This window comes from Chloroherpetonaceae bacterium (genome assembly GCA_025056565.1).
Taxonomy (GTDB): domain Bacteria; phylum Bacteroidota; class Chlorobiia; order Chlorobiales; family Thermochlorobacteraceae; genus Thermochlorobacter.
The window spans coordinates 8948-66618 of the sequence record JANWWA010000015.1; the positions used below are offsets into that span (position 1 = coordinate 8948).

40 protein-coding genes, 2 tRNA genes and 2 pseudogenes (1 of these 44 cut by a window edge) are annotated in these 57671 nt (G+C 49.3%); 15 read left to right on the forward strand and 29 right to left on the reverse strand.

The features are described from left to right. On the forward strand, window positions 1-2006 hold a 2006-nt coding region (locus tag NZM05_10705; protein ID MCS7014083.1), incomplete at its 5' end, for a PAS domain-containing protein. Window positions 2007-2021: 15 nt separating this feature from the next. On the opposite strand, the gene NZM05_10710 is transcribed toward NZM05_10705, so the two are convergent. The 6 genes from NZM05_10710 to NZM05_10735 form a co-directional block, all read right to left on the reverse strand. Next, a complete protein-coding gene (locus tag NZM05_10710; protein MCS7014084.1) occupies window positions 2022-3368 on the reverse strand; it encodes an aminotransferase class III-fold pyridoxal phosphate-dependent enzyme in 1347 nt (448 codons plus the stop codon). 25 nt (window positions 3369-3393) lie between these two features. Next, window positions 3394-3990: a Uma2 family endonuclease gene (locus NZM05_10715; protein ID MCS7014085.1), complete on the reverse strand. Its 597-nt coding sequence runs from the start codon at window positions 3988-3990 to the stop codon at window positions 3394-3396. 2 nt (window positions 3991-3992) lie between these two features. Continuing rightward, window positions 3993-4589 (reverse strand): Uma2 family endonuclease, encoded by a 597-nt coding sequence (locus tag NZM05_10720; GenBank protein MCS7014086.1) that lies wholly within the window; start codon window positions 4587-4589, stop codon window positions 3993-3995. A 2-nt stretch (window positions 4590-4591) separates the two neighbouring features. Further along, a complete protein-coding gene (locus tag NZM05_10725) occupies window positions 4592-5179 on the reverse strand; it encodes a Uma2 family endonuclease (GenBank protein ID MCS7014087.1) in 588 nt (195 codons plus the stop codon). Between the two features lie 255 nt (window positions 5180-5434). Next, a tRNA-Asp gene (locus NZM05_10730) sits at window positions 5435-5511 on the reverse strand. Between the two features lie 119 nt (window positions 5512-5630). Beyond that, window positions 5631-7049, reverse strand: a complete 1419-nt coding sequence (locus NZM05_10735; GenBank protein MCS7014088.1) for a DNA/RNA non-specific endonuclease — start codon at window positions 7047-7049, stop codon at window positions 5631-5633. A 193-nt stretch (window positions 7050-7242) separates the two neighbouring features. Here NZM05_10735 and NZM05_10740 point away from each other — a divergent pair, with 193 nt between their 5' ends. The 4 genes from NZM05_10740 (at window position 7243) to porQ (ending at window position 13970) form a co-directional block, all read left to right on the forward strand. Beyond that, a complete protein-coding gene (locus tag NZM05_10740; protein ID MCS7014089.1) occupies window positions 7243-8325 on the forward strand; it encodes an efflux RND transporter periplasmic adaptor subunit in 1083 nt (360 codons plus the stop codon). Window positions 8326-8403: 78 nt separating this feature from the next. Beyond that, window positions 8404-11520, forward strand: a complete 3117-nt coding sequence (locus NZM05_10745; protein ID MCS7014090.1) for an efflux RND transporter permease subunit — start codon at window positions 8404-8406, stop codon at window positions 11518-11520. Between the two features lie 62 nt (window positions 11521-11582). Next, entirely contained in the window at window positions 11583-12962 is a 1380-nt protein-coding gene (gene radA, locus NZM05_10750; protein ID MCS7014091.1) for a DNA repair protein RadA, read from the forward strand. 66 nt (window positions 12963-13028) lie between these two features. Continuing rightward, complete coding sequence (gene porQ, locus NZM05_10755; protein MCS7014092.1) at window positions 13029-13970, forward strand: type IX secretion system protein PorQ; 942 nt, start codon at window positions 13029-13031, stop codon at window positions 13968-13970. Between the two features lies 1 nt (window position 13971). Here the strand turns inward: porQ and NZM05_10760 are convergent, their stop codons facing one another. Further along, on the reverse strand, window positions 13972-15516 hold the full coding sequence (locus tag NZM05_10760; GenBank protein ID MCS7014093.1) for an ABC transporter ATP-binding protein: 1545 nt from the start codon (window positions 15514-15516) through the stop codon (window positions 13972-13974). Window positions 15517-15627: 111 nt separating this feature from the next. On the opposite strand from NZM05_10760, the gene NZM05_10765 reads away from it, so the two are divergent. Then, complete coding sequence (locus NZM05_10765) at window positions 15628-15942, forward strand: YfhL family 4Fe-4S dicluster ferredoxin (GenBank protein ID MCS7014094.1); 315 nt, start codon at window positions 15628-15630, stop codon at window positions 15940-15942. A gap of 5 nt (window positions 15943-15947) precedes the next feature. Here NZM05_10765 and NZM05_10770 read toward each other — a convergent pair whose 3' ends face one another. The 3 genes from NZM05_10770 to NZM05_10780 form a co-directional block, all read right to left on the reverse strand. After that, complete coding sequence (locus tag NZM05_10770; GenBank protein ID MCS7014095.1) at window positions 15948-16193, reverse strand: hypothetical protein; 246 nt, start codon at window positions 16191-16193, stop codon at window positions 15948-15950. A 106-nt stretch (window positions 16194-16299) separates the two neighbouring features. After that, window positions 16300-17160: a hypothetical protein gene (locus tag NZM05_10775; GenBank protein ID MCS7014096.1), complete on the reverse strand. Its 861-nt coding sequence runs from the start codon at window positions 17158-17160 to the stop codon at window positions 16300-16302. Window positions 17161-17330: 170 nt separating this feature from the next. Further along, on the reverse strand, window positions 17331-18707 hold the full coding sequence (locus NZM05_10780; GenBank protein MCS7014097.1) for a B12-binding domain-containing radical SAM protein: 1377 nt from the start codon (window positions 18705-18707) through the stop codon (window positions 17331-17333). Between the two features lie 213 nt (window positions 18708-18920). Here NZM05_10780 and NZM05_10785 point away from each other — a divergent pair, with 213 nt between their 5' ends. Next, window positions 18921-21539: a SpoIIE family protein phosphatase gene (locus NZM05_10785; GenBank protein ID MCS7014098.1), complete on the forward strand. Its 2619-nt coding sequence runs from the start codon at window positions 18921-18923 to the stop codon at window positions 21537-21539. Continuing rightward, entirely contained in the window at window positions 21532-22533 is a 1002-nt protein-coding gene (locus NZM05_10790) for a glycosyltransferase family 9 protein (protein MCS7014099.1), read from the forward strand. Before NZM05_10785 ends, NZM05_10790 begins: the two co-directional genes overlap by 8 nt. Here NZM05_10790 and NZM05_10795 read toward each other — a convergent pair. Beyond that, entirely contained in the window at window positions 22481-23362 is an 882-nt protein-coding gene (locus NZM05_10795; protein ID MCS7014100.1) for a metallophosphoesterase, read from the reverse strand. The genes NZM05_10790 and NZM05_10795 overlap by 53 nt on opposite strands. Window positions 23363-23591: 229 nt before the next feature. On the opposite strand from NZM05_10795, the gene NZM05_10800 reads away from it, so the two are divergent. The 4 genes and pseudogenes from NZM05_10800 to nth all read left to right on the forward strand — a co-directional run bounded on the left by NZM05_10800 (window position 23592) and on the right by nth (window position 26974). Continuing rightward, the gene (locus NZM05_10800; GenBank protein MCS7014101.1) at window positions 23592-24746 is read left to right on the forward strand and encodes a hypothetical protein; all 1155 of its coding nucleotides are present in this window, start codon (window positions 23592-23594) and stop codon (window positions 24744-24746) included. Between the two features lie 124 nt (window positions 24747-24870). After that, window positions 24871-25323 (forward strand): annotated as a pseudogene (nusB, locus tag NZM05_10805) (transcription antitermination factor NusB). Window positions 25324-25493: 170 nt separating this feature from the next. Then, on the forward strand, window positions 25494-26243 hold the full coding sequence (locus NZM05_10810; protein ID MCS7014102.1) for a serine/threonine protein phosphatase: 750 nt from the start codon (window positions 25494-25496) through the stop codon (window positions 26241-26243). A 17-nt stretch (window positions 26244-26260) separates the two neighbouring features. Beyond that, entirely contained in the window at window positions 26261-26974 is a 714-nt protein-coding gene (gene nth, locus NZM05_10815) for an endonuclease III (GenBank protein ID MCS7014103.1), read from the forward strand. A 63-nt stretch (window positions 26975-27037) separates the two neighbouring features. Here nth and NZM05_10820 read toward each other — a convergent pair whose 3' ends face one another. From NZM05_10820 to NZM05_10850, 7 genes and pseudogenes are all read right to left on the reverse strand, one after another. After that, window positions 27038-27244 (reverse strand): hypothetical protein, encoded by a 207-nt coding sequence (locus NZM05_10820; GenBank protein MCS7014104.1) that lies wholly within the window; start codon window positions 27242-27244, stop codon window positions 27038-27040. 57 nt (window positions 27245-27301) lie between these two features. After that, window positions 27302-27535, reverse strand: a pseudogene (locus NZM05_10825) (hypothetical protein). Window position 27536: 1 nt separating this feature from the next. Beyond that, window positions 27537-28547 (reverse strand): Gfo/Idh/MocA family oxidoreductase, encoded by a 1011-nt coding sequence (locus NZM05_10830; protein ID MCS7014105.1) that lies wholly within the window; start codon window positions 28545-28547, stop codon window positions 27537-27539. 91 nt (window positions 28548-28638) lie between these two features. Continuing rightward, a complete protein-coding gene (locus NZM05_10835; GenBank protein MCS7014106.1) occupies window positions 28639-30123 on the reverse strand; it encodes a sugar transferase in 1485 nt (494 codons plus the stop codon). A 6-nt stretch (window positions 30124-30129) separates the two neighbouring features. After that, a complete protein-coding gene (locus NZM05_10840) occupies window positions 30130-31215 on the reverse strand; it encodes a DUF354 domain-containing protein (protein ID MCS7014107.1) in 1086 nt (361 codons plus the stop codon). Window positions 31216-31397: 182 nt separating this feature from the next. After that, window positions 31398-32153, reverse strand: a complete 756-nt coding sequence (locus NZM05_10845) for an EAL domain-containing protein (GenBank protein ID MCS7014108.1) — start codon at window positions 32151-32153, stop codon at window positions 31398-31400. A gap of 114 nt (window positions 32154-32267) precedes the next feature. Further along, complete coding sequence (locus NZM05_10850) at window positions 32268-34718, reverse strand: zinc-dependent metalloprotease (protein MCS7014109.1); 2451 nt, start codon at window positions 34716-34718, stop codon at window positions 32268-32270. 245 nt (window positions 34719-34963) lie between these two features. On the opposite strand from NZM05_10850, the gene NZM05_10855 reads away from it, so the two are divergent. Then, on the forward strand, window positions 34964-37273 hold the full coding sequence (locus NZM05_10855; protein ID MCS7014110.1) for a tetratricopeptide repeat protein: 2310 nt from the start codon (window positions 34964-34966) through the stop codon (window positions 37271-37273). Window positions 37274-37276: 3 nt separating this feature from the next. On the opposite strand, the gene NZM05_10860 is transcribed toward NZM05_10855, so the two are convergent. From NZM05_10860 to NZM05_10890, 7 genes are all read right to left on the reverse strand, one after another. Continuing rightward, window positions 37277-38518 (reverse strand): ABC transporter permease, encoded by a 1242-nt coding sequence (locus NZM05_10860; protein ID MCS7014111.1) that lies wholly within the window; start codon window positions 38516-38518, stop codon window positions 37277-37279. Window positions 38519-38548: 30 nt separating this feature from the next. After that, window positions 38549-39799 carry an ABC transporter permease gene (locus NZM05_10865; protein ID MCS7014112.1) on the reverse strand — a complete coding sequence of 417 codons (1251 nt, stop codon included), beginning with the start codon at window positions 39797-39799 and terminating at the stop codon, window positions 38549-38551. Between the two features lie 316 nt (window positions 39800-40115). Next, complete coding sequence (locus NZM05_10870; protein MCS7014113.1) at window positions 40116-40814, reverse strand: ABC transporter ATP-binding protein; 699 nt, start codon at window positions 40812-40814, stop codon at window positions 40116-40118. A gap of 108 nt (window positions 40815-40922) precedes the next feature. Then, window positions 40923-42320 (reverse strand): efflux RND transporter periplasmic adaptor subunit, encoded by a 1398-nt coding sequence (locus tag NZM05_10875; protein MCS7014114.1) that lies wholly within the window; start codon window positions 42318-42320, stop codon window positions 40923-40925. 27 nt (window positions 42321-42347) lie between these two features. Further along, complete coding sequence (locus NZM05_10880) at window positions 42348-43739, reverse strand: TolC family protein (GenBank protein MCS7014115.1); 1392 nt, start codon at window positions 43737-43739, stop codon at window positions 42348-42350. A gap of 164 nt (window positions 43740-43903) precedes the next feature. Next, complete coding sequence (locus tag NZM05_10885; GenBank protein ID MCS7014116.1) at window positions 43904-45268, reverse strand: hypothetical protein; 1365 nt, start codon at window positions 45266-45268, stop codon at window positions 43904-43906. Window positions 45269-45300: 32 nt separating this feature from the next. Next, on the reverse strand, window positions 45301-47145 hold the full coding sequence (locus tag NZM05_10890) for a M14 family metallopeptidase (GenBank protein ID MCS7014117.1): 1845 nt from the start codon (window positions 47143-47145) through the stop codon (window positions 45301-45303). Window positions 47146-47400: 255 nt separating this feature from the next. Between NZM05_10890 and NZM05_10895 the strand changes: the two genes are divergently transcribed. Then, window positions 47401-47473, forward strand: a tRNA-Ala gene (locus NZM05_10895). 72 nt (window positions 47474-47545) lie between these two features. After that, window positions 47546-49708: a tetratricopeptide repeat protein gene (locus NZM05_10900; GenBank protein MCS7014118.1), complete on the forward strand. Its 2163-nt coding sequence runs from the start codon at window positions 47546-47548 to the stop codon at window positions 49706-49708. Window positions 49709-49795: 87 nt separating this feature from the next. On the opposite strand, the gene NZM05_10905 is transcribed toward NZM05_10900, so the two are convergent. The 4 genes in view from NZM05_10905 to NZM05_10920 are tightly spaced (at most 60 nt apart) and all read right to left on the reverse strand, a layout consistent with a single transcriptional unit that may run on beyond the window. Beyond that, window positions 49796-50686 (reverse strand): hypothetical protein, encoded by an 891-nt coding sequence (locus NZM05_10905; GenBank protein ID MCS7014119.1) that lies wholly within the window; start codon window positions 50684-50686, stop codon window positions 49796-49798. A 34-nt stretch (window positions 50687-50720) separates the two neighbouring features. Beyond that, window positions 50721-52913, reverse strand: coding sequence for a ComEC family competence protein (locus NZM05_10910; protein MCS7014120.1), 2193 nt, complete (start codon window positions 52911-52913; stop codon window positions 50721-50723). Between the two features lie 60 nt (window positions 52914-52973). Then, window positions 52974-54614, reverse strand: a complete 1641-nt coding sequence (locus tag NZM05_10915; GenBank protein ID MCS7014121.1) for a diguanylate cyclase — start codon at window positions 54612-54614, stop codon at window positions 52974-52976. Next, on the reverse strand, window positions 54611-57671 hold the 3' portion of the coding sequence (locus tag NZM05_10920; GenBank protein ID MCS7014122.1) for an ATP-binding protein. The gene runs 218 nt beyond the window's last position; only the last 3061 of its 3279 coding nucleotides appear in the window; the start codon falls outside the window, past its right edge — the gene reads right to left on this strand; its stop codon occupies window positions 54611-54613. Before NZM05_10920 ends, NZM05_10915 begins: the two co-directional genes overlap by 4 nt.

The window sequence follows — 57671 nt, forward strand, 5'->3', positions numbered from 1 at the left end:
AAGAAAAGGAAGCTGAAGCGGCTCTGCAAGAAGCTTATGGCTTTTTGCAAAGCATCTTTTATGGTCTGGACTTTGACATTTTCGTTGTTGATGTGCTTCCTGACGGTGAGTTTCGCATTGCGGGCTTAAATCCAGCGCACGAGCGAAGCACGGGCATACCTAATAGCCAGCTAATTGGTAAAACCCTGAGCGAACTGAACGACATTTTGCCACCAGAAGCGATTGCAACGATACGTCGACGCTACCAGAAATGTATTGAAGCTGGCACGACACAGACATTTGAATCGCGCGTCCTCTTAACTGGCAAAGAAAACGCTGCCGATTGGATTGTGCGGATTACGCCGCTGAAAGATGCGGCAGGCAAAGTTTATCGGCTCATTGGCACAGCACTCGACATCTCTGAGCGCAAGCGTGCTGAGAAGGCGCTGCGCGAAATGCAAGCGATGCTCGCCGACACAGAGGAAATTGCGCGCATCGGTAGCTGGCAGTATGATGTAACGACGGGCAAAAGCGCTTGGTCGGCAGAAGTGTTTCGCATCTATGAACGCAATTTTTCTGCTGGCGCGCCGTCGCTAGAAGAATTCTTTCAGTATCTGCCGCCAGAAGAAGCCGAGCGACTTATCCCTATTTTTGAACGCGCTCTGCGGGAAGGGGTTGGCTATGAATGCGTGATGCGTATTCGCACGGAGAGCGGCAAGGAAAAATGGGTGAAAGTCATTGGCAAACCGCTCAAAGACCATCAAGGCAAAGTTATCAAGGTCTATGGCTCGGTGATGGACATTACGGCGCAAAAAGAGGCTGAATTGGAAAAGGAAAAGTATTACGCACAGCTTTTGCATGCGCAGAAGATGGAATCGCTGGGTGTTTTAGCAAGTGGTGTGGCGCATGAGTTCAACAATATTCTGCAAAGCATTTTGGGCTATGCCACGATGCTGCGTAAGCGCTTCCCAGAAGGCACACCTGAGCGCGAAAAAGTCACGCGCATTGAAGCCAGCGTACACCGCGCTGCCGCAATCGTGAAAAAAATGCTCGGCTTTGCACGTCAGAGCAAAACCGATGTCAAACCTGTCCAACTTCGTGACTGTATTTTCGATGTGCTACAAATTCTTGAACCCACGCTGGATAGGCGCATTAAAGTTTCCATTGATGCCGCAGGCGATGTTCCGATGATTGAAGGCGACAAAGGTCAGTTGGAGCAAGTCTTGCTGAATCTTGCGGTCAATGCTCGCGATGCCATTCAGCCACTTTTAGGCAGCGCTCGCTCCCAAGGCGAGATAGTTTTTCAGTTGCGTTACGAGACAATCCCCCCTCACCTGCAAGCCGCATATGGGCTACGGAGCCAAGAGATGTTTGTGCACCTTGCCGTGCAAGACAACGGCACGGGCATTCCTGAGGAAATTCGCACCAAAATTTTCGACCCTTTCTTTACGACCAAAGAGACAGGCAAAGGCACGGGGCTTGGGCTTTCAATGGTCTATGGCATTGTTCAGACGCATCACGGCTCTATTCTCTTGGAAAGCGAGGTGGGCAAAGGCACCACATTCCATCTTTTCTTCCCGCCTATGCGACCAGTTCCCCATGCTGGAAGTCAATCCCCCCTTACGACGCATTCTACTCCCAGTGTCGGTGCTGGCACCGTGCTTCTGATTGAAGATGAAACGGATATTCGCGAGCTGGTCTTAGATGCGTTGCGCGAGCAAGGTTATGTAGTCTATACAGCCTCAAATGGTTTGGAGGGCGTAGCACTCTTTGAAGCAGGCAAAGGCGCCTTTGACGCTGTAGTGCTTGATTTGAATATGCCTGAGATGAATGGCTTAGATGTGCTCCGGCGCATTAGGCAGCTTCGCTCTCCTGCAGCCGTCATTTTGACCACGGGATACTTAGAGCCGGCGTATTCAGAGGAACTTGAGGGCGCAGGTCTTTTCCGCATTTTGCCAAAGCCTTACGCCCTTTCAGATTTGCTTAGTGCTGTTGCTGAAGCCATTGCACACGGGCGCACGCGCTAAGCAGGCTTTTTCTCTTCAAGCCGACACTTTTGCTTTCGGCTTCGTATTGAAGTTGCTTGTCTTGCGGAACACTGGCTCCACTGGTTCGCCTTTGAGATAGGCGCGCACGTTTTTCTCGTCCATGGCTTTTTTGAGAATTGGCAAGACTTCACGGTAGGCTGCCAGCGTGTAGGCAATATCTTCGTCAGTATGCGAAAAGCTCATATTGTGAAAGCCGCCCCACAAGATGCCGCGCTTAATCATTTCTTGCTGCACAAGCGATTTCATTTCAAGCGGATTGCTGCCGTCTTTTGACGCGAAGGTAACGAGGGTGCGCGCGTCGTGTCCGATGCAAGCGGTGTAATCCATTCCAAGTTCTTGGGCGATTTGGTTGTAGCCTTCGCGCAGTTTTTTGCCTTGCGCAGCAAGGTAAGCGGGCACGTTCTTCTCACGCAGTTCCAGAATGGTAGCTTTTGCGGCTGCCAGTGAGAGGGCTTCACCGCCAAAGGTCGTAAAGAAGAAAATGTCTTTGTCGCACAGTTGCATTAGCTCTTTTCGACCGCACAGCACACTGATAGGCATTCCATTGGCGATGGCTTTGGAGAAGCACATTAAGTCGGCTTGCACGCCAAAGAGTTCTTGTGCACCGCCCAACGCAAAGCGGAAGCCTGTCCACATTTCGTCGAAGATGAGCACGGCGCCGTAGTCATCGCAGACTTTGCGGAGCTTTTGCAAAAAGCCATCTTTCGGAAACTCGAACACCATTGGCTCTAAGATGACGCAAGCCGTCTCGTGGTCAATTGCGTCCAAGACAGATTGAATGTCGTTGTAGTTGAAAGTAAAGGTCAGGTCTTGCGTGGCTTGGGGAATGCCTTTGTTACGGTCGGTTACGGCGATATACCAGTCGTGCCAGCCGTGATAGCCACAGCAGAGGATTTTCTCGCGTCCCGTGTAAGCGCGCGCTAAGCGCACAGCGGCGGATGTTACATCGCACCCTGTTTTGCTGTAACGCACCATTTCCACATTTGGCACAACTTCTCGGATTAACTCCGCTACCTCGACTTCAAGCGGATGCACGAGCGAAAATGTGATGCCATCGGCAAGTTGTGCTTTGATGGCACTGTCGACTTTTTCGTAGCAATAGCCGAGCGAGAGCGGACCGATTGCCATTTGGTAGTCGATGTATTCGTTGCCATCGACGTCCCAAACGTGAGCGCCTTTGCCGCGTTGGAGATAGATTGGCGCAACGCCTCTCACGTATTGCCCCGGTCCTTTGGCGAGCGTTTGCGTGTAGGCGGGAATCAAGCCTGCGGCGCGCGCATAGAGTTTTTGCGATTCTGCAATCGTCGGATAGGTTTCGTTGAATGCGACTTTGTTTGGCATAGAGTTGATGCGTTGAAATGAACGGTTACGAATTAAAAATTTGATTGACGGCAATTTGAAAATCAGGAATGATTGGCGCTGCTGAGCAGATGTCGTCGCCTATGCAAATTTTCGCCTCTTTGAGCGACGCATAAACTCGCACGAGTTGATGCTTCGGAAAAATTTCCCAGACCATCTGAACGCCGCTCGTGAAATAATCCTTCAATTTCGTTTGAATCTCATCAACCGTGTTGGTCGGCGAAATGATTTCAACGATGAATTTTGGAATCGTCTCTTCGCCTTGTTCGGAGCGCAAGAGCTCTTCTTTCGTGAAATACGCCAAATCAGGAATGCGCAGTTTGCCAACAGGCTCAAAAAACGTCTCCGCTTCGGGCAACAGCTCGCCGCCGTTTTGATACGCTTTTGTTTGCGAAAAACGCCTTAATAGGCGCGCCACAATCATTCGTTCTTTGATTTTCATTCCTGTTTTGGCTCTAAGGATTCCGTTGTCCCACTCGTATTTGAAGCCATCTTCGGCTGTCCAGTTTCGGAAATCTGCCAGTGACATTTTCTTGCCGTCGTAGAGCGGTTTTGGTTCTCGACGCTTTTTAGTTCGCAGTTTCGTTGCCGTCAGCGTTGCCATCGTTAATTGCCAAAAATTTGATTAACCGAAATTTGGAAATCTGGGATTGCAGGCGCGGCAGAACAAATGTCATCGTCAGTGCAAATCTTGACCTCTTTTGGAGAGGTGAACACGCTCACTTTTTTGCGCATTGGCAAAATCAGCCACACGCATTGAACTCCTGCCGAAAAATACTCGTCTAATTTCTCATCATAATAACTCATTCGGTCGCTCTCGGAAACCAGTTCAATGACGAATATCGGCACGGGCTGCTCACCTTCTTTGGCGCGCTCAATTTGCTCCTTCGTAAATACCGCAAGGTCAGGCACCCGATACTTCCCCTCAGATATCGGACAAACTGACTCCGTCAGCAACGCGCTTCCCTGTTTAAAAGCAGACGTATTCAGAAACGCGCGCTGCAAATTATTAACCAAATAGAATTCTGCCGCTTTAATCATTTTTTCTCTTGCTTCCAGAAAGCCGTTGTTCCACTCATATTTGAAGCCGTCTTCGGCTTTGAAATCCAAAAATTTTTCCAACGACATTTTCTTGCCGTCGTAAAGCGGCTTTTGTTCTCGACGCTTTTTAGTTCGCAGTTTCGTTGCCGTCAGCGTTGCCATCGTTAATTGCCAAAAATTTGATTAACCGAAATTTGGAAATCTGGGATTGCAGGCGCGGCAGAACAAATGTCATCGCCCATGCAAATTTTCACTTCCTTCAAACCCGTATAGACATAAACTTTTTGCTTCATTGGCACGATAAGCCACACCACCTTCACGCCCGAAAGAAAATACTCCTCTAACTTGTTTTCATAGTAGCAGAGTTGGTCGTTTTCAGAAACAAGCTCAATGATAAATGGTGGCACAGGGAACTTGCCCTCTCGCGCTTCGGTGATTTGGTCTTTCGTAAAAAAAGAAATATCAGGAATGCGATATTTTTCTTCTGAAATTGGACAAACGGTTTCTGTTATCATCGCACCGCCTCGTTTTTTAAACTCAGTTTGCTCGAAAGCCGCTCGCAAATTTTCAACGATGTAAATCTCGGACAGTTTAATCATTTTTTCCCTTGCTTCCAGAAAGCCGTTGTTCCACTCGTATTTGAAGCCGTCTTCGGCTTTGAAGTCCAAAAATTCTTCAAGCGACATTTTCTTGCCGTGATATTTCGGCTTCAGCGGGCGTTTGCGAATGGTGCGTTCAAGCGTTGCCATCATTCCCCCTTTCTTCTTATTTTAGCTCAATCTCTCAAACAAGCAACGAACTATCGACAGCGCGCCATGCAGCCTCAAGCGCTATCACTTCTGCTGCATTCCACCTAACACGCCTGAATATCTGCAAAACTTGGCTTATTTCCGTAACTTCTTGATGGGCTGCTACAAAGCAACGCCTTGTGTCAGCACAGCCACTTGGTTACACAGACTTGCTTGCTGGCTTTACGAGAGACAGGGAACGGGAAAGCGAAGAGAGGTTGGCGGAGCTGACGGGGCTCGAACCCGCGACCTCCTGCGTGACAGGCAGGCGCTCTAACCGACTGAGCTACAGCTCCACTTGCTTTGTGTCGAGATGGACTGCAAATATAGCCTCCCACACGATTTCTTCCAAACTGGGAGTCCGACACTCTCACATCGTAAAAGGGTGAGCATAGGATGCAGTTCGCTCAGACACTCACTCCGTATCTATTTTCTCAATTAGTGCTTTTCGCACTTCTTCTGGCACTGCTGTAAAAAACTTCAACCCTGTTCGCCGCTCTAATTCCGCTACGCTCACGCGATACTTGCGCCAGTCATCATCACGAATGCCATCAATGTTTGGCATATCTACGGCAATCACGCGTGTGTTTTTGGTTACATCTTTCAGGCCCTGTCCTCGCTCCAAGACCACCACAATCTTCCAGCAACTTTTGGGCACAGCCACTTTGCCCTTGAGGCGTGGCGGGTCTTTTTCAAAAATGCCGCCCGAGACAAGATACAGCTCCTTGCCTTGCTTTGCCAGACGCTCACAGTAGAGTTCAAAGCTATTCCAGACACCTTGATTTAGGTCAGGTTTTTGTGGCAAGATGTTTGTAAGGTAAAAGGTCGCATCATTGTCTTCACGCGTGGCGGTGCGTTCTTGTGAACGCACAATGTGCCCACGGTCGTATCCGCTACCGGTGTAATCCTGATGTGTTACGCGATACATTCCTGTTGGCAGGCTGTTATCGGTGAGAAATGGTCCTTGATAGCGTGGGACGGGTCCATAGCTTTCCGCATTGACATGCCACGACACCCAATTTGCTACATTCAGATTACGGTTGTAGGAGAGCACGTATTGAGGTCGGCGAATGATATACTCAGGTGAGGCGCCCGTTGGCATGCCCAGCTCAATTTGCTTTTGAATGCGCGCCTCAACGCTGAGCGTTGCTGGACTTGCTGGACTGGTCGGCGGCGGTTCAGCTTTGGTTTGGGGTGCGCTGCCTCCAAGCGGCTCAATGATGAAGTCGTCAAAATTCACGCGCACTTTTTCAGGCAACTCCGTGCGAATCTCAAAGCGCACCTTGCCACTGACATTCACTGCAAATGTAGCGACCTCCAAACTGGGCGAACTTGATTGCACGGCTGCTCCTACCCGTCGCCACGAATCGCCACTATTGGTTGAAAGCCACAGCGACCATTTTCCTCCCTCATCGTTACCATAGACGCCGTGACGAATGGAGACACTCTTCGCCCCATCTGGATAATCAAACAGCATCGTGAGCTTTCCCAGTCCACGCACCCGTGCCGCACGATTGCCACTCTTGCGGTCTTTTTCCTCGCTACCGATTAGGGCCTCTTCAAAGAGCCACTCCCCTGTTTTGAGCCGCACAACGCCGCTTTTGTAACTGCCCTTTGAGCCTGACTCGAAGTCTTCACAGAAACTGGCAGCTTGAGAGTGCTCCACGCTCGGCAGATTGTTCTCTGCTGCTCCATCACGATGGCTCTGTTCCTGTGCTTTGGCGACACTTTGCGAAATGGTATGTGCTTCTTCCTTTGGCTTGCAGCCTGTGCTTAGAATGGCGACAGCAAGTAAGAGCGGCCATACCTTTTGCCAGAGAGGCTTTTTTTGCATAGCTGTTTTTACGGTCCTCATTGAGTTTCCAAGCAAAATTGGCTAACTGAATGGATTTACACGACGCTCCTGCTCTGCTCAACACATAGCGTGCATACCTTTTTGGAAGTCTCTTTGAAAGCTCTAAATTCAGCCTTTTGCAGCAGAGCAAGTTAATTGTTTTCACATTATTCACATCAAGTGCAACGCTACAATGCAGAAAAAGCCGATTTTGATTAGCGGGGTTTTCTTTGCAGCTATTGCGCTTCTGCTTTGGCTGCGACTGTCACCAAAGTCAGCAGAACCTCCTGCGGCGGCACGCCCATCTTCTGGCAATGCTATGCTTCCTGTGCGGGGCTATGTGGTCAGCAAGCGAAAGCTTGAAAACCGTATCCTTTCTGCAGGCACACTGGTCGCCAACGAAGAAGTTGAACTGCGCTCCGAAAGCTCAGGCAGAATCACGCACATTCTTTTCCGAGAGGGCAGCCCTGTGAAGCAAGGCGAGCTGCTGGTTAAAATCAATGACGCAGAGCTGCAAGCGCAGTTGCAACGCACCTTGTATCGCCTTAAACTTGCTCAGACTCGAGAGGAACGTCAGCGCAAGCTTTTAGCCGAGCGCGCCGTCAGCCAAGAAGAGTATGACATCACGCTTAATGAAATGAATACGCTCAAGGCTGAAGTGGATATTATCAAAGCACAAATTGATAAAACGGAGGTGCGTGCACCTTTCAATGGCGTCGTGGGCTTGCGCTATGTCAGCGTTGGTAGTTACATCTCTCCTACCACGCGTATTGCCAGCATTCAGAATATCTGCCCGCTAAAACTTGATTTCTCCATTCCTGAGAAGTATGCCACACTGGTGCGCAAGGGCGATAAGGTGCTCTTCAGGGTTCAAGGCATTGATAAAGTGCTGGAAGGTCAGGTCTATGCGATTGAGCCGAAAATTGACCCTGCCACGCGCACTTTGCCAATTCGTGCCATTTATCCTAACAGCGACCGACGCATCTTGCCCGGCGCTTTTGCTGAAGTAGAGCTTCTACTGCAAAATGCCGACAGTGCAGTGATGATTCCTTCTGAAGCCTTAGTGCCTGAGCTCAAAGGACAAAAGGTCTTTGTCGCCAAACAAGGCAAAGCCGTTGCTAAATCGGTGGAAATTGGTCTTCGCACCGATAGAGAAATTCAAGTTACCTCAGGCTTGTCAGACGGCGACACGGTCATCACTACAGGCATTTTGCAATTGCGCCCCGGCATGGCGGTGCAATTTGTTGAGTTCCAGTCTTTGGAAAATTCCGACTAAGCTTACTGCAGGCTGCGCTGCGCCATTGCGTCTTGCTTTGGTTGCTCCAGCACTGTGCTAATTCATCTTGCGCTAAAAATGAGTCTATCTGAAATTAGCATTCGCCGCCCCGTCTTAGCGATTGTGATGTCGCTGATTATTGTGCTCCTTGGGGCAATTGGATTTTTGTATTTAGGCGTGCGTGAGTATCCTGCCGTCGACCCACCGATTATCACGGTTACGACGAACTATGTCGGCGCCAATGCAGACATTATTGAATCGCAAATTACCGAGCCGCTGGAAGAGTCTATCAACGGTGCGCAAGGCATTCGCACCATTACTTCCACCAGCTCTGATGGCGTAAGCAGCATCACAATTGAGTTTAACTTGGAAGTAGATTTGGAGGCTGCTGCCAATGATGTGCGTGACCGTGTCTCCCGTGCAGTGCGGCTTTTGCCCCCTGACTGCGACCCACCTGTTGTTACCAAAGCCGATGCGAATGCCGACCCGATTATGGGGATTACGGTTCAATCCAACACGCGTAACATTCTGGAAGTCTCCGATGTTGCGCGCAATGTCATCAAAGAACGGCTGCAGACGATCAACGGCATTAGCGAAGTGATGATTTGGGGTGAGAAGCGCTATGCGATGCGCCTTTGGATGGATCCTGCCAAACTTGCCGCATATGGACTGACGCCTCTGGATGTGCGTGCTGCCTTGAACGCCGAAAACATTGAGCTACCTTCTGGCAGAATCGAGGGCAACGCCACCGAACTTAGCATTCGCACCACTGGACGCTTGCAGACACCTGAGGACTTTGGCGAACTGGTCATCAAGCAAGTTGAGGGACGCGTGATTCGTTTTAAGGACGTCGGTGTGGCAGAATTAGGTCCTGAAAATGAGCGCTCCCGCTTAAAACGCGATGGGATTCCAATGGTGGTCGTGGTGCTGGTGCCACAGCCCGGCGCCAACAATATCGCCATCGCCGACGAAGCCATGAAGCGGCTGGAAGCGATTCGAAAGGAACTGCCCAGTGACTTTCGCTTAGACATCAGCTTCGACACCACCAAGTTTATTCGCGCTTCCATTCGTGAAGTGGTCGAGACCATCTTTATTGCCTTTGTGCTGGTTACGCTTATCATCTTTGTGTTCCTACGCGATTGGCGCTCGACGCTGATTCCTGTTGTTGCGATTCCTATCTCGCTCATTGGTGCGTTCTTTGTGATGTATCTAATGAATTTCTCCATCAATGTGCTCACGCTTCTGGCGATTGTGTTAGCGATTGGTCTTGTGGTCGATGATGCCATCGTGGTGCTGGAAAATATCTATGCTAAAGTCGAGGGCGGCACCCCTCCCATTCAAGCAGCCGTAAAAGGCTCAAAGGAAATTTTCTTTGCGGTTGTCTCGACAACGGTGGTGTTAGCTGCGGTGTTCTTACCCGTGATTTTCTTGCAAGGTCTGACTGGACGCCTGTTTCGTGAGTTTGGCATTGTGGTCGCTGGATCAGTGATCATTTCCGCTTTTGTAGCACTGACGCTCACACCGATGCTAAGCAGTCGCCTACTACGCAAACAAGACCACAGCAAGTTTTACTATGCCCTTGAACCGTTCTTTCTCTCACTCACGGAAGTCTATCGGCGTTCGCTTCACTGGTTTCTGACGCATCGCTGGGCAGGGCTTGGCATCACGGGGCTTGCTCTTGCGCTCATTCTTTTGCTGGGCAGTCTCATTAAGTCAGAGCTTGCGCCACTGGAAGACCGCAGTTCTATTCGCATGTCCGTTACTGCTCCAGAGGGCACATCGTTTGATTATATGAACGCCTTTTTAGACCAACTCTACGAAGGCGTGCGTCAAGAGGTCTCCTCTGAAGCGGAAGGGATTATTGTTGTTACGGCATCAGGCAGAACGAATGCGGCGGTGAACACAGGCTTTGTTCGCCTTATTTTGAAAAATCCTGAGGAACGGTCGCGCTCACAACAGGAAATTGCTGATAAGCTGCAGCGCCTTGCCAATCAATACACCGCTGCCCGCACCTTTGTGCTTCAAGAGCAATCAATCGGTGGTGGCATCGGTCGAGCAGGCTTACCTGTTCAGTATGTTCTGCAAGCACCAACGATTGATAAGCTCAAAGAATTTATGCCGAAGTTTTTGGACGAAGCACGTAAGCGTCCAGAGTTTGGTGGCGTGGTGGATGTCAATCTCAAGTTCAACAAGCCTGAGCTGCAGGTGATGATTAACCGCGAAAAGGCACGAGTGCTCAATGTTTCAGTTTCAGACATTGCCCAAACGCTTCAAGCGGCGTTCAGTGGTCAGCGCTTTGGTTACTTCATTATGAATGGCAAGCAGTATCAAGTCATTGGGCAGATGTCGCGTGCGCGGCGCGATGAGCCTATTGACCTACGCTCGCTTTATGTGCGCAGTCGCACGGGTGAGATGATTCAGCTCGACAACCTTGTCACGCTTGTCGAAGATGCAAGCCCTCCCCAGCTCTATCGCTACAACCGCTATGTCTCGGCTACTATTTCTGCTGGCTTGGCAAAAGGCTACACGCTGAGCGATGGCATTGCCGCAATGGACGAGATTGCCAAACAGGTTCTGGACGATTCATTTAGCACAGCGCTCGCGGGCACTTCGAAAGACTTTGCTGAAAGCTCCTCGAGCCTCTTTTTTGCTTTCGGGTTAGCGTTGGCACTCATTTACCTCATTTTGGCTGCTCAGTTCGAGAGTTTCCGCGACCCCTTCATCATTCTTTTTACTGTGCCGCTTGCGCTCTCAGGTGCTTTGCTCTCGCTTTGGTATTTCAACCAAACGCTCAACATTTTTAGCCAAATCGGCATCATTATGCTGATTGGACTTGTCACGAAAAATGGTATTCTCATTGTGGAGTTTGCCAATCAACGCAAGGCAGAGGGGCTTTCGCTGATGGATGCTCTGCAAGATGCAGCAGCAGCGCGCTTCCGCCCAATTTTGATGACCAGTCTTTCCACGATTTTGGGATTTTTGCCGATTGCACTGGCACTGGGCGCCGGTGCAGAAAGCCGTGTGTCAATGGGTATTGCTGTAGTCGGCGGTATGCTGCTTTCTACGGTTCTCACGCTTTATGTCGTGCCGACGATTTACTCGTATTTGTCCAAAGACACGACGCCTTCTTTGCACAAGCTAGAACCGCTCGAAGCACCGCTGCTGGCTGAAAAAGGCTCTGCTCCAGTCGCCTAAGGTCGCTTAGAGGCCGCTCTGCCTTGTTTAGCAAGTAAGCTCAGAAACGGTGAGAGGATTAGATGTCAAAAGTCAAAACCCGTTACCGCTGCTCACATTGTGGAGCGATTTCGCTGCGCTATCAAGGCAGATGCTTTGAGTGTGGCAGCTGGGGCACGATGGTGGAAGAGACGCTTCCCGACGACAAAGCCACTTTGCGACGCCGTGCGGCTGGCGTGTCTGCCTCGAATACGGTGATGCCAAAACGGCTACAAGACTTGGAGACTTTGCCAGACGCTCGCCTCTCGACGGGTATTGACGAATTTGACCGTGTCTTAGGTGGTGGTCTGATGCCTGCTTCTGTGGTGCTGATTGGCGGCGAGCCGGGCATTGGGAAGTCTACGCTGATGCTGCAAATTGCACCGAAAATGCCGACGCGCACCCTGCTTTATGTTTCCGCTGAAGAATCGGTGCACCAAATCAAAAGCCGAGCAGAACGGCTACGCGTTACTTCCGAGAACCTACTGCTGCTTGCAGAAAACGAGCTTGAGCCGATTCTCGAAGCAGTTGCCTCTCTGCAGCCCGACATTCTCATCATTGATTCCATTCAGACGATTTTTTCCTCTGTCTTTGAAAGTTCGCCCGGCAGCGTTAGTCAAGTGCGTGAGTGTGCTGCTCGCATTATGCAGACTTGCAAGCGCTTGGGCGTAGCGGCGCTCATCATTGGACATATCACCAAAGATGGCACGATTGCCGGCCCGAAAGTCTTGGAACACATTGTCGATACCGTTTTGCAGTTTGAAGGCGATAGCAACTACCGCTACCGCATTTTGCGCACACTCAAAAACCGCTTCGGCTCTACCAATGAAATTGGTGTCTTTGAAATGCGTGAAGAAGGACTGGTTGAAGTGCCCAATCCCTCCGAGATTTTTCTCTCGGAGCGACGCTTCGGCATCTCAGGCTCCTCTGTTACAGCTGCCCTTGAAGGCACACGTCCTATTTTGGTAGAAGTGCAAGCCTTGGTGTCCAAGACACACTATGCTGCGCCGCAGCGTGTCTCCAGTGGCTTTGATATGCGTCGGCTTTCTCTGCTTTTAGCGGTACTGGAAAAACGCTTGGGCTTACCGATGTGGGCAAATGATGTGTTTCTCAATGTAGCTGGCGGCTTACGGCTGACCGAGCCATCTGCCGACCTTGCCGTTGCTGTCGCTATCGTCTCAAGCCTGCGCGACCTTCCTGCCGACTCCACCACCGTTGCAATTGGTGAAATTGGCTTGGCCGGCGAGTTGCGTGCGGTGCCCCACCTTGAGCGACGCATTAGCGAAGCCAAAAAACTTGGCTTTGAGCGCGTGGTGATTCCCAAACTTTCCAGCGACACCGGTAAAGGCTTGGAGAAAAACTTTGGTCTAACCGTTCAGCCTTGCGCTACCTTGAGCGCAGCCTTAGAGGCATTTCTTTCGTAGCGCTTCCTGCAGTGCTGCCTTGACGCACCGTGCTTTTTTGCGTAGTTTGCAAAAACTTCATTCCAGATGCGTTACACGCTGACCCTGCTTTGCTTCACACTTACGGCAACTGGCCTCGGTCAAACCACTGTCTATGATTTTTTACGCTTAGACCGCAGCGCCCGAATTGCGGCATTAGGTGGCAACAGCGTTTCGCTCGCTGGCGACATTGCCAGCTTTTTTCAAAACCCTGCCGTTTTGGACTCCAGCACGCACAAACAAGCCTCATTTAGTTTTCAGAAACATGTCTTAGACATCAACTCTGGTTTTGTCGCATATGGGCGAACACTGCCGGGCATTGGACAGTTTGGCGCTGGCATTAGCGTTGTCAGCTATGGCAATTTTGAGGAAACCGATGCCGTAGGCAACACCACTGGTTCATTTTCTGCGGGCGATTTTGCCCTGCAAATTGGCTACGCTGTCAACCTTCAACACTTTGGCTTTGGGGCGTTGCGTGCAGGGGCAGCACTGAAATTCATCTTTTCCAGCATTCAGGCATTCCGCTCTACGGCTCTGGCTCTCGACGCGGGCCTTTTGCTTGCTGTGCCCAGTGAAGCACTGCATATTGGATTTGCAGTGCTGAATCTTGGCACACAGCTCTCTGGCTTTGATGGCGTGCGGGAAAACTTGCCGCTCGATGTGCGCTTTAGCCTGAGCAAAAAGCTGGAAGGCTTACCACTTGAATTGACCGTTGGATTTATTCGGCTTGCTGACCCTAGTGACAACTTCTTTACCCGTTTCCGACAATTCACAGTTGGCGGTGAATTTACCATCACGGAAGCGGTGAAGTTGCGGATTGGATACAGCAACTTGCAACGCCAAGACCTTAGCCTTACGGGCACACTTGGTCTGTCGGGTTTTTCCGCCGGTTTAGGCATTGCGATTGAGCACTTTCGCTTCGACTATGCGTTTTCATCGTGGGGTGTTTTGGGTGGCTTACATCAACTCACGCTGGTCACTGTGCTGTAACTTAAGTGATATACTCCCCAATTTTTCGTGCAAACTCTTGCGGAGTTTGTCGCCAGCGAGCCGTCTCTTCGGCCGAAAATTCATATCGTAGCGTACCTTTATAGAGACACCCAATTCTATCGGCGAGCAGAATGAGTTCTTCCAGCTCAGCGGAAATGAGCAGAATCGCAATGCCAGCTTTGCGCGCTTCCAAAATCTTTTGATGAATGAGCTCAATTGCACCGATGTCAATGCCACGCGTTGGCTGTGCTAAAATGAGCAATTTAAGTTTGGGCCGGCTTAGCTCACGCGCTACGACGACCTTTTGCTGATTTCCCCCTGATAGATTCTCAATCCGCATACTGGGCACAACTTCCTCTGCTGCGCGCACATCAAAGCGCGTGATCATTTCCTTGCAAAATTGCTGCAACGCTTTCCACTTCAAGCTTAGCCGTGCCGTAAACGCTGGCTCATAATGTCGCCCAAATACGATATTTTCCGCCACCGTGTAAGACTTCACCACACCGTAGCGCCATCGGTCTTCTGGCACATGCGACACCCCCAGCTGCGCAATTTCTCGCGGCGATTTGCCATGAAGCGAAACGCCCGATAGCCTTATCTCGCCTGAGAGCTGCGCGCCTTCTTCATTCATTCCCCACAAGGCTCGGAGCAGTTCAGACTGCCCATTGCCCTCTACGCCTGCAATGCCATAGATTTCACCGGCATGCACAGCAAAAGTGAGCTTATCTAAATGCTTAATACCCTTGCGATCGAAGTAGGTTAGCGCTGCCACCTCTAAGACTTTCGGCTTCGGCGCATAATCGGGCATTGCGGGTTGAAAGAGCACTTCTCTGCCGACCATCAAGCGTGCCAGCTCTGGCTTTGAGACTTCACGTGTGGGCAGCGTGGCAACCAGCTCACCGTGCCGCATCACGCTGACCACATCGGAAAAGGTCAGAACCTCGTCGAGCTTATGTGTGATGACGATAACGGTCTTGCCTTGCCTAATGAGTGAGCGCAGCGTAGAGAAAAGTTGCTCCGTCTCAATTGGCGTAAGCACTGCTGTAGGCTCGTCCAAAATTAAAAGGTTTGCGTTGCGGTAGAGCAACTTTAAGATTTCTACGCGCTGCTCTTCGCCGACCGAGAGCGTTGCCAGTTGTGCATCGGGATTGACAGATAGTCCAAACTGCTCAGATAGTTGCTGCAGCCGTGCTCGAGCCGCTTTGAAGTCAAGGCGCAGACCCTGCTTTGGCTCCTCACCTAACACGACATTTTCCAGCACGGTGAGCGTGGGCACAAGCATAAAGTGCTGATGCACCATTCCAATCCCCAAGCGAATTGCCTCATTTGGTGAAGCCAACCACACACGCTTTCCCCGCACATAGATTTCGCCTTCGTCTGGCTGATACATTCCGTAGAGCACTTTCATTAAGGTTGATTTACCTGCTCCATTTTCGCCCACGACGGCGTGCACCGTGCCTTCTTGCACGCTCAGTGAAATGCGGCGATTGGCATAAAACTCACCAAACTTTTTTGAGAGGTTTTTGGTCTCTATCACAACTGGCATGTTTGTATGATGTGGCTTTTAGGCTTGTCTCCTGACGACTCTGTAAGAAAGCTGGCAGTTTTTTCTTACCTTTGTGCAGTCAAACTCAACTTGGAGAAAGGAGAATCAACTATGGCACTCAAAATCACCGAAGAATGCATCACTTGTGGCGCCTGTGAGCCTGAATGCCCGAACACCGCTATCTATGAACCCGGGCGAAACTGGCGGCTCTTCGGCATTGAGCACCCTCCACTTTCCAACGACCATTACTACATTGTGCCCGATAAGTGCACCGAGTGCGTTGGATTTCACGAGGAGTCGCAATGTGCTTCAGTTTGCCCTGTTGATGCCTGCGTGCCCGACCCCAACTTTCCTGAAACGAAAGAGCAACTCCTCGCCAAAAAAGACAAGTTAGAGGCAGATAAGCGTCCGCTACAAGGCGCGTAGCACTTTCAAATGACAAGGGCTAAAAAAATTACGCCTAAGCCAAACATTACCGCCACTGCCCAAAAGATAGCCCCTGCTTGCAGTCCTCCCTCCTCAGCAGGGGCTATGGTGCTATGGCGCTGCCACTGGTTTATGACTGGCCAAGCCAGCAGCGCTCCAACGATGATAAAAATTCCTGTTACCAGCAGTGCAAGTTGCATCGCAAGCAGGTCAAAAGTTGCCAAATAGCCGCATCGAATCGATGCGCTCACACGAGCTCCTTTCAAAGGCTGATGCAGTTGCAAGGTAAAAGGTCACGGAGGATTTGCAAAGATACCCCTCCGCTCACCGAAGTGAAGTCCTCTTACCTCGTCCGTATTAGTTACGGAAAGTCCACTGGGCAATGTAGGCCGAAGGGATAGGATTTTCGCCTGCGTTAGCTAATGTGAGCGCACCGCCCAAAAAGAGACTGTTACCATAGACAGCGAGGGCATCGACAGAACTATTGACTCCATTCCCCGTAGGGGTGGTCAGAGCACTCCAACTTGCACCGTTCCAGCGAGCAATGAAACTAGCTGGCACACTCCCTGCTTGCCCGAAAAAGCCTCCCACATATAGCTCACCCTGATAGACCGCAAGCGCATACACCGCCGTCAAAGTTGCATCATCACTACTGACTCCATTTTGGTCGCCTGTGCCCAGTGCATTCCATTTCGTACCGTTCCAGCGAGCGATGCGGTTGGCTTGAATGCTGCCCGCTTGCGTGAAGCTACCCCCTACATACAGCTCATTGTTATACACTGCCAAAGCATTGACTCGACTATTGACGCCGTTTTGGTTGCCTGCGCCAAGTGTATTCCATTTTGTGCCGTTCCAACGAGCAATGTAGTTAGCCGCTACACCCCCTGCCTGCGTAAATTCACCCCCTACATAGAGCTCACCCTGATAGACTGCAAGGGCAGAAACTGGTCTGTTTGCTCCATTCGCCGCACCAAAGCTTGTCGCCCAACTGCCTGTACCGCCTTGCATGGTTGTCTCCTTTGGCGTTACAATCGGTCTGCCTTTTGCAGTCAAATGCAGCACAAAGCCATCAAGGCTATACACACCATCTCTATCCAAGCATAGCGTGCCATCAGGATTCAAAATCTCCATCACCGACAGCTGCTCGGTGCTTTGGGCAATAAGAGGCTTTGCGCCTAAAAGAATCAGCGTTGTCAGTAGCAAGGAAACGTATCTCATACTTTTGGATAAGCACCTTGTTACTTGCAAACTTCCGCAGGTCAAGCAAAAATGTAACCAGCGACCGCAACTGGCTAAGCATCTTTCTCGACTTTCAGTTGTGTGTTTTCATATGAGCTTCTGGACAAACGGTCGCCTCAGTGGGAGAGGAGGCAATCGTTCAACACAGCTTACAGGAACATTTCAGGCTTCAAGCGCCGTGTAAAATAATGCATTGCGACATTTACCATCCATACCCAGTTGAATGGCTTCCCTTTCATTCGATACCAGATATTTTTCCACGAATACACTTCTTGCTGAATCTTGATAAAGGCACGCAAAAATTCTTCTTGCTCCATCTTGGCTGGCTTGTAGATGTAGTGATAGGTATCATATTTATCCCAGTTAAAGTGCCGAATGCGCGGTCGCATTTCTTCAAACCAAGGCGTGCCTGGGAAGGGCGTGGCGATGGTAAAAACTGGAAACTCAATTCGATTGCGCATAATAAAATCATATGTGCCCTGAAAACTTGCCATCGTATCGGTATCAAAGCCGAAGATAAAGTAGCCCTGAATGCCGATGCCTTGCCTATGCACATTTGCCACCACTTCATCGTAGCGATTGATACGGTTTGAGCCTTTATGGACGTATTTGATGGTCTCAGGCGTTACCGACTCAAAGCCAATGTTGAGAAGTTCGCACCCTGCTTCCTTTGCCAGTTCAGCGACTTTGGGGTCTTCCAAAAAGTTCATTGAGATATTTGCATTCCACTTCGCTCCCAGTCCCACCATTGCATTGAGCAGTTCCTCCATAAAGGCTGGACGAAAGCTAATGTTGTCGTCCATAAACGAAATGTGAATGTCTTTTTTGCCCAAGCGATTTTGGTGGAACTTGATTTCGTCAACCACGCGCTGTGTATCGCGGGTGCGGAACGACTTGCCATAAATCGTAGGCGTAGTGCAGAAGTTGCAGCCGACGGGGCAGCCTTTTGTTGCCAGAATTGGAATGCGGAAACTGTAATTCTTTGAATTCGGTGAGCGCAGGACGATGTTGAAATCAGGTCTCTCCATCTCGGTCATAGACTTGAAGGCGCCTGCGCGATACTGCGGTTTCATTGTGTCATTTTCCACATCACGGCATAGCTCGTCCCAAACTGACTCTACTTCGCCAAAGACCACACTGGTTGCGTGATGTTTAGCTTCATCAAAGAGCATTGTGGGATGCGTGCCACCTAAAATCACTCGCTTGCCCTGCGCCAGCGCCGCATCGGCAATTTGATACGCTTTGGAGACATTGAGCGTGCGTGCTGTAATTGCCACCACGTCGTAGGGTGAAAAATCCTCTGGCACTTTATCTCCGATGCGCTCATCGACAAATTCCACATCAAAATGTTTCTGTGCCAGTGTGCCAACCATCATTAGGTTTAGTGGAATGCTCACTTTGCCTGAGTCCACCATCAAGTTTGTGCGGCTCTTGGGCTGAATGAGTAGCCAACGCTTGCGGCGTGTCGGTTTTTTCTGAGCAGTAGGCAGAATCGTTACCTGCTCGGCGGGCACAAATCCATTCATAGAGTTGCTCCTTTTCGGCAAGGTTAAGGTTAATGGAATTTTTTTGAAAGATACGCACACCGTCTCCAAAGTCAAAGGACGATTTGGACGCAAATGGCTAAAAGTGCGACAGATACGAGCGAGCTACGACCCGTTGGCTTCTCCGTGCTGTTGCCTCACTCAAAGAAGTCCATCAGATTGGTGTCGATTCTGTATTTTTGCCAAAGACTGAAAATGGACAACGCATCACGGACATACCTGCCACCCACCGTGTTCCGACTGCTTTTGCTTCTTTTGGCAGCAGTGGTAGTGGTTGGCAAAACCGCTGAGGTGATGAGCATTTTCACCTCACCCACTGATGAAAATCTCTTTCAGGATACGCCTGAGGGCGTGCGCATTATGCACGTAACGCCGGGTGGTGTTTCCGACCAAGCTGGCATTCGAGTAGGCGACATTCTCACCGCCATCAACAATCAAACTTTTCAGAATGCCCGCGAAGCAAATGCGATTCTCAAGAGAACAAAGCCGGGCGATGTGCTTAGCTACACCATTCGCCGTGGTTCAGAGACGCTGGTGCTCAATGTTACCATTGCCCGTGTCGGCATTGATTGGGCGATTTTGCTCTCACTCCTTGTGATGGCGATGGCTGTGCTGGTTGCACTTTTTGTAGGCTTGCTTCGCCCGCAGCTCAAAGGGGCCCAACTGCTTTCGCTCTCTCTGCTCTTGCTCTCACCTGTCTTTGTCATTACAGGTTTAGGAAAAGGTGGCTTAGGTGGTGTGCTTTGGTGGACAGGAACGTTTCTGGCTGTGCCGCTTTCGCTGCATGCGTCATTGCACTACCCTGCCCCCAAGCGACAAGTGGCGGCGCAAGTGCGCTGCGTGCAGGCGGCTTATTTCATTAGCTTTTCTATCTGGCTTGCTTTGGTGTTGGTTCGTCCTTCTGCACTGGTCTTTATTGGTGTCAGCAGCATCTATGCCGCCTCTATGGCCGCGCTGGCACGTGAAATTGTCGTGCGGCACGACGCTGAGACCCAACGTTTCCAGCAATGGATTTGGCGCGCCTTTGGGCTTTTTGCTCTCTCTTACCACATCGGTTGGCTGCTTTTTGTGCTCTTCGGCAGAGAGTTTCTTTATGTGTTGTTGCTCTCGGTAGCCGTGCCCGTCGCATACTTCTACAGCATTACGAAGTATCGCTTCTTTGGCATCACGCGCATTATGAAGCGCGGGCTTACTTACAACATCGCCCTTGCCGCCTTGATTTTGCTAATTGCCGTGCTGAGCCTTAACACGATTGCCTTTCTGGTGAGCCTGCACTTTGAGCATCAAATTAGTGTGAAGTTTTCACCCGTGAGCGTAAAGATTTTCATTGACCAACAAATGCCTGCGGGCAATAAGGAAGGCGAGCGATTTTTGTATATCGCGTTTGGTGCTTTGCTCACGGTTGTCTGCTGGCTGCTTTTGCGCCAGTCTAAACGAATGCTGGATAAGTGGTTCTACCGCCAAGAGTATAACTACAAGCGCGCCCTCACAGAGCTATCTGAAATTTTAGCTGAGAAGATTACATCGGAGGAGCTGGCTGAATCGCTCTGCAAAGAAATCGTAAAGTATATGCAGCTGAAAGGGGCAGCGATATTTCTTCTCGAAAAAGGTCGCTATCGCCTCGCCTTTGCAGAAGGCAGTTGCAAGTCGCTTACCACGCGCAATATATCCATTCTTAATCTTCACGAGTTTGATCTTCAGTTTCCACAGCCGATTAGTGAATTTCTCTCGCCTGATAGCCCCAGTGCACTTCAGCTCCTACAAGAGGCAGACGTGCAACTCTTGGTGCCCCTTCTTATTAAGCAGAAGCCTGTGGGAATGATTCTTTTAGCCGAAAAGCGCTCTGAGGAAATCTACAAGGAAGATGACGTGCACTTTATTGACTCTCTGGCAAAGCAAGCGGCGGTCGCGTTTGAGAACGCTCGTCTGAATCGGGAAGCCAGCGACAAGCGCCGATTGAAGCGCGAGCTTGAATTTGCCCAAAAAGTGCAGCAAGAACTTTTGCCACGCCTATCAGAAGACACTCCAATTGCGGCCAACCTTCGCATTGCGACGGCTTACTTTTCCGTCGGTGAAGTTGGCGGCGACTACTACGATGTGCTTTATGATAAGCCTACTCCGTCTTCTGAGCCAGAAAGCCTGATGGTGCTGGTAGGTGATGTGGCTGGCAAAGGCATTTCAGCGGCAATGTATATGTCGCGCGTGCAAGGCATTGTGCGCACGCTCTATCACGGCGGACTTCGTGCTCCGAAAGCTCTGCTCGAGCAGCTCAACACGATGCTTTTTTCAAAGGACGCACGGCGCGCATTTGTAACGATGATTTGTGCACGCTTTACACCCAAAGCGAAAACGCTTGATGTCGCTCGTGCTGGACATCTCCCAATGATTTGGTATTCTGCGCACGAAAAGAAAGTGCACGTGGTGAAGCCGTCGGGCATCGCTATTGGGCTGGATTCTGGCAAGATTTTCGCTCACGCCCTTCAGACAGAGACGATTCACTACGACGAGCGTGATATTTTTGCTTTCTTTTCAGACGGCGTTACCGAAGCGAGAAATAAGGACGGTGAAGAATTCGGTATGGAACGGCTGATGGAGCTGATTGCACGCCATGCGACCCACTCTGCCAGCTACCTACGCGCTACCATTGAAAGCGAACTGATTGACTTTGTGGGCACCAGCGACCGCTTTGATGACATCACCTTGCTTATCATCAAGGCGGAGCCGATAACGACTGCACCGCCTCTTGAGAACAGTGCACACCCATCAACCAGTGAACCGCTCCCAGCACAGCTTTCAGGTCTACCGAATGACTGAGCCTGCTCGGATTCTCATCATACGCCTTAGCTCTATTGGCGATATTGTGCTGGCTACCCCCCTTGTGCGACAAGTGCGCACTCGCTTTCCACACGCCACCATTGATTTTCTCACCAAACCTGCTTTCGCAGAACTTTTGGCACATAATTCGCATCTTTCACACCTTTTTACCACTGAGAATTTTACCTCTGCTTATCGCTATGACCTTTGCATTGACTTGCAAAACAATTGGCGCTCCTACCGCTTGCGCCACCGCCTCGCTTCAAAGACATTTGTATACAGAAAGCAAAACTGGCGGAAGTTTTTGCTCGTTGCCTTTAAGTGGCGCTGGCAGCTGGATACGCGCCCTGTGCCTTTGCGCTACCTTTCTGCTTGTGCACCGCTTGGCCTTGTCGATGATGGTAAAGGCTGCGAGCTGTTTCTCTCCGATGCCCATAGAGCATTCGCCCAACGCTCGCTTGCAGCCTTGCCCACGCTTGCAGTCTGCTACGGTGCAAAGCACTTTACGAAGCGCTTTCCGCTAGAGAAACTTGCGCGGGTTCTTAATGCGCTGCAGCAAGCCGAGCCTCTACTTCAAGTCGTGCTCTTAGGGGGCAGGGAAGATGCGGTCCTCGGTCAAATGCTTACCCAACAGCTTACGCCCAGCCCGCTTGTGAAAAACTTTTCAGGACAGTGTTCGCTCTTAGAAAGCGCTGCGTTGATTGAACGCGCTGATGCTGTTCTAACCAACGACACGGGTCTAATGCATATTGCTGCCGCCTTTCAGAAGCGTCTCGTTGTTCTCTTTGGCTCATCGGTTCGCGAGTTTGGCTTTCTACCTTTTCGTGCCCCTTTCGAGCTGATAGAAAACCCTGTGGCAACATGTCGACCGTGCTCGCATATTGGGCGTTCTCACTGTCCAAAGGGGCACTTTAGGTGTATGAAGGAATTGGATGAGCAGGCTATTGTTGCGGCGGTGCGTCGGGCGTTAGGCTTAGGCGTGCCAGTGGCGTAGAAAAACAGAGCATGCGGCTTTTCATCGCACCTTCCCCATGCAGCACAAGGCGATCTGGGTAGACTTCGACAATGCCAAATGCATTACTGCCTTCGGGCGCCTCGACAAGGGCTTCCAGTGAAATGAAATGCACACCACGCTCTACGGTCTCCGCTCCTTTGTGGTAATGCCCATTGAACCAAACCGCTGAGTTAGGAGAAGAAAAAATTAGGCTCTGCACTTCAGCATAGTTCCAGAGGATGCCGTGCCCTTCATCGGTCGTTTGCCAATGCACAGGGAAGTGGCAGAGAAACACAATTCGCTCGCCACGCATTTCTGCCCAGCGAATTTCTGACTCCAACCAAGTTAGCTGCGTTTCACTAAGCGCGCCACACCACTCACGCATTGTTGGGTTTTGTGCTAAAAACTCTCTTGCTTTCTCACGCGCCTCCCCGTCACTCTCTATGCTGATATCCATTCCGTAGAGTGCAATGAAGCGAAATCCTTTGTGTGAAAAGGCGTAATACGGCTCATTCATCTGGAAGCGACGCAGCAGGTCTTCAAGGCGCACACTTAGGCAGTGATTGCCGATGAGATGAAAGCATGGCGCATCAGTGCGCTCCAGAATTGAGGCAATTAGTTGAAATTCACCATAGGTTTCAGCGCCGTTGCCATGCACGATATCGCCGAGCTGGACCACAAAAGCCAGCGACTGCCGATTCCAGTACTCTACTGCTGCTCTTAGCTTTTCGGGCACTTCCCTAAAGCGCAGCCTGCCTTGTGTTTCCAGATTGGCGTACTGAATGTCGGTGATAATTCCGAAGGAAAATAGCGGCGATGATTCTGACATATTGAATTTTTCTTGCTACGCCAAACACTCCAGCCGTAGAGCGACGTTTCCATACCCTTTCTGCCACTTTGCTTTTAAGACGGTGCTGTCCCCTCCCTCTCGCTTGCGCTCGAGCATTGCCGTCTGTGTCTTCTTATCGCCTATCGTGATTCACTTGACATCAATTCAAGTTTTTTTAACTTGCGTATTCTCAGAGCAACATTTTCAATCTCAAACCAGCCAAGTAACTATGACGCAGTTCAGTGAACAAAATGAAGTCTCGCAATCCCTCAGCATCTTCGCTGAACTTGAAAAGCACGACTACGAGCAGCTCATTTTTTGCTCTGACCAAAGAGTCGGGTTGCGGGCTATCATTGCGATTCACAACACAACGCTGGGACCTGCCTTAGGCGGCGCAAGAATGTGGATGTATCCTTCAGAGCAAGATGCTATTATTGATGCCCTCCGTTTAGCACGCGGTATGACCTATAAAGCGGCGGTTGCACGCCTCAATCTGGGTGGCGGCAAAGCGGTCATTATTGGTAATCCTGAACGCGATAAGTCTGAAGCCCTCTTTCGCACTTACGGTCGCTTTGTCGAAGGTCTGGCTGGGCGGTATATCACGGCAGAAGATGTAGGCACGAATGTGCGCGATATGGAATGGGTGCGAATGGAGACAAAGTATGTTACTGGTATTTCCCGTGCCTTAGGCGGCAGCGGCGATCCCTCACCTGTTACGGCGCTCGGCGTCTATATGGGAATGAAAGCCGCTTGCAAGGAGCGATATGGCAATGACAGCCTCAACCGCAAAAAAGTGATGGTGCAAGGTGCTGGGCAAGTAGCTTATCACCTCTGTGGGTACCTGCGTGCTGAAGGCGCTATTGTCTATATTAGCGACATCTACGAAGAAAAGGCTTACCGCATTGTGAATGAATACGGAGCGATTTATGTTAGACCAGAGAGCGTCTATGACCAAGAAGCACATATCTTTTGCCCAGCAGCATTAGGCGGAATTTTGAACGATGAAACGATTCCACGCCTTAAGGTCGATATCGTCGCTGGTCCGTCGAACAACCAGCTACGCGATGAAGTGGTGCACGAGCAAATGCTCATTGAGCGTGATATTCTCTATGTGCCAGATTTTGTCATTAATGCTGGCGGCTTGATTAATGTCGCCAATGAACTTGAGGGCTACAATCAAGAGCGTGCCCTTTCGCAAGCCCGAGAGATTTATGATGTGATTCGGGACATTCTCAAACTCGCCAAAGCGAACGATATTACGCCTAATGCCGCTGCGATTCAGTTAGCAGAAGAACGGCTACGGAAAATTGGACAGATTAAATCTATCTATGCTGGTGAGAGCGACTATGCGGGGCGTTTGGGTGAGATGCATGCTCGCCGATAAGTCCACTGTCAAGCAATTTGGGCAATGCGCTGCCGCCTGCAGTGCGATGCCACTTTGCGAATTTCTTTAACCCAAAATCTGTTTGAACTGCTGAAATATCTTTCATAACCCAATCGTTCTTTCTCTGATGATGAACCGCCGACAAGTTCGCGAGGTTGTGATGCAAATTCTCTATGCACGTGAGGTTCGCAAGGAAGACAACATCAGCAAAGTGGCAGAAGGACTCATTCCTGAAGAAATTCTCTCGCAAGAGAAAAGCAAATCCTTCGCTTATAAGTTGCTTAGTGATGTCGTTACAAACTTGCCGCTCATTGATTCTTACATCGCTAAGCATGCAGATAACTGGGAATTAGACCGTATGGCGATTATTGACAAAAACCTGATGCGTATGGCGATTGCTGAATTTCTATTCATGGAAGATGTTCCACCGAAAGTTTCCATTAACGAGGCTATTGAGATTGCCAAGAAGTATAGCACAGACAAGAGCAGCAAGTTTATCAATGGCATCTTAGATGCCACACTTAGCGAACTGAGGCAAACAGGCAAGCTGCATAAGTCAGGGCGAGGCTTGATTGACATTCCTGCTAAGCACCCTAAGACTGTCCCTGTCCCTACTTCAGCGCCTGAAAAACAAGCGGTTTCACCACCTACATCTTCTTCCCCCAAAGCATCACCTAAGGCGAACGTTGCCAAACCCTCGTCACCCGGCGCATCGAGTAAGAAAACAACTTCAACCCAGAAGCCAAAATGACGCACCTGCCAACCGCTGCTGCGCAAAAGTTTATCGCTATTGGTGATATTCACGGTTGCTTGCAACCGCTGCAAGCTTTGCTGGATAAGCTCTCCCCTGCTTCAGATGAAATACTAGTCTTTCTTGGCGATTATATCGATCGCGGTCCTGACTCCAAAGGCGTCATTGATTACCTGCTTGAGCTTCGCGAGAAGCACCCTTGCGTGTTCTTAATGGGGAATCACGAGTTTATGATGCTCGAGTATCTCGACTTTGGTCGCGAGGCTGGCTGGAGCCTCAATGGCGGTCAATCTACTTTGGACTCTTACACCGTTGATGGACAGGTTCAGATTCCTGACTCACACATTGAATTTTTGCATCGCTGCGTCTATTACTACGACACAGATCAGTATTTCTTTGTGCACGGTGGGCTAAAACCCACTCGGTCAATAGCCGATAACCTTAAACTGCTTTCGCCACTCGACTTACTTTGGGAACGTGAACATCTTAGCCCGCATCATCTTTTCTATGAAGACTACGCATGGGAAAAAACTGTCGTTTGCGGCCATACGCCTCGCCCTGAACCCATCCTCAAAGAGAAACTGATTTCCATTGACACAGGCTGCGTCTATAATTACTCACCAGAGCTGGGGCGACTCACTGCGATTCGCTTGCCTTCGCTGCAACTCACTCAGGTAGACAATCGCGCTCAGAAGTTTTCGTTTTCTGGCTGGCTCAAAGCGAAGCTCGCTGGGGTTGGGCGCTAAGCTCACTTGAATCGACTATGACGAAGCGAGAAAAATTTCAGCGCGTCCTTGCCATTCTCAGTAAAAAATACCCTTCGCCGCGCACCGAACTTATCTACCAAACTCCCTTCCAGCTACTTATTGCCACAATTTTGGCTGCGCAATGCACCGATAAGCGCGTTAATATGGTGACGAAACCCCTCTTCGAAGCCTACCCTGATGCCGCCGCGATGAGTCGCCTTTCGCTCGAGGAACTCAAAGACCACATCAAATCCATCAACTTTTTCAATAACAAAGCTAAACACATCTACGCACTGGTTCGTGTGCTACTGGAAAAGTATGGTGGGAAAGTGCCCGAGACGCTAGAAGAGCTCACTGCATTGCCGGGCGTAGGGCGCAAAACTGCTCATGTGGTCATGAGCAACTGTTTTGGGAAACCTGTCTTAGCCGTAGATACCCATGTTTTTCGCGTCTCTAATCGGCTTGGTCTTGCCAAAGCCGATAATGTGCTTGAGACTGAGCGGCAACTGATGAAATACCTCCAACCTGAAGAAGTCAGTGACTTTCATCACGCACTTATTTTACACGGGCGATACACTTGCAAAGCACAGTCGCCCCAGTGTCAGACATGTGAGCTGACGGCACTTTGCACTTACTACAAGCAACTGAGACGCCGTAAGCCCCTTCCTACCCAGCCACGCCAGAAACGGTCTATGCAGTCTACTCGCTCAGCCTCCAGCCTTAAAGTTTAGCTTGCCTTGCAAGTATTTTTCTCTTGAAGCCATCTTCGGGGAGAAAAAGTCCTACTTTTTGCGTTATGGCAGTTCAATGCGGCGGAAGAATCGTGCAGGTACGCCTGCGACAATCGTGTAGGGCTCCACATCTTTGGTGACGACTGCGCCTGCGCCTACAATTGCGCCCTCTCCAATCGTGATGCCCGCTAAGATGGTCGCTCCACTGCCAATGCTTGCACGACGCTTTACGCGTGTTGGCACAACTTTCCAATCGGCTTCGGTTTGCATTGTACCGTCAGGATTTGCTGCGCGCGGATACTTGTCATTGATGAACATTACGCCATGTCCGATAAAACATTCATCTTCAATCGTTACGCCTTCGCAAATGAAAGTGTGGCTTGAAATTTTGCAATTTTTGCCGATGAAGGCGTTTTTCTGAATCTCTACAAACGTGCCAATTTTTGTGCCATCGCCGATCTCGCAGCCGTAAGCATTGACAAAGGCAAATATCTTTACATCTTTGCCCAGCTTGACATTGCTTAGGCGAATAAAATTTTCTTTCAGGTAGGCGTCGTCCATTTTAGTCGTAGTGCAGTGGAATAATCTTTCCTTGCTGTTTGATAGAGCGTTCTGATGCTTCCAAGATACGCACCACGTTCAATCCAGCAATTCCATCTGTAATTGGCGTCCGATTCTGCTTGATGCAGTCGACAAAGTGCTGCGTTGCGATGGTGAGCGCTTCAGTTTGGTCCAGCTTAGGCGCATACATATCGCCTGTGCGGTATTGCACCAGCGTTTCATAGACGCCTTCTTTGGTCTTGACCTCTACGCCTTTGTCATAGACTTTCACCTTTTCGCTGTTTTCCATATCGTCGAAGACAATCATTGACTTTGTGCCACCAATCAGCACAGTGCGAATCTTGACAGGCGCTAGCCAATTTACATGGAAGTGCGCAATGACGTCGTTGTCAAAGTTCACGGTAATGTAAGCAATATTTTCCAATCCGTTACTGATGTGGCAACTGCCGATTGCAGACACGGATACAGGGCGCTTGTCAATCAGGTAGTCCATTATGGAGAGGTCGTGTGGCGCAAGGTCCCAGACCACATTCACATCGTGCTGGAACAGTCCCAAATTGATGCGCACAGAGTCAAAGTAGTAAAAATCGCCCAGCACCCCTTTGTCAATGAGTTCCTTCATTTTGCGCACGGCGCCCGTGTAAATGAAGGTGTGATCAACCATCAGTTTCAGGTTCTTCTTCTCCGCCAGATTGATGAGCGTTTCGGCTTCCGCCACTGTCGCTGTAAAGGGTTTTTCAACCCAGCAGTGTTTGCCTGCTTCGAGTGCCGCTTTGGCCAGCGAAAAGTGAGTGGACACTGGCGTGGCAATTGCAACGATACCGACATCTTCGCGTCGCAACACGTCTTCAAAGTTAGGGGTAATTTCCACTTCTGGAAACTTACGCTTGATATTTTCTAAGCGCTTTGGGTCTTTGTCGCAGCCAATGACCCCACTGAGGTCGCTCACGCCTAAAAAATTTCGCACAAGATTGGGCCCCCAGTAGCCCAGACCGATAACGGCTGTCTTCATAAATTTTCGCTCATTGGTTGATTGCTTGAAGCAGTTTGGCGTGATGAGGTAAAGTTCATTCTACAGCTTGAGCTGTGTTTTTAGGCCGCATTCAGTATCCACCTTTTGCGAGCAGCATCACGGGCAGCGTTTTGAGAATGAGCTTTAAATCCATCAGTGGCGACATGTTTTCAATGTAATACAGGTCTAAAATGACCATATCGTTGAAACCGACAGCGCTGCGTCCAGAGACTTGCCATAAGCCGGTGCAGCCTGGCGTTACTGAAAGCCGACGCTTGTGCCACGCCTCGTATTCTTCCCATTCGTAGGGCATACAGGGCCTTGGCCCTACAAGGCTCATATCGCCTTTGAGCACATTAAAGAGCTGCGGCAGTTCGTCTAAGCTGGTCTTGCGCAGAAAGCGCCCAATTGGCGTAACCCTAGGGTCATTGACGATTTTCTTCACTTGCGTCAGCTCTCCACTTTCGCTTACCACTGTTTTTGAAATATCTACTGCACCGTTTTTAGCCTCGGCAATTAGCTTCTTTGTAAACTCACGGTGAATGCTATCATCGTTATTGACATACATTGAGCGGAATTTATAGAACTCAAATGGCTTGCCGTCTTTGCCAATGCGAATTTGTTTGAAAAACACTGGTCCTTTGGAGGTCAGTTTAATCAGCAGCGCAATAATCAGAAATGGCACTGCCAGAACAATCAATCCGATGAGCGAGGCGACAATATCAAAAATGCGCTTGTAAATCAGGAAAGCCGTGTTGTCTTGGTTTTTCGTCATTGCAATCACAGGTACGCCCAAGTATTGCTCTACAAATACCTTGTTTGGAATAATGTCATACAGCTCCGATGAGACTTTGGTGACGGCTCTGGTCGAGCGGGCTATGTCTAAAATTTCAATCAGACGCTCGTAAGTAATGTTATCCATAACTACCAACACTTCATCGACTTTGTGTTCTTCCACCAGTCTGGGTATATCCTTGCTTGTGCCCAAAACATATGCTGACTCAAACACACGTTCGCCCTTTGGCAAGGTGTCATCTGCAAAGCCAACTACCTCGAACCCGTGTGTGGTGTCCAGCATCAGGTTTGCTGCCATCATTCTGCCACTTTTGCCCGCGCCCACGATTAACACCTTGCGGCGAATGATTTGACTTTTGGCAAGGAACATATACAGTGGACGAAAGATTGCAATGCGATACAGCGCCAGCCCTGCCAAGGAAAACACTGCAAAGTAGCCAATGATAAGACGGCTATCAACCAGTGCATTACCCTTAAAGAAAAACGCCGCTACAATCAACCCAATGATGCCATATCCAACAGACTTAAAGATAGCCACACCTTGCTCCACAATGGTTAGAAACACATTGATTTTGTAGAGGTTGAAGTGGTGCAAGATTGCAATCCATACTATGCCATACGCCGCGACAAACTCAACCTGTGTCCAGAGGTCAGGGATTTCCTTCATCTCACTCCATACCCCGCCGTAGCGTAGCACTACAGCAGCAAAGAACGCCAGCATCACCACGAGGTAATCGCAGGCTGCAATGATAAATTTGTAGGCTGGGATTTGCCGGAGCATATTACCTCACCATCGGCTTAGTTGTTGTAGAATCGCTTCCTCGACTCTGTTTGATGGGCGATAGGGTGTTGTAGACGGGTCTTTCTTCCTCAGTGGTATGTTTTGAACTTCTTCTTCGGAGCGAATAAAGCGAATCATTCCACGCCGTTCCATATCCGCATCTAAGGCGCCTTGTTTGCCAGCGAAGATGCTGTAGACGGGCACACCCAACAGTGCAGCCTCCCGATTCATCGTGCCCCCCCCTGAAATGAGTAGGTCAGAGTGATAGGCTAAATCCAATCCATTGACCGCTCGCTTTGGAATGAGCATTTGTGAGGTGCTAAGCTGCAAGCGGTGCACCAGCGCTTCAAGTTCAGTCCTTTGCGCCTCCGTGCGTGGCAAGACAATCGTCCAGACCTCTGCATTCGTCAATAGCCGCCTTAGCAGAGCTTCTAAGATGGCTTCGCTCTGCGCGTTGTGATAGTTCGCCGCACTCGCAGGTGGGCGCAGCGTCACAATCACCTTCTTTAAGTCAATGGTTACTCCATTTTCCGCTTCCACCTTTTGCCAAAACGCAGTATCGGGTTCATAGTAGCTCAGATACAGCTCCTCTTTGTAGCCTTCGTATCGGATGCGCTTGTGTGGCTTTAGACCAATTTTATCCAGTGTGGCATCTGGGATACGGCTTGGCACCATCACATAGTTTGAAAAGGTGTTGAAAATAAAGGTTTCTGTGTATTCATAGTCATACATCGTGATAGTGGGAATCCCAAGCTGCCGTGCTGCCAAGACCATTGAGCGAGACCCGTGACTGAGTGCTACCGACACCTGCACACCAGATTTTCTTAGGGCACGAATGTAGGCGCGCAGTGCAACCGCTCGCTCTACTAAGCCCAAGAGCTTCTTGACTTTACTTTTCCCTGCATGTTCACCAATCACCACAAACTTACCTTCCAAGCCCGCATTTTGCAGCAGCTCTACCGTTTGGGCGTAGTTTCGCGCAGTCAGTACCACTCTCCGCCCCAGTGCTTCGCAGCGTCTTACAATCGGCACAAAGAGCGGCACGTGCGGTGAGTTATCTACGTCTATCCAAATTGCTCGGGCGGATTGCACAGTTTTTTCTCTCCCTTGTTTTGTGCTCCGTTTAGCCTCGCAAGGTGATGGGGTGTAAAGGTAAGAAAATTCTCTGACTTTTCTTGCACACCCTGTGCTCGTGCGCACAGCAGTTGCCTACTCTGTCTTCACTCATTCGACCAGTTGCAAGGCTCAAAAGCCTATGCTGTGCCCAACCAGTCTTAAAGCAAGGGCTTTGGCAAGCGTTCCAGTTCAGGTCTTGCAAAGAGAAAGCCTTGCATATAGCGAATGCCAGACGCCGCAAGAAAATTGCGTTCATCTACCGACTCAATGCCTTCTGCGATAATCTCAATACCCACTTCTTTGCAGACCGTTAGAATTCCATGAAGAATTGCTTGTCGGATTCGATCTTGATGAATATTGCGTACCAGTGCCACATCGAGCTTGATGAAATCGGGCTGAAACTCTGCCAGCAAGTTTAAGCCTGAGTAGCCTGCACCGAAATCATCAATTGCTGTCTTGAAACCTTGTCGCTTGTATTCCTTGATAATTGCTGCTAAATGGGCTCTGTCTTCAATTTTTTCGCCCTCGGTTACCTCAAAAATGATGCGCTCAATTGGGAAGCTGTAGAGCTTGGCAGCTTCCAGTGTTGTGCGAATGCATGTCTCTGGGTGATAGACTGCATTTGGCAAAAAGTTAATGCTAAGGTGTGCAGAAAGCTGCAGTCGAGCTGCCAATTCAATTGCTTTGACGCGAATTGTTTGGTCGAAGCGGTAGCGATTATGGCTATCAACTAGAGCCAAAATGTCTGCTGCACTTTCCCCTTCTTTGCTTCGCACCAGTGCTTCATACGCGAACACCGTGCCTGCCACTACATCAAGAATTGGCTGGAATGCCATTGAGAACTGAAATGATAGTCCTGCCCCATTCAGGCAATCTTGGCAAGACAGCACAGCATAGTTTTCCTGCATCTTCATTGCTTTGCAACCCCTGCTTATTGAGCTGATGTTTTCAGCTTTTCTTTGCACCGATACCAACTCACAGTTGCTGCTCAGAAATGTCTTCCTCGCGCCTAAGAGACAGGATTGCCTTTACTCTTTTCCGTCTAAGGCTGCTTTAATCGTGATACGCAAATCCGTCAGGTGAGCACGTGTCGCTTCGTCTGCCCCCTGCACCGCTTGGATGCGTTTTAGTAATTTTTCCAGTGTCCCTACTGCCACTGCTTTTAGCTCTGGATTGGATACTCTGGGTGTTGCGCCTGGAGTTGGCAGGCGCGTTGGTTGCGTCTTTTCAATGAGTTGCTTTACGAATTCGCGCTGGAGATTGCGTCGCATTGCTGAGACTCGGCCTGTGCTAAGCTCACTGAAAATTCCATCGCTTAGGTCGCTGACCATCTCGGTTAGCGTGTAGGTTGCATTACCTGCGATTTCATAGTCGACCATAGCTTTGGTTCGAGCTGTGTTCATCAATTGCGCCAGCACGCGCGCTTGGTGCCCCAGAATCAAGTCAGCATATCCCACCGCCCCGATGCGGTCAATTACTTCTCGTGGCAGTAGGTCTTTTGGCAGCTGGAATACATTCTCTTGCAAAAATTTCATTGCGGCTTTTTGCTTCTCTCTCGGCACTGGTTCAAAGTTCTTTTCCCCTTGTCCATAGAAGTAATTAGTCTCAACCATTCCCCCAATCAAACTTGCTACATGCCCGACCTCAAACGAGCGCTGTGTAAAGAATTCTTCTGCAATGTCCTTGAGCCGGGTGTAATCTTCGTTGGGGCGCGTGAAAGCCGTGAGCATTTTCTTAGAGACGCGCGCAAGGTTTTTGAGTCCTAAGGCGGTGGCTTCAAGTGGGTCGGAGCCGATATCCTCACTTTGGGCTGTGGGGTCGTAAGGGTCGCCTTGCCTGCCAAAGCGCAGCATTGGATTTGCAATCTGACGCATTGCAATCTCATTGAGTTTTTCTTTTTCTTGTTCTGGCGTCAGTCCATAGAAAGGCTTATATCCCCACTCTACGGCGAACTCATCGTAGGGCCCAATAGTTGGAATGAGACGTGGCCGTGGTTTGTCTTCTGGCTGTGCAACGTAGTTGAAGCGCCCATAGTCCATTATGGAGGCTTCAGTGCCATATTTTGCAGTAAACTGCGCATCGCGCAGTTGCTTGACTGTGTAGCTTGAGGAAGCCTTAAAGTTATGTGGAAATCCTAAGCAGTGCCCAACTTCATGGGCCGCTACATATTCAATCAACTCGCCGGATAGGTCATCTGGCAAGGGCATTTGATTGGCACGTTCATCTACCGCACCAGCTTGCAGGAAATACCATTTTTGCACCAGTGCCTGGACATTGTGGAAAAACTTGATGTCTGCATCAATGATCTCTCCACTTCTGGGGTCTCGGATAGATGGTCCATATGCGTTCTGAATTTCAGAGGGAAGCCAGCGAATAGAGCAGTATCGTGCGTCTTCTGGATCCCAGTTTGGGTTATCGTCTGGTGCATCTTTGGCAAGAATTGCATTCTTGAACCCCGCCTTTTCAAAGGCTTTTTGCCATGCTTCTACTCCACGCTTGATGTAAGGACGCCACTTGGCTGGCACCTCAGGCGCAATGTAGAAGATAATCGGTTTGACTGGCTCGCTCAGTTCTGCCGTTGTATCCTTTTTTTCCAAGCGAAAGCGTGAGATGTAGCGCTTGCGCTCAATACCAGAATTGGAATTGTTGTAGTCGACAAAATCTTGCGTAAAGAACCCAATTCGGGAGTCATACTCGCGTGGTTTCATTGGCACCTCGGGTAAACGCACCATACTGAAATGCACCTCGACGGTAATTGACCCTAACGCATTATCCGCTCGCGGACGCGATGGCTGCGGTGTAGGAAGCGACCCAGCACGGTTTGGCGTGACAGGGTTGGCGCGATAGGTTAGCACAGCACGCGTCTCAATGTTGGTTGGAAATGCTTTTATGCTCTCAATGAAGGTGCGCTTTGGGTCGAGCGAAATCGCATCATAATTTGGTGCAAAATTTACAGGCTGCTGGCGTGGCGAAAACTCAGGCATATCGGATACAAACATCGGCGTTACATCCATCACTACGGAGGAGTCCTTTCCAAAGGCAAGGATGTCGAAACTCATCAAAATTGCATCGATGTTAGAGTTTGCAACGGCTTGCTTCACATTTCCGTCTGTCGAGCGCAGCCCATAGTAGACATTGCGTAAAAGAACCATATTGCCTTTGCGCTCCCACTTTACCACGCGATTCGCCAGCTCCGTGCCACCATAGCCGTAACTGGCTTGTGTCTTGGACACTTGGGCTACAATCAAGAACTCCTTGCCCAGCTCCTTTTGTGGAATCTCATAATAGACCTTATCCTCAATGCGATGCACATCAAAGATGCCCCTAAGCGTTGTGGCACCTTTTATTACCTCAGCATACGGACGAATCTTCGGACGACTGGGCATTGAGCTGGGAAGCGAATCGTTTCGCAGCTGTGCAACCGACGTGCTTGCTCCACATAGCACCAGCACAAGACAGATAACAAAGTGAGAGCGCATTTTCGTTGGATTTTTAGTTAGAAAATTGAGCGGTGAAACAAATTGATGTGCACATTTGCACTAAGGCACTTACCGTTATGGGCATCTTGCAATTTGATGCTAGTTTTTTTGTATGCCAACTCCCTAAGTTGGGAGCGTTGTGGTCAATTTATGCAATTCCGACTTGATGCAGCTGCAATTTGTCAGTAACTTTACCACAGCACTCACTGAGGTGCATTCAACCTGCAAACTTTGCTTAGCGCACTATGACACGTTCCTCACCCGTCCTACGGCGCCCTAACTTATTGCGGAAAAACACTTACCATCTTTTCCAAATATGCTTTGCTGTGCTGGTTGGTCTTTTTTTGCTTCTGTCACCCCTTGCTGTTGCAGCGTGGTCAATCAGCTACCCACCCGCCACGCAGACTTTGCCCACCGACAGCCTGACCGTCGCTACACTATGTGACCTTGCGGAGGAATACCGCACTCACAATGCCGATAGCGCCCACCACTTCATTCAGCAAGCTGCCGCCATAGCCGAGAAACTTGGCTCAAAGTCTCTTCTACTTCGGATTTTCAAAGTGAAAGGCGACCTTGCTCGAGATCAAGGTTCACACGCCGACGCTATTTCGCTCTATAACCACGCACTCAGTCTTGCAAAGGAAATTCGCGACACTGCCAAGCTTGCTATTCTCTACAACAACCTTGCCCTTGTCTATTCACGACTCAGTGAGTATCCCACAGCACTTGACTACCACTTCCAGTCACTCAGAATCAAAGAACAGCGCAAGGATACATTAGGTATTGCTAATTCGCTCTCCAACATTGGCTTGATTTACAAAAAGCAGGGCGAATATACTGAGGCACTCCGCATGTATGACAGTGCGCGCCGCATTTTTCAAGCGCTCGGTCATTTGCGCGGTCTTTCCGCCGTATTCAATAACATTGGCGCAATCTATCGCTTGCAAGAGCAATATGACTCGGCTCTCTTTTACTACACCCGCTCGCTGGAGTTCGAGCGTCAAAGTGCCAAGTATCCGGATATAGCCACAAACTTAGTGAATATAGCCGATGTCTATCTTCAGACAAACCACCTTTCAGACGCAAGGCGCTCTGCTGAAGAAGCGATTATGCTCTACCAGAAAGCCAATGACCGCAGTGGGCTAGTCACAGCACTCCGCACCTTGGGCGTGATTTTGAGCCGTGAGGGTCGCTCCAAAGATGCTGTGAAGATGCTCCAGCGCAGCATTGAAATTGCCCAGTCCATTTCAGAGCCAGAGGAAGCCTGCGACTCTTACCATGAACTTGCTGCAATCTATGCTCGCAATCAAGACTATGAAAAAGCCCTTGATGCCTATAAAACATACCATGCCTTGTATGATACACTACTCAATTTGGAGAAATCCAAAGCGCTCAATCGGCTAAAAACGCTCTATGAGACCGAGAAAAAAGAGCAGGAAATCCTGCGCTTGCAGCAAGAAAATAAGCTGCAAGAGTTAGAACTTTCACGCGAGATGCTACTTAGGAATTCATTTCTTATCGTCTCTGTCTTAGCGGTCGTGCTATTAGGCGTTGCTTACCGAGCTTATCATATCACACAGAAATCAGAGCAAGCTTTGCGTGAAAAGAACATTGCGCTAGCTGAGGCGCTGCAAACTGCTGAAGAGCAGCGCCGAATCGCCGAAGTGCAGCGCCAGGTCGCAGAGCAGCAACGCCGAATTGCCGAAGAACAGCGCCAGATTGCTGAAGAGCAGCGCCGAATCGCCGAAGAAGCCAGTCGTATCAAAACAGAGCTTCTTTCTATTGCCGCACACGACCTCAAGAACCCTCTGCAATCCATCTCAGGCTTTGCGGAACTGTCACTTGAACAACTTCCATCTTTGGCGACAGTCGTGCAAGACCAAAATGCCAAACTCCGCACCATTGAGACTTTTCTTGAGAAAATCTATGCATCTTCGCAGCGCATGACAGAGCTTATTAGCAGTCTCTTGGAAACTGCTGCCTTAGAGGCAGGCAAAATTTCGCTCAACCTCCAGCACCACGATGTCAGCGCCCTGATGCAAGCGGTCGTAGATGAGTCTGAGGTGCGGGCCCAGCAAAAATCGCAGCGGCTTTATGCAGAGCTTGCGCCTAATTGCTATGCGGCGATTGACCCCAGTCGAATGCGAGAAGTCTTTGAGAATCTGGTTTCAAATGCGATCAAGTATAGTCCTGAGGGCAAATCGATTTGGGTGAGTGTAAAGTGTCAACCCCTGACCACACTCCCCCCTGCGGTGATGCAAAGTTTTACCACACATACAAATGGGGTCAGCGATTCAGCACCGAGTCAGCAGTCTGTCATCCTTATTGCGGTTAAGGACGAAGGGCAAGGGCTGACAGAGGACGATATGCGAAGGGTCTTTGGGAAATTTCAGCGTCTTTCGGCTCGCCCAACAGGTGGAGAAAGCTCAACGGGTTTAGGCCTATCAATTGTCAAATCACTTGTTGAGCTTCATGGTGGCAAGGTTTGGGTTGAGTCAGCTGGCAAGGACAAAGGCGCAACCTTTTTCGTTGCCCTGCCTGCCTCTGGAATGTAGCCACTACTCAAACCGCAAGGCTTCAATGGGGTCGAGCGAAGCGGCTTTCAGTGCAGGGAAAAAGCCGAAGCTAATGCCAATTAGTGAACAGACAACCAGTCCAATGATAGCCCAATCCCAAGGGAAGATGGCATTGGCGCTTAGCATCGCTGCTCCCAAGTTACCGCCTATCACACCTAAGAGAATCCCTATCAGACCGCCGATTTCAGACAGAATGACTGCCTCAATTAGGAACTGCATCAAGATATTGCGTTTCTTTGCCCCTACAGACTTGCGTATGCCAATTTCTTTTGTGCGCTCCGTTACAGAGACCAGCATAATGTTCATAATTCCAATGCCTGCTGTGATCAGCGCAATGAAGCTAATGATGAACGCGCCAACCTTCACCACACCTGCAATTTGGTCAAAGGTGTTGATGAGCGAATCGTTGGAGTAGATTTCAAAATCGTTTTCTTCATCAGCCTCTAAGCCACGCACCACACGCATTGCGCCTATAGCTTTGTCTATTGTTTGCTCAAACTCTGCCTGCGACTTTGCTTGAATGGCGACATTGATTGTGCGGTTATACTTGCCGTAGTCAATGAAGTAGCGTGTAATTGGAATTAGAGCAAGGTTATCGTTATTGTTGCCAAACGACCCTCCTTTTACTGCCAGCACTCCCACCACGCGGTAGGTCTTTCCGCCGACTTTGATGAGCTTATCTAATGGGTCATCAAATTCATTTGGAAAGAGCCGCCTCTTGAGGTCTTGCCCAATTACGACAACACTGCGTGCAAATTCGACATCTTCATCGTTGAGATTTCGTCCTGACTCAATGCTATGCTGATTGACTACGAGAAAATCTTTGTTGGTGCCGACAATGGAAATGTTAGGGTTCGTTTTGTAACCGCCATAGACGCCCTGCTTGCCGTTGTTGAAAATTTTGGGGCAGAAGGCAGCATACTGCCCTTGCAAGAGCTTCTCGAGGCGCTGCACATCATCGTAGGTAATGTCGCGCCGATTGGCATATTTGTCACTTACACTGCCGCCGAAGATTTGAATGGAGGGATACTTTGCAATCTGAAAAGTGTTGGAGCCTAAGAAGGCCAGGCCGTCTTCAATTGCTCTTTGCAGCGCCCCTACAATGGTCATTACTCCAATCACGCTGAAGACCCCCACCGTAATGCCAAACATCGTCAGCCCTGAGCGCAACTTATTTGCACCCAGTGAATGGAGCGCCATTGAAAGAATTTCCGTAAAACGCATCGTCTGGTGCAGTTAAAGTTACGATGGTTGCTACTCATAGCGAAGTGCCACAACTGGGTCAAGCTTTGACGCCGAATATGCAGGTGCAAAGCCCGAGAAAATACCTGTTAGCACGGAGACGACTAGCCCAATTAGCACTAAATCAGGCGAGAAACTGACAGGAAAGTCAGGCGCCACAACTCCAATCAACATACTGAGACTGTATGCCAAGATAAGTCCAATTACGCCACCTACAACGCAAATAGAGACTGCTTCAATCAGAAATTGCATCAGAATTGTGCGGCGGCGTGCACCTAAGGCTTTGCGTGTGCCAATTTCTCGAGTGCGCTCCTTGACACTTACAAACGTGATGTTCATAATGCCAATTGCGCCGACAAAGAGCGACAGCCCCGTAATGAACAGCCCCGCCAGCGCAATACCTGACTTGATTGGGTCAATGGTGCTTTTGAAGGCTTCTTGCTCGTTGATGCTAAAATCATCTTTCTGGTCAGGCAGGAGTCCACGCACGCGCCGCATTATGCTAGCGAGTTCTTCCTTGGCTTCAGCGGCACGGTTCTTGTCCTTGATTTTAATGGCTAAGCGGTCGTTAGGGGTTACACCAAAGTATTTTTTGGAAAAGCCAATTGGCACGATGATTTGCGAATCAAAACTAAATAGCCCTAAAAACTTGCCTTGCTTTGCTAATACACCAATAATTTTGGCTTGTGCATTGCCAATCTGAATAGTCTTATCAATTGGTGAGATATCTGGAAATAGAGCGTCCGCAATATCATAGCCAATGACGCAAACGGGACGCCCTGTCAGCGACTCTGTGCTGCTAAAGAAGCGTCCTTCTGCTAAATCGATCTGCGAGACCAAAGGATATTCGTCAGTTGTGCCAAGAATAAATACGCCTTGCACTTGATTTTCACCAAACTTGGCATTCTTGATGTGCACATTCTGCGGCACAGCCGTAACCAGCTCTGTCTGGCGTGTGCGCTCAATGATGCGGTTGATTTCATCGGCGTATTCAATCTTGATGGGGCGACGGTTACGATAATTCCACCAGTCGTCAACATTAGCCCACGGCCACTTTTGCACATAGAGCACATCGTAGCCAATGATTGCAAGGCTATTGTCAAAACCTCGGTCAATTCCTTTGATAGCGGTGCCCATTAGCGTTACGGCAAGAATGCCGATGATGACGCCTAACGCCGTCAAAACTGAGCGCAGCTTATTTGCCATAATTTGGTCGTAGGCTATCTTCACACTTTCGGAGAACTCATACCAAAATCGCCGCATCTTTTGTCCATGGAATGTTATGTTGAACTGACTTTTTTTATTCTAAGGGCACACCCAACCGCTCCGCAATAACCTCGTCGGGTAACCCTAACTCGCGAAAGAGTGGCACTGTTTGCTAGAAGCGCACGCGCTCAATAAAATCTAGTCGCTCGGGCGCACGTTCAATCAAACTTTTTGCTGCTTTAACGACAGTCGACTCAGGCTCCAATGCCAGTTTGAAAATTCATACCTTGCTGTCCAGCTGCTCCAAACTGGGTAGCTCGTCTGGCACTTCCTGAAGCCACAAGTATGCAAGTTTATCGGTCTTCAAAAGCCGCTACACTTTGGCAAACTCTATTTCATCAATCAGTCGGTCGCTTTCAATGAGTCCATCACGCAATCGCACGATGCGGCGTGCATGCCGTGCAATGTCTTCTTCGTGTGTAACCACCACAATCGTATTGCCACGCTGATAGAGTTCTTCAAAGACGTTCATAATGTCCATGCTGGTCTTCGTGTCCAGATTTCCTGTCGGCTCATCGGCGAGGATAATAGATGGATTATTGACCAGTGCCCGTGCAATGGCAACGCGCTGACGCTGTCCGCCTGAAAGTTCATTTGGCTTGTGATACATTCGGTCTGCTAGACCAACGCTTTCCAGTGCTGCGATTGCACGCGCGCGTCGCTCTTCGGCAGGAACACCTGCATAAATCAGTGGCAGTTCTACATTTTGCAGCGCGTTGCTGCGTGGCAGTAGGTTGAAGGTCTGAAAGACAAAGCCAATCTCCTTGTTTCGAATCTCAGCCAGTTCATCATCGTCCATTGATGCCACATCCTTGCCGTTAAACTCATATCGCCCTGAGGTTGGTGTGTCCAAGCAGCCTAAGAGATTCATCATTGTAGATTTGCCCGAACCAGACGGCCCCATAATTGCGACATACTCATTGCGGTAAATGGAGAGCGAAACGCCCCGCAAAGCGCGGATAATCTCTGCGCCCATTCTGTATTCCTTCGTTACGTTCTCAATGCGAATCACCAAATGACCTTTCGGGCGCACCGTGCGGTCAAAACGATGTTTTCCCATTTGTGTCCCTCCAAATGTGCATTAGCATTGCAAAGAGCAGTAGGCGCAAACCGTCCCAGCTCACGGCGACCTTTTGCCTTTAAAGTCGCTCTCGAGCACCACTCTCGAACTGTCTTTTAGCTCGCGGCTAATCGCTCGATAGCTGCCTGAGACGACTTCATCGCCAACCTTGATGTCGCCTTTCTTGATTTGAATGTAGGCATTGTCTGCAATCCCTGTCTCGACTGGCACCATTCGCACAAGGTCGCCTTTCTTTACAAAGACCACACGCAAGAGCTTTGCACGGTCTGCTTTTTCCTGCTGCTGACGCATTTTTTCATTGATAAGTTCTGCGCTCCCATCGGTTTGCCGAAGTTGTTCTTCACGTTTGCGGGCTAATTCATCGGCAGTCATACCACTTTCTGCGGCACGCACGGTTACGCTTTGAATCGGCACAGCTAGCACATCTTTTGCCGTAAAGGTTTCAATGTCGGCATTGCCACTCATTCCTGGGCGCAACAATCCATTGTGGTCAAGGATTCGAATCTTTACTTCAAAGTTGGTGATTTCTTCTTGCGTGCCTAAGCCTTTGGTTTTGGCTGCATTTGCAATCTCGCGCACAATGCCTGTGAATTTTCGGTTTGGATAGGCGTCAATTGTGATGCGCGCTGTATCACCCAGTTTGACATTGACAATGTCATTTTCATTGACGTCGACACGAATTTCCATGGTGCTCAGGTCGGCTACGCGTAAAATCTCTGTGCCGGCCATCTGAATTGAGCCGACCACGCGCTCACCTAGTTTAGCTGACAGCACAGTAACGGTGCCATTGATGGGCGAGGTAACCACTGTGCGTGACAGCTGCTCACGCGCTTGCTTCAACTGGCTTTCTAAGCGTTGCACGTCGTAGAGCGCTGCTTCTGCGTTTGCTTTGGCTACTTCGGCGCTGGTTTTCGCTGCAAGATACTCTGTCTCCGAGATGAGTTTCTGCTTAAAGAGCTGCTCAGCACGGCGATATTCTTCGGCGGTGCGCAGTTCTTCTGCTTTGGCGCGAAGGCTTGCCGCTTTGGCTGCGCTCAGTGCCGCTTGTGCCTGCTCGACCTGCGTGCGTGTCAGTTGCGGGTTAATCTTGAAGAGCAATTGCCCTCGCTTCACGACATCTCCTTCCTTGACTGGCAATTCTACAATCTCACCGCTGACTTCGGGCGAGAGTTTTACTTCGGTTTCAGGGTAGACTTTTCCGGTTGCCGTTACAACTTGCGTGATGGTACGAATTGTGGCTTTTTCTACGCTAACGGGAATGGGCTTTGTGCCCTTTGGGCGCAAGGCAAACACAAGTGCAATCAGCAGCAGCGCTCCTCCCCCTATGCCAATCCATAGCCACCGCTGTTTTTTCTTGCGTGTGCTCTTCGGTACTGCTCGGGGCGACTGAGTTCCTGATTCCTTGACTGCCTCTGGCGAGATTGTTTCCGTTGCCATACGCTCATAGAGTTAGAGTTATGTGGATTAAAGCCCGTCGATATCGACCGTGCCCAGAAAGTATTCCAAGACTTTTTTCTGGAAGGTAAAGTTGAACAGTGCTTGGGCTTGGTTGGACTGTGCTTGCACCAGTGCTGCTTGCGCTGCTGCGACTTCCACAAAGTTTGCTGAGCCCACTTCGTAGCGCTTTTGCACTGTCTCAAAAGCTTGCTGTGCCGCTAAGAGACCTTTGCGTGCGCTTTCCAGCTGTTGAATGGCTGCACGGTAATCGCCTAATGCTTGCCGCACTTCGGTGACAACGCGAATCTTTAGGTCTTCATACTGCAGCTCTTGGTTGCGATAGGCGATATAGGCTTGCTCCGCACGCAAGTTGGTGCTGAAGCGGTCGAAGAGTGTCCAGCTTAGCTGCACGCCAATGTTAAAACTCACTTGCTTGCCGAGTTGCTCAGCAATGCTAGGCAGAACAGGATTCGGCACTGCATCACCATCAATAGTCTGACTGAAGACATTGAAGCCACTGGTGAAGAGGTTGAAGTTCAGGTTTACGGCTGGAAAGAAGGTGCTACGCGCTTGTGCCATCTGCCACGAGGCTGCCTCCAGATTTTCTTTTGCGGCTCTCAGGTCTGCCCGCTGCTCTTGGGCTGCGGCAATCAGCCGCGCTTCATTTTGATACTCTGCCCCGAGCAGTGCTGTATCAACGGGCGGCACTTCTAACACATAGTCCTTTGATGGGTCTAACCGAATCTGCCGAATCAGTGCTAGCTTGCTGTTGCGTAGTGTATTCTCCGCTCGAATGACTGCCAGCTCATCAGCGGCTTTTTGCGACTCTTGCTGATAGAGGTCTGCAATTGCACGCGAGCCCAGCCGCGTTTGCTCTTGCAGTTGGCGCAAGCGCTCCTGCGAGACCTTCAAGTTTTCTTGTGCGATACGCAGCAGCTCTTGGTTGAGCAGCACCTGCAAGTAAGCCTGTGCCACGCTGAAGGCAATGTCCTGTTTAGCGCGTTTAAGTGTGTAGCCTGCCCCTTCACGAGCGTGAATCGCATTTTGCAGCGCTGCTTGGTCAGCCAGTCCATTAAAAAGGTTTAGTGAGGAGTTTAGGCTAAAGCCAATAGAGGTTGTGCGCTGACCAAATAGTGGGAAAATTACTTGACCGCCCGGCAAAGTAGTCGGGTTAATGCGTTGATTGAGATTGAATGGTGTGTAAGTTGTTCCAACGCTGACTGTCGGCAAAAATTGACCATAGGCTTGAAGCAGCTGTGCTCCTGTCAGTTCGTAATTGTTCTTTGCTTGCAGCGTAGCCACAGAGTTTTCAATCGCAAGACGCACCGCCTTCTCTAGCGAGAGCGTTTCTACAGCGGTCTGCGCAAACAGAGCAGGCGACAAAAGTAGGCTTAGAGAGGCAAGTAGCAACTTTTTCATAAAGTTTGCCAGCGGTTAAGTTCTTCCTTTCAAGATAGGTTGATTGAAATCCCGTGCTGAAAATGTGCAAAATGTGCTTGCGATAACGTGGTGTGATAAACAGCACACACTAACGACACGTTTGCTCTAAGGTTTCAAGGTTTTTGCGGCTGTCCAAGTAGGGGTTACGGATTCTTCTGCGTCTGCGACATATGCGCCTTCAGACCGTCGATAATAATCTTGAGCAGAAAGGCGTTCTGTGGCTCTTTCTCAAGCAGCGCTTCATAGACCTTGATGGCTTTGGCAAATGCACCCTGCGCCACAAAAATCTCCGCCAGTTGCCGCGTTGGTGTTTTGATTTCTTCGTCGTCATCAAATGGCTTACGCTGTTCTGCAATCGGCGTTGGATCGTTGGTTTCCTCTATGGGCAAGGGTTTGATGTTGGAGAGGGCTGCCGCCAATGCTTCTAATTCATCTGGCTCTTCCTGCTCTCCTTGCTGCACAGTGCTTTGCTCCGTTGATACTTTGTGCTGCAAAGTTGGCTCTGAGGCGATGTTTCCATTCGGGCGAGCTGCTTCTGATGGCGTTTGTAATGTGGGCGCAGCAGTTTGAGTCTCTTTCATGCTCACACTAGACTTTGCCGGCGTAGTCGTTTTTTCAGCTGCCCTTTCTTCCCCAAATGAAATGCGGGAGAGCACTTCCGCCAGCTTAGCTTTGTCGAGCGATACTTTCGGCGTCTCATTCTCCAGCACTGGCGGCTCTTGATGCGGTGCAGGAATCTTTGACAGGTCTAACACGGTATCGTATTTCGGCAGCGGTTTTGGCTCTGGTGAAAAAGAAATTTCAGGCAATTCTTTGTCTGGTGCGCCACCATATTCCCCAATAAATTCTCCTTTCTCGTTGAAAATATCCTTTTCCGTCAGCAGTCTCTCTTCTGGTTCTTCTGCTTTTGCGCCGTTCTTCTCTGGTTTAGCCTCCAGCACAGCTGAGGTAGACTGCATCACAGTCGCTTCAGCTTCTACTTTTGGGGTTTCAGGTTGAGGTGGCGTCTGGGCTACGGGCGATGGCGAAGTCGTCTGAGCTAATTCAGAAGAGATAGTGTGCGCTTTCAGAGGCACAGGCTGCGTGGTTTCAATCGTGCGTTGACTTTCTTGCGCTGCTGCAAAGCTCGGCACGCCTAACACGTCGGCTTGCTTGGTAGGCTCAGCGGTTGTGGCTGCCATTGCACCTAGGCCCTTCGGAGCAGAAAGTTGAATCAGCTCATAAAACGCCACTTCGTTTTGTGGCGCCAGCGCGCAGGCTTTTTCATACCACTGCTTTGCCGCACTTAGGTTGCCTAATGCCTTGTAAGCTCTGGCGGATAAAACTGCGAAGCGGTAGGACTGTTTGTAGTAAGGCTCAATAGCGCGTAGTCGCTCCAACGCTTCCTTAGCCTTGCCTTGCCGAATCCAACTCTCGGCGAGCGTTAAGGCAGCACTCGAAATGGGCTGTGCTTTCAGCCGTTCCAGCAGCAATTTTGCTTTTGCATCTGCCTCTTGCTTTAGCTTCATTTTAGATGCGCCTCATTTCGCATTTGAAAAACTCAATGCCTGCTTGACACTTCTTCGCACAGGCACGGTGAATAAATCACTGCTGAATAAGGCTTTTTTTCAATCAAACGAAACACAGGAATGCGGTTCATAAATTCATTATCATAACCGACCGCCGTCATAAAAAACTTCATCTTTTCTTGCTCACGCTCAGCTTCTGAGAGCGCAGGGTTTTTCTCAATCAGTTTCTCATAAATCTCTTTTGTGCGGGGTAGGTCAATAAGGTTATACTCGTATTCTGTGACAAAGTCCTTTTCGAAGCGCAGCTTGCCAGTCAAGTAGTTATCGAAGTAGTTCCAATGCGCAAGGCTATCGTCGGAGTCAGGTTCGAGCAATCCAGCAATCACATTTCCCGTCGGCTGATTCATTGGCACGAGGAAATCGCCAGCCTGAAAAGTCATCTCTTTGGGCACTCGTGCCACACTAAGTGTTACCTCCCGATGCCCTTGAAAGCATTGCTCTGATACCTGAATTTCTTTGACTTCAAAATACTCCACCTTTGCTGTAAAGGGACGTAGCAATTTTTCCACTACGACACCGTGCTGCAAAAGTTTTTCAACAATGCGGCGTTCAGACTTTGGCAACAGATACGCTAAGGGTCGGGGAACACTTCGCGTGGGCACAAAATGACCGAAGTACGGCGCTTTGTAGAGCTTCTTTGTTTTGGTGGGCAAAAAAGACACAGAACCGTCACGGTTTTTCTTTTCCTTGACGGCATAGCCTATCACCGTGACCGGTTCAGGGAAGGCTTGTTTAGCCACTTCAATTGCGATGAGATTTTTCTTTGGGTCGTAGTATTCGCCTTGTGCAATCGTTTCTGCAACGCATGCTCGCACCAGCTCCTTGATTTTGGCGGCATGGCGCGCCGTGTATTCCAAATTCTCACGCATAAAGTGATAAGCAGCTCGGATGCGTCGCTCGAAGGGAATGTAGGAATAGGTCTCCATCAAAATGGCGATACGGTTTTGCAGGCCACCATATGCCGCGCCAAAGCGAGCGTGATGTGAGTAAGTTGCCCAGCCTTCTTCGGGCTTGCGGAAATTGACAAAGTCGCCATAGTAAAACATCTCTATTCCTGTGTCGCGCTTGATTTTTTCTGCGACTTCAAGCAGCATGGTATCACGAATGAACTCAATCAGCCGTTTCGATGCATTAGGGTGCTGCGGGAAGCCAAACGTAAGGTCGTAGCCGTGCCGTGAGCCATCTGTCGTGTGCCCGTCTATAATGACATCTGGTTGCCAAGCAATGTAGAGATTCTTAATCAGGCAAGCCGTCTCTTCGGCTTCGATTTTCATATAGTCGCGATTTAGGTCTAAGCCCACGGCATTGGTGCGAATGCCCACGCCATTTTCAGGCCCGATTTGCGACAAGCGATTGGCCTCACTTAGGCGTTCATTGCCGTCAGCGTTGTAGAGCGGCACGACGAGAATAATCAGTTCATCCAGCAGCTTGTTGAGTTTGCCGAAAGCAAGGTCGCGCATCAAAATCATGGACGCTTCCTTTGGACAGACCTCGCCAGCGTGAATATTGTTTTGTAGCAGCACAATTGGCTTTGATGACTGCACCGCCTGAATCGGCGAAAAAATTTGTGGTCTTGAAAAGACCGCAAGCCATAGCGTTCTGCCCTCGGTGGTCTTGCCAAAGCTATGCAGTGTCATTTCCGTCGTGTGCGACCTTAGCTCAAGGAGAAAGTTCGTTACATCTTCGTAGCTCGATGTAGACTTGAAGCCTGTTTTTTCCGCTCTGGAGTAAAGCGCATCAGGAAATTTTTCTTTTGCACTCTTCCCCTGCCCAATGCGGGTAAAGTATGCGGCAGCTTTCAGAGAGCGTTTTGCCATTGTGTTAAAGAAAATTTCAGCAAAAGTTAGCCTAAGTATGCCTGAGCTGTAAGATAAGGCTTTTAGTCAGACTCCAAAACAGTTTTGGCACTGCTCATCACTGTGGGCATGTTTCCAATCCGAACTGCAAAGTCCCCTCTTCTCCCGAGAAAGAACGGAGGTGAGGTTTATGCCAATTAGTGACACATTGAATTAAGAATACTCTTGCACTGTTGCTTGTAAATGTGTATTTTTGTAGCTCAGTTTTAAGTTTTCGGGGCTATAGCTCAGTTGGTAGAGCGCTGCAATCGCACTGCAGAGGTCAGGAGTTCGAATCTCCTTAGCTCCACTCATCGCTTTGCCTGCGCTCGCACTGGAAAGTTGTTTGCCTCACTTATCAGTCTGCTAAAGCTGTATCAAGATGGCTCGCCGTCGTTCTTGTCAGTCAGTCCTGCCTGCTGCAGAGATAGAAAATCTTTTGAGTCGTGCTCGGCAACTGCGTTACAATGCTGCGCAAGAAGCCTATACCCTTGCCGAAGAGGCACTTCGCTGTGCGCAGGTCATCGCCGCTCCCTCTCTCATTCTGGATAGCATTCGGGAGCTGGCTATTTGCTCACACGTTCTTGCCGACTATCCCCAAGCGATTGCTTGGGCTGAGCTACTCTTAAAGGAAGCAATATGCTACAACTTGCCAGAGCGGCAAGCCAATGCTCATACGCTGCAAGGTATTAGCTATCAGGAAATAGGCTACTTAGATAAAGCATTAGTGCACTTAGAAACTGGTCTTGCTATGCACAAGCAAGGCGGTCGGATGCAACATGTCGCCTCTGCCTTTTTCAACATTGGCAACATTTATGCTTTCAAAGGTCAGTTTGAAACCGCACTCGGCTGGTATCAGCATGCGCTGTCGCTTCAAGAATTTGCCTCACGTGAGTTACTGGCTCGCCTACTCAACAGCATTGGCTATGCTTACTACCATCTTGGTAACCATACCGAAGCTCTGCAATACCTCACAAAGTGCTTAGCCATTACGGAAGCCGATGACTTTAAGTTTATGCAAATCACCGTGATGGAAAATCTCACGGAGCTATATGTCAACTACGGTGATTATGCGACCGCACTCAATTTTTGCATACAGGCTCTCATGCTCTCAGAGCAACTCCAGAGCCATCGTGAGATTGCAAACAATAAGTTAGACTTAGGCACAATATATCTGCAGATGGGCGATGCCGCTGCGGCAATTATTCAGTTTATTGATGCCCTCGCCACTGCGCGGCATTTAGGTATGGTATGGGTGGAAATCACTGCGCTCCTAAAGCTCGGTGAAGCCTTCGCTGCACTGGGTGAGCTACAGAAAGCCACTGCACAATTTTCACAGGCGCAGCGCTTAGCCAAAGAACTTGGCTATATGTTTTTAGATGCTCGAGCACAGCTGCTCTGGGCGAAAGTGCTTCTTGCTGAGAAAAAGACACAGGACGCACGCCTACTCCTCACTCAAGGACTTGCCCTCACACAACAAATTGGCGCTAAAGTTTTGGAGCAGCAGTATTACGAAACACTCTCTGTGTTCTACCAATCACTGGGCGACTTTTCCAGCAGCATACGCTACGCAAAGTATGCCGAATCGCTGTATACACAGCTCAATGCCAATAGGGCTACGCGCCACCTATTGATGGAGCTCGAGACCCAGCGATTCCTGAAGATGCAGACCTCTCCCAAACCTCCTGATGTGGACATTGCTCTGCAGGTCGCTCGCAAAGCTATTGAGCAGAAGTATCTTCAGTTACCCTTCAAGCCCTCTTCCTCCGCTACTTTCACTGCTAATAAAGGCACGGTTAAATTACCCACCATCTTTGTGAAAACCTTTGGTGAATTTTCTGTAACGATTGATGGACGCACACTGACTAAAGCAGACTGGCAGCGGAAAAAAGCGCGCGACATCTTTAAAATCTTGCTCATTCATCACCAAAAAGCGGTTACTATTGATGAGCTGATAGAGTGGCTATGGGGCAGCGACGCAGAAAAAGACCCGCAGCAGATTATTAAAAATAGCATCTCTTTTATTCGCAAAGCTCTCGAGCCTCATCTTTCACCCAGAGAGCCTTCGCAATTTCTCCGCACCGAAACGAAAGCATACATATTAGACTTAGGAGAAAACGCATTCATTGATTTTCTTGCCTTTAAATCTTTACTTCAAGCAGCCGCATCGCAGCCTGACCCTACCCCTCTTTACAAACAGGCTATTTCACTTTACACGGGTGATTTTCTCAAAGAAGACCTCTATGAAGAATGGTCCGCTTTTGAGCGAGAACTGCTCAAAGACACTTACCTTAATGCGCTGACTTACTTAGCCGAATCTGCGCTGCAACGCCACCAAGACGATGAAGCGACGCTCTATGCTCGCCAAATTCTTGCTACTGATCACACTTACGACAAAGCCTACGCCATACTTTTGAAACTACTCACTAAGCAAGGCAATATCGCTGAAGCCCACAAAGTGTATAAGCAGTGCAAGGAAGCATTTGAGAAAGAGTTAGGCATATCACCACCTCTATACTTGCAGAGCTTACTGTCCGCACATTAAAAATTTCTTCCACTGGCAAAGACCAACTTTGCATCACAGCTGGCATGCTTTCTTGTGGCGGAAAAGCGCATGCACTTATGTAGCTGGTTACACAGGCGGTCGTTTATACTCGCGCGCTTTTAGGAGTAATGTGCCGCCATTTGCGTATTCAGCCTTGACTAAGATATGTGGGTGCGCCATTTCAAACCAATACCAGTCTTTTTGTTTGGCATCACGCTCGACGGAAACTTTCCAGCAGGCAATTGTGCCACATTCTGTCTGCAGTGTATCTAATGTTTCCACTTTGTAATCGCCTTGAAAATACTGCGGGGCTGCTGCGCCACGCGAGAGCTGTGAAACCAATGTGGGTCGCACGAACTCTAAGCCTTCACGAAAATTTAAGCTTCGAAGCGAGAGCGAAATTTGGTCTTCAAAGAATGTATCGTGCTGCAGTTCGTATTCTCCTTCACCATTGGTGGCAAAAGAATTTTGGCAAGTGAGCTTCAACTTACCGACCAAGCGTTGGAGCGCTTTGTTAGCGATTCCCTTTTCGTCCTGCCACGACGCAATGTAGCGCGCAACCTTGAAGGGTTCACTTTTCAGCACTGCAATCCACACTGAAGCTTGTGTCGGCAGTGGCTCTTTGCTATACCGCCACATTGTCTGCTGCACCAAAACAGGATAACGGTCGCTTCGCAATGTGTCATCGCTGATGGTATGAAACTCTTTGGACAGAAAAACCTGTGCCGTTAGTCGCGTCTCGGTAAATGTTCTTGTCTCCCCATTCACTTCTTGCTCGACGACGTATTCTGCCAATTCTACCGCATGATTCCAAAGAGAATCACTTGCCCATTTTGGGTTAATAAGTCCAAATCCTGTTTGCTCTGGTCTTGTCTGACGCTGCTCAGTTGCCACGACCTCAATTTTTTGCGCCAAAAATTTCGGTGGCTTTCCATCACAACTGGAAAGAATTACAAGCAGCCCTGCTACAGAAGACACTGCAATTTGCTGCGCTCTTAATCTTCTCAAGCTTTTAAGGCAGAGTGAAAAGAATTTGTCCATCTCGCTCAGTTGTTTTTATTTGCTGCATTGATTTTGCAAATCGATAGAACTGCTTTCGTGCAAATGGATTTTTCATTGCGCTCAGGTCTACTGAAACGAGTCTTGGTTGCGCATAGTTTATCCAGTCTCGTAATGCCTTTGCTTCGCGCAATCCAAACTTTTTCAGTCGTACCATTGCTACAGGCACCTTGAAAAAGTCTGAACACTTTAGCGATAGTGGATTTAAGGCCACTAAAAACCGACACTTTTTTGAGACAACTTTTAGCAGCGCTCGCTCAGGACGATATGCTACCAGCGTCTGAAGCCGCAGCGTGTGGTCTTTCCAGAGCATTTTTTGCGTTGCTGGAACCGTAGCAACGATGCTTGGCGGAGAACTGGCTTGCAGAAACGCGTCCAGCGTATCACATCTAAACACTTGAAGTTGCTTTTGCACGCGCTTCCACTGCCGCTCTGAGACCCCTGCATCAATAAGCACCGTCTCCGAAGCAGTTTTAAATATCACTGAGCTACCACGCCCAATTGCATTAAAAATCAAAACTGGTTCATCCTTCTCTTTTAGTAAAGTCGAAACGACCAGCCCTGTTGCAAAAAGTAGCGTACCAATCAATAGCCAAGCACATTTTCTTGGCTCTTTTCGTTGCATCACAGTTGCGACGATAAGAAAAAACAATATGGTCTCGCTAGTGGATATCTTCAGCTCTAAATTTGATAGTGGCACTCGACTAAAAAATTCCGCCATCGCAATTGCACCTCGCACAAGGTAGTAGGCAGAGATGGCATAATACTCTCCAAATCCACTCCCCAAAAGGTCAAAAAATAACGACAGCATTGATGCAAATAGCGCAAGGCTCATCATATCCGTTACAAACAAATTTGCTAGCAGCCCTAATAGTGGCACACTTCCAAAGTAGTGCGACACAAAAGGGGCTGTGCCAATACTGGCTGCAACGGTCAGAGCCAGTGCATCCCAAGCATATTTTGTGACTTGTTCCCACCAACGCTCTTTTTCAGGCGCATATAGACCCGAAATTTTTGGGTAAATAAGTAGAATAGAGGCGACTGCTGCATTTGTGAGATGAAAACTCACGCTGAACAGCTCCCTTGGGTTCAGTGCTAACATTATTACTGATGCAGCCGCAAGCGTGTTCAAAGAGGATGATTTTCGTTCAAGTACGCGACCTAACTCAAACAAAATTGCCATTATTACTGCACGCTTTACTGGTGGTGAGTTTCCAGTAATGTTGCTGTAGTAGACCAGTGCAATGGTATAGATGCCAAATGCGACCCACTTACCTACTTGCGAGATTTTTAGCCGCTGTAAGAAAAGATTGAGCACCAGCGCAATCAGCCCAATATGCAAGCCAGAAATTGCGAGCACGTGAATTGTGCCTGTCTTTTGAAACGCCGCTCGCACTTCATCAGAAATATCGCTTCTATCGCCCAACATCACCCCCTTGATGAAAGCTCGTTCATCACCTGCTGGAAAAAGTCGTTCAATGCTCTCTGAAAGCGCATAGTAAGCTGTCCAAACAAACTGACTTTCTAACCACCCTCCTTTCGTTTCACCTGTTTTCAGTAGTGCCTTCTTGTCGGAACTCACAAGTAAAAGGTCAATCCCTTTTTCCGCTAGAAAGGCGCGGTAGTCAAATTCTCCTTGATTGAGTGCTGCTTTTGGAAATTCCAGTTTTCCTTGTAGCCAGCACATCTCACCAATTTTGAGATGCACTTCACTTGTGTCTTTCTGATAGCGCCTGATGCGCACTACTCCCGACACACGCAATGTCTCCGACGCAATTACAATACGCTCTATGCTCGCCGTCCACTGAGCCACCTGATTTTTTGTTTTTGCATCACTTTCTGCTCGCGTTAAAGCAACGACCTCTTTGTTTGCAAAGTGCAGAATAGAGTTAGGTGGCACTTGTGTTTCTAGTGACGCAAGGTAAGCTGCAAAGCCTGTGGGCACACTGAGGAGGTAGCTAAGCGTCCAAGTGTGGCGGAACCATCGGTTTGGATATTTCTTATCCAAGAGCACTGCAAGGAGCGTAATGAGGAGCAACCCCACTGTTATCCCATACCAGACTTTCATCAAGTTTGGGAAAGTGTGCCCCAGCAGAATTCCAAGCACGATTTGAATCAGAAGTCGCAGAGCAGGATATGCCACCATTTCGGATGCTCATTTCTGTTGCTGCTGGTTCTTCAGTGTGAGGCAGAATTGCTTGTGTGGTTAATACATTACGCAGTTACGTCCCATCGTCTTAGCTTCGTAGAGCTTAGCATCGGCTGCAAGGAGTAGATGCTCTGTTGTCTCTTTTGCAATGCTGTCAGCAACGCCGAAGCTCATCGTCACTTTGAGGCTTGGATCGAGGCTTTGCCAGTGGTAGGCTTCCACAGCGGCACGGATTTTCTCGCAGGCAACAGCTGCGTTTCGAACTGGTGTTTCTGGAAAGATAAGGGCAAATTCCTCGCCACCATAGCGTGCCACCACATCAGAGATGCGTGAGCTTTGACGCAAAATCAGCCCTACAATTTTTAGGACTTCATCGCCAATTTGGTGAGAATATGAATCATTGATTTGCTTGAAGAAATCAATGTCTGCAATCGCCAAAGAGAGCACACTACCATACCGACGTGCACGCTCAAATTCTCTCTGCAGCGCTTCATTGAAATAGCGGCGGTTATAGACCCCTGTCAGTCCATCAGTGGTAGCTTGCAGAAGCAGTTGCTCGGCTTGCTTTCGCAGCATCGCATTGATTTCAGCCAGCTCAATTGTCTTGCGCCGATACTCTTCCGCCTCGCGTTGCTTTTTCTCCAGCTCGTATTGCACCTGCAGACTACGCAGTCGCCGCTGATTTTCTTCGCTCATTACCGAGCGCTCAACAAGATGAAATTGCTCGTAGTGCTGCAAAGCCGTCTTGAAATCACCTTTATACTTATGCGCCATCGCCAGCGCATAATGCGCCATTACAATTTGCGACTTGCAGTTGATATGCTCTGCCAAGTTTAGGGCGCGATACAGCGAGCCAGCTGCTTGCTCATGTTGCTGGCGTGCTGCATAAATTTTTCCAATTAAGATGAGTGTTTCAGCAATGCCCGCTTTGTTTTGCAGTGCTTCTTTAATCGATAGACTTTGCGAGAGCATCTCGAGCGCCTTTTGATAATCCCCCATTTGCCCATACACCTCGCCTTTGTTCTGCAATGCGATTGCTTCACCGATTTGGTCACCCACTTGCTTTGCAATGCTTAGGCTTTTCTCAAAGCATTCCAACGCTTTCTCATTTTCGCCCAGTTTGCCATACACACAGCCAATGCTGGCATACATTTGTCCTTCACCGACTTTGTCTCTCAACCGCTCGCGCAGCACCAAACTTTCTTGGTAGTATTGTAGCGCCAGTGCGTACTCCTCGAGCAAAAAATACACTGCACCAATCGCTGCCAGCGACAGCGCTTCGCTATACTCTTGCTTGATGTCCTGACTTTGCTTTAGACTTTCAAACGCACACTCCAGTGCCTGTGGATAATCCCCTAATAGGCGATACACGGTGCTCAGATTATACAATACTGATACACTGCCTTCATAGTCTTCCAGCTGCCTAAATAGCATCAGCGCTTCTTTGAGCGCTTTGAGGGATTTGTCGTAGTTCGAGAGGTGCCAATGGCAGATACCAATGTTTCGCAGGCTGTAGGCCATTCCTGAAATGTAGTTTCTCAGTCTTGCCAGTTGGTAGGCTTCTTCGGCTTTGGTCAGTGCCAGCACGGCGTCTTGATGAATGAGCTGCGTAGCTGTGCTGTTAAGTGCATCCACACGCTCCCAGTCTCCCACCGCAGATGGCAGCACCGATTCTTCGGCTGAAAACTCCTCACTCATAACGACTCTTTTGCTATTGGAAGATTGATGTAGAATATACTACCTTTTCCCTTGCCTTCCGATTCTGCCCAGACTTTGCCACCATGCATTTCCACCAGTTGCTTGACAATTGATAAGCCTAAGCCGGTTGAGCTTTCGCCGCCAGTTGGACGGGCTGAGAGACGCTGAAATTTGCCAAAGAGTTTCTGCAGGTCGGTTTCACTCAGTCCTTGTCCTTCGTCTCTGACAGAAATAAGCACCGAGCGTGGCATCAATGCTTTCGCCGTTTGCAGCGTTTGCGCGTCTTCTTCGCCGATTTTCTTCACGCATACCCAAATTGTCTTGCCCTCAGGGCTGTATTTGATAGCATTGGAGATGAGATTTTCTAACACTTCTCGCATTCGGTCAGGATCTACCAGCGCTGTGCAACCCGTTTCGCCCTCAAAGACGATATTTTGATTTTTGCTTTGTGCTTGCACTTTGTTGTATGCAATGACTTCCTCTGCCAGACGCGACAGGTCACAGAGCGTTTTGCGCAGCTCAATTTTTCCTTCTTCCAGTGCAGCAGCCTCCAAAAGCCCATCAATGCTCTTTAGGATTCGGTCTGCAGCATTTAGGATAGTTTGCACCATTAGGTAAATGTCAGAATTCGGCTCTGTTCTTTCCTGAATAAGCATTGCAAGACCTAGAATTGATTGAAGTGGGTTTTTGAGGTCGTGTGCGACAACGCTCAGTAGCTCTGTTTTCATTCGGTTTGCTTCTTCTGCTTTCTGACGCAGCGCTTCTGCTTCGTAGCGCTTAATTTCCATTTCCTCTTGTGCTTGCCGTGCTTCCTGCAACGCAATTTCCAGCCGCTCTTTGGCAATTGCCAAATCCTGCGTGCGTTTCTCGACCAGCACTGAAAGCTCCTTTTCTCGCCGAACGATGCTGGCTACCCGCCAGCGCGAAATCCCTACGCCCAGCAAAACAAGGCTCACCGATACTATTCCCAAAAACCACGTGGTTTGGTAAAAAAACGGCTCAATGGTGAAGGTTACAGTTGCGCCTTGCTTATTCCAGACCCCGTCATTATTACACGCTATTACTCGAAATGTGTAGGTATTTGGCGGTAAGTTGGTGTAGTATGCCTCTCGGCGCGTGTCGGCATTGTTCCAGTCCTTATCGAAGCCAACCAGTTGATAGCGAAAGCGCACTTTCTTGGGAGCCAGCAGCGATAGACCTGTGTAGTGAAATTCCAGCTTGCTTGTGCCTGCTCTGAATACCATCGGCTTTTCCTTCTCTACCAGTTGATTATCAACATAGATTTCTTCAATATGCACAGGCGGCGGTATGGGGTTTTTCGGCAAATCTTTTGGATTAATTCTCACCGCACCTTTTGCAGTTGGAAACCAGAGCATTCCATCACGGTCCTTACACGCTGAGGCGGGTGTGATGCCTTCATTTGTTTTCATACCTGCTTCTGTGCCAAAGGCTCTGGACGAAATTTTCTGCCGCTTTCCTTCGGCAAATTCGGTTAGCTCTGCTTTGCTTACACAAAAGATCCCTGTGTTGCAATTCATCCAAAGGTACCCTTCATCATCTTCGAGAATCTGAAACACATCATTGCCATACAGTCCATCTTTTGAGGTATAAGCTGTAATGCGCCCCTCCTTGATGCGCGACAGTCCGCCTGACGTGCCTACCCAAATTGTGTGCTCTTTATCTTCATAGACCGTGAAGACTACATCACCAGACAGATTGTCCTGCGAGGTGTAGGCCGCAAATTTCCCGTTCTTGTAGTAGTTCAGTCCTCCCCCATCGGTTGCAATCCAGATTGTGCTATCGGAGCTGCAATAAAGTGCAATAATAGAATTATGCGTTAGCCCGTCTACTGTGGTGAAGGTGGTGAATTTACCATCTTTGTAGCGTGATAGCCCGTGGATATTTGTGCCTACCCACAGTGCGCCTTCGTAGTCTTCCACGATGGTGCGCGTGCCATTGTCGGCTAATCCGTCTTTACGTGTGAGCGCTTTAAAGGACTTTCCGTCGTATTGCAGAATGCCGCCGCCGAACGTTGCAATCCAGAACTTATTATCTTTGGCTCTCAGGAAAGCCCGCACGATATTTGTCGGCAAACCCTCTCGGGTAGTGAAAACTTGTACCTTTCCGTCTTTCCAGTGTGTCATTCCATTAAAAGAGCCAAACCACATTGACCCATCACGGTCTTGATAAATGGAGTAGGTTACATCATCTGCCAATCCTTCCAGCTTACCGAAGGTCAGAAACTTGCCATCACGAAACCGATTTAAGCCTGAGCGCGACGTGCCAAACCACAGGCTTCCTTCTCGGTCTTCACAAAAGGCATAGACGCGCATACCCTCAAAACCTTCCTTTTCAGTGAAGTTCTCAAACTTGCCACCGTAGAAGCGCGCCAGCCCACGAATTGTACCCACCCACAGTGCGCCACCTGAATCCTGAAAAATGGAATAGACTATTTCATTTACTAAGCCATCTTGGGTAGAATAGGTTACCCAGCGCACTTGTTCAAAGCGTGCCATCCCTGCATTTGTGCCAATCCAGATATTGCCACTCCGGTCTTCATAGATGGTGCGCACGAAATCGTTAGGCAATGGCGCTACTTTCGTTTTGCTCGTGAAAGAGGTTGCCACGCCATTTTCCAACTTCCATAGCCCCAAATCCGTGCCTGCCCATACCACACCTTTTGAATCTACTACAACCACATTGATACTATTGCTTGGCAGCCCATTGCTGATAGTGTAAGTTGTTATCTTTCCTGTGCGCCAATCCAGCTTTACCAATCCCTTGCGTGTGCCTAACCAGAGCAGGTTTTGCACTGAGTCATAGCCAATGCTTGTGATAATGTTGCTTGGTAAGCCATCTTTCACTTGATACACCTCAAAGCGCCCTGCCTTGAACCGCAATAATCCTCCACCATTGGTGCCAATCCAGATTGCACTATCTGCTGTCTCTTTTAGTGCCAGCACCGTGCTATTTTGAAAGGCAGGTGTATTCCGTTGATTGAAGACCACAAAACGCGCCCCATCAAAACGAATCAAGCCATCGTAAGAGCCTAACCAG

Coding starts and splice junctions, on each gene's coding strand:
- NZM05_10810 (MCS7014102.1), top strand. CDS start 25,494: ATGACGCACCTGCCAACCGCTGCTGCGCAAAAGTTTATCGCTATTGGT.
- NZM05_10885 (MCS7014116.1), bottom strand. CDS start 45,268: ATGAAGCTAAAGCAAGAGGCAGATGCAAAAGCAAAATTGCTGCTGGAA.
- NZM05_10850 (MCS7014109.1), bottom strand. CDS start 34,718: ATGCGCTCTCACTTTGTTATCTGTCTTGTGCTGGTGCTATGTGGAGCA.
- nth (MCS7014103.1), top strand. CDS start 26,261: ATGACGAAGCGAGAAAAATTTCAGCGCGTCCTTGCCATTCTCAGTAAA.
- NZM05_10780 (MCS7014097.1), bottom strand. CDS start 18,707: ATGAATGGATTTGTGCCCGCCGAGCAGGTAACGATTCTGCCTACTGCT.
- NZM05_10735 (MCS7014088.1), bottom strand. CDS start 7,049: ATGCAAAAAAAGCCTCTCTGGCAAAAGGTATGGCCGCTCTTACTTGCT.
- porQ (MCS7014092.1), top strand. CDS start 13,029: ATGCGTTACACGCTGACCCTGCTTTGCTTCACACTTACGGCAACTGGC.
- NZM05_10915 (MCS7014121.1), bottom strand. CDS start 54,614: ATGAGTGAGGAGTTTTCAGCCGAAGAATCGGTGCTGCCATCTGCGGTG.
- NZM05_10710 (MCS7014084.1), bottom strand. CDS start 3,368: ATGCCAAACAAAGTCGCATTCAACGAAACCTATCCGACGATTGCAGAA.
- NZM05_10790 (MCS7014099.1), top strand. CDS start 21,532: ATGACTGAGCCTGCTCGGATTCTCATCATACGCCTTAGCTCTATTGGC.
- NZM05_10740 (MCS7014089.1), top strand. CDS start 7,243: ATGCAGAAAAAGCCGATTTTGATTAGCGGGGTTTTCTTTGCAGCTATT.
- NZM05_10880 (MCS7014115.1), bottom strand. CDS start 43,739: ATGAAAAAGTTGCTACTTGCCTCTCTAAGCCTACTTTTGTCGCCTGCT.
- NZM05_10860 (MCS7014111.1), bottom strand. CDS start 38,518: ATGCGTTTTACGGAAATTCTTTCAATGGCGCTCCATTCACTGGGTGCA.
- NZM05_10795 (MCS7014100.1), bottom strand. CDS start 23,362: ATGTCAGAATCATCGCCGCTATTTTCCTTCGGAATTATCACCGACATT.
- NZM05_10865 (MCS7014112.1), bottom strand. CDS start 39,799: ATGCGGCGATTTTGGTATGAGTTCTCCGAAAGTGTGAAGATAGCCTAC.
- NZM05_10820 (MCS7014104.1), bottom strand. CDS start 27,244: ATGCAAACCGAAGCCGATTGGAAAGTTGTGCCAACACGCGTAAAGCGT.
- NZM05_10715 (MCS7014085.1), bottom strand. CDS start 3,990: ATGGCAACGCTGACGGCAACGAAACTGCGAACTAAAAAGCGTCGAGAA.
- NZM05_10855 (MCS7014110.1), top strand. CDS start 34,964: ATGACACGTTCCTCACCCGTCCTACGGCGCCCTAACTTATTGCGGAAA.
- NZM05_10720 (MCS7014086.1), bottom strand. CDS start 4,589: ATGGCAACGCTGACGGCAACGAAACTGCGAACTAAAAAGCGTCGAGAA.
- NZM05_10785 (MCS7014098.1), top strand. CDS start 18,921: ATGGACAACGCATCACGGACATACCTGCCACCCACCGTGTTCCGACTG.
- NZM05_10835 (MCS7014106.1), bottom strand. CDS start 30,123: ATGCTCCGGCAAATCCCAGCCTACAAATTTATCATTGCAGCCTGCGAT.
- NZM05_10800 (MCS7014101.1), top strand. CDS start 23,592: ATGACGCAGTTCAGTGAACAAAATGAAGTCTCGCAATCCCTCAGCATC.
- NZM05_10910 (MCS7014120.1), bottom strand. CDS start 52,913: ATGGTGGCATATCCTGCTCTGCGACTTCTGATTCAAATCGTGCTTGGA.
- NZM05_10900 (MCS7014118.1), top strand. CDS start 47,546: ATGGCTCGCCGTCGTTCTTGTCAGTCAGTCCTGCCTGCTGCAGAGATA.
- NZM05_10890 (MCS7014117.1), bottom strand. CDS start 47,145: ATGGCAAAACGCTCTCTGAAAGCTGCCGCATACTTTACCCGCATTGGG.
- NZM05_10765 (MCS7014094.1), top strand. CDS start 15,628: ATGGCACTCAAAATCACCGAAGAATGCATCACTTGTGGCGCCTGTGAG.
- NZM05_10725 (MCS7014087.1), bottom strand. CDS start 5,179: ATGATGGCAACGCTTGAACGCACCATTCGCAAACGCCCGCTGAAGCCG.
- NZM05_10875 (MCS7014114.1), bottom strand. CDS start 42,320: ATGGCAACGGAAACAATCTCGCCAGAGGCAGTCAAGGAATCAGGAACT.
- NZM05_10760 (MCS7014093.1), bottom strand. CDS start 15,516: ATGCCAGTTGTGATAGAGACCAAAAACCTCTCAAAAAAGTTTGGTGAG.
- NZM05_10830 (MCS7014105.1), bottom strand. CDS start 28,547: ATGAAGACAGCCGTTATCGGTCTGGGCTACTGGGGGCCCAATCTTGTG.
- NZM05_10745 (MCS7014090.1), top strand. CDS start 8,404: ATGAGTCTATCTGAAATTAGCATTCGCCGCCCCGTCTTAGCGATTGTG.
- NZM05_10845 (MCS7014108.1), bottom strand. CDS start 32,153: ATGAAGATGCAGGAAAACTATGCTGTGCTGTCTTGCCAAGATTGCCTG.
- NZM05_10775 (MCS7014096.1), bottom strand. CDS start 17,160: ATGAGATACGTTTCCTTGCTACTGACAACGCTGATTCTTTTAGGCGCA.
- radA (MCS7014091.1), top strand. CDS start 11,583: ATGTCAAAAGTCAAAACCCGTTACCGCTGCTCACATTGTGGAGCGATT.